General features: G+C 53.0%; 44 protein-coding genes and 3 riboswitches (2 of these 47 only partly in view). Of the genes, 36 read left to right on the top strand and 8 right to left on the bottom strand.

The window, feature by feature from the left end:
• Together ACFQ88_RS16470 and ACFQ88_RS16465 are read right to left on the bottom strand one after the other, a co-directional pair.
• Positions 1 to 360 carry the 5' portion of a response regulator gene (locus tag ACFQ88_RS16470; protein ID WP_379454819.1) on the bottom strand. The gene continues 354 nt to the left of window position 1, outside the view, so 360 of the gene's 714 nt are visible here — the first part of the coding sequence; the start codon lies at positions 358 to 360; its stop codon lies beyond the left edge, outside the window.
• A gap of 90 nt (positions 361 to 450) precedes the next feature.
• Positions 451 to 1,953 (bottom strand): ATP-binding protein, encoded by a 1,503-nt coding sequence (locus tag ACFQ88_RS16465; RefSeq protein WP_379454818.1) that lies wholly within the window; start codon positions 1,951 to 1,953, stop codon positions 451 to 453.
• 156 nt (positions 1,954 to 2,109) lie between these two features.
• Between ACFQ88_RS16465 and ACFQ88_RS16460 the strand changes: the two genes are divergently transcribed.
• The gene (locus ACFQ88_RS16460; RefSeq protein ID WP_379454817.1) at positions 2,110 to 3,423 is read left to right on the top strand and encodes an ABC transporter substrate-binding protein; all 1,314 of its coding nucleotides are present in this window, start codon (positions 2,110 to 2,112) and stop codon (positions 3,421 to 3,423) included.
• 169 nt (positions 3,424 to 3,592) lie between these two features.
• On the opposite strand, the gene ACFQ88_RS16455 is transcribed toward ACFQ88_RS16460, so the two are convergent.
• Complete coding sequence (locus tag ACFQ88_RS16455) at positions 3,593 to 3,886, bottom strand: hypothetical protein (RefSeq protein WP_379454816.1); 294 nt, start codon at positions 3,884 to 3,886, stop codon at positions 3,593 to 3,595.
• Here ACFQ88_RS16455 and ACFQ88_RS16450 point away from each other — a divergent pair.
• From ACFQ88_RS16450 to ACFQ88_RS16440, 3 genes are read left to right on the top strand one after another with little or no spacing between them, the layout of a single operon-like run.
• Positions 3,885 to 4,772 (top strand): carbohydrate ABC transporter permease, encoded by an 888-nt coding sequence (locus ACFQ88_RS16450; RefSeq protein WP_379454815.1) that lies wholly within the window; start codon positions 3,885 to 3,887, stop codon positions 4,770 to 4,772. The genes ACFQ88_RS16455 and ACFQ88_RS16450 overlap by 2 nt on opposite strands.
• Before the next feature lie 23 nt (positions 4,773 to 4,795).
• Positions 4,796 to 5,674, top strand: a complete 879-nt coding sequence (locus ACFQ88_RS16445) for a carbohydrate ABC transporter permease (RefSeq protein ID WP_379454814.1) — start codon at positions 4,796 to 4,798, stop codon at positions 5,672 to 5,674.
• Positions 5,671 to 7,146: a sulfatase family protein gene (locus ACFQ88_RS16440; protein ID WP_379454813.1), complete on the top strand. Its 1,476-nt coding sequence runs from the start codon at positions 5,671 to 5,673 to the stop codon at positions 7,144 to 7,146. The genes ACFQ88_RS16445 and ACFQ88_RS16440 overlap by 4 nt, the downstream gene beginning before the upstream one ends.
• 84 nt (positions 7,147 to 7,230) lie before the next feature.
• Here ACFQ88_RS16440 and pyk read toward each other — a convergent pair whose 3' ends face one another.
• Positions 7,231 to 8,652 (bottom strand): pyruvate kinase, encoded by a 1,422-nt coding sequence (gene pyk, locus ACFQ88_RS16435; protein WP_379454812.1) that lies wholly within the window; start codon positions 8,650 to 8,652, stop codon positions 7,231 to 7,233.
• A gap of 160 nt (positions 8,653 to 8,812) precedes the next feature.
• Here pyk and ACFQ88_RS16430 point away from each other — a divergent pair, with 160 nt between their 5' ends.
• Complete coding sequence (locus ACFQ88_RS16430; protein WP_379454811.1) at positions 8,813 to 9,598, top strand: AraC family transcriptional regulator; 786 nt, start codon at positions 8,813 to 8,815, stop codon at positions 9,596 to 9,598.
• Between the two features lie 276 nt (positions 9,599 to 9,874).
• Here ACFQ88_RS16430 and gcvPB read toward each other — a convergent pair whose 3' ends face one another.
• Genes gcvPB through gcvT form a run of 3 tightly spaced genes read right to left on the bottom strand, consistent with a single transcriptional unit; the run spans position 9,875 to position 13,866 of the window.
• A complete protein-coding gene (gcvPB, locus tag ACFQ88_RS16425; RefSeq protein ID WP_379454810.1) occupies positions 9,875 to 11,332 on the bottom strand; it encodes an aminomethyl-transferring glycine dehydrogenase subunit GcvPB in 1,458 nt (485 codons plus the stop codon).
• A complete protein-coding gene (gene gcvPA, locus ACFQ88_RS16420) occupies positions 11,329 to 12,684 on the bottom strand; it encodes an aminomethyl-transferring glycine dehydrogenase subunit GcvPA (protein ID WP_379454809.1) in 1,356 nt (451 codons plus the stop codon). The genes gcvPB and gcvPA overlap by 4 nt, the downstream gene beginning before the upstream one ends.
• A 39-nt stretch (positions 12,685 to 12,723) precedes the next feature.
• On the bottom strand, positions 12,724 to 13,866 hold the full coding sequence (gene gcvT / locus ACFQ88_RS16415; RefSeq protein WP_379454915.1) for a glycine cleavage system aminomethyltransferase GcvT: 1,143 nt from the start codon (positions 13,864 to 13,866) through the stop codon (positions 12,724 to 12,726).
• An 81-nt stretch (positions 13,867 to 13,947) separates the two neighbouring features.
• Positions 13,948 to 14,055: riboswitch (glycine riboswitch) on the bottom strand.
• Between the two features lie 3 nt (positions 14,056 to 14,058).
• A riboswitch (glycine riboswitch) is annotated at positions 14,059 to 14,161 on the bottom strand.
• A gap of 148 nt (positions 14,162 to 14,309) precedes the next feature.
• Positions 14,310 to 14,426, top strand: a riboswitch (glycine riboswitch).
• Between the two features lie 198 nt (positions 14,427 to 14,624).
• Between gcvT and gcvH the strand changes: the two genes are divergently transcribed.
• From gcvH to ACFQ88_RS16370, 9 genes are all read left to right on the top strand, one after another.
• A complete protein-coding gene (gene gcvH / locus ACFQ88_RS16410; RefSeq protein ID WP_239627880.1) occupies positions 14,625 to 15,023 on the top strand; it encodes a glycine cleavage system protein GcvH in 399 nt (132 codons plus the stop codon).
• Between the two features lie 139 nt (positions 15,024 to 15,162).
• Positions 15,163 to 17,868, top strand: coding sequence for a UxaA family hydrolase (locus tag ACFQ88_RS16405; protein ID WP_379454808.1), 2,706 nt, complete (start codon positions 15,163 to 15,165; stop codon positions 17,866 to 17,868).
• A gap of 823 nt (positions 17,869 to 18,691) precedes the next feature.
• Positions 18,692 to 19,207, top strand: coding sequence for a 2-oxo-4-hydroxy-4-carboxy-5-ureidoimidazoline decarboxylase (gene uraD / locus ACFQ88_RS16400; RefSeq protein WP_379454807.1), 516 nt, complete (start codon positions 18,692 to 18,694; stop codon positions 19,205 to 19,207).
• Position 19,208: 1 nt separating this feature from the next.
• Positions 19,209 to 20,189, top strand: coding sequence for a factor-independent urate hydroxylase (gene pucL / locus ACFQ88_RS16395; protein ID WP_379454806.1), 981 nt, complete (start codon positions 19,209 to 19,211; stop codon positions 20,187 to 20,189).
• Between the two features lie 5 nt (positions 20,190 to 20,194).
• Positions 20,195 to 20,572, top strand: coding sequence for a hydroxyisourate hydrolase (gene uraH / locus ACFQ88_RS16390; RefSeq protein WP_379454805.1), 378 nt, complete (start codon positions 20,195 to 20,197; stop codon positions 20,570 to 20,572).
• Positions 20,573 to 21,381: 809 nt separating this feature from the next.
• Positions 21,382 to 22,812, top strand: a complete 1,431-nt coding sequence (locus tag ACFQ88_RS16385; RefSeq protein WP_379454804.1) for an allantoinase — start codon at positions 21,382 to 21,384, stop codon at positions 22,810 to 22,812.
• Between the two features lie 41 nt (positions 22,813 to 22,853).
• The gene (allC, locus tag ACFQ88_RS16380) at positions 22,854 to 24,152 is read left to right on the top strand and encodes an allantoate deiminase (RefSeq protein ID WP_379454803.1); all 1,299 of its coding nucleotides are present in this window, start codon (positions 22,854 to 22,856) and stop codon (positions 24,150 to 24,152) included.
• On the top strand, positions 24,149 to 25,405 hold the full coding sequence (locus ACFQ88_RS16375; RefSeq protein WP_379454802.1) for a pyridoxal-phosphate-dependent aminotransferase family protein: 1,257 nt from the start codon (positions 24,149 to 24,151) through the stop codon (positions 25,403 to 25,405). Before allC ends, ACFQ88_RS16375 begins: the two co-directional genes overlap by 4 nt.
• A 117-nt stretch (positions 25,406 to 25,522) precedes the next feature.
• On the top strand, positions 25,523 to 26,089 hold the full coding sequence (locus tag ACFQ88_RS16370; RefSeq protein WP_379454801.1) for a DNA-3-methyladenine glycosylase I: 567 nt from the start codon (positions 25,523 to 25,525) through the stop codon (positions 26,087 to 26,089).
• Between the two features lie 52 nt (positions 26,090 to 26,141).
• On the opposite strand, the gene ACFQ88_RS16365 is transcribed toward ACFQ88_RS16370, so the two are convergent.
• A complete protein-coding gene (locus tag ACFQ88_RS16365) occupies positions 26,142 to 27,239 on the bottom strand; it encodes a YheC/YheD family endospore coat-associated protein (protein WP_379454800.1) in 1,098 nt (365 codons plus the stop codon).
• Between the two features lie 245 nt (positions 27,240 to 27,484).
• Here ACFQ88_RS16365 and ACFQ88_RS16360 point away from each other — a divergent pair, with 245 nt between their 5' ends.
• From ACFQ88_RS16360 to ACFQ88_RS16255, 22 genes are all read left to right on the top strand, one after another.
• Entirely contained in the window at positions 27,485 to 28,669 is a 1,185-nt protein-coding gene (locus ACFQ88_RS16360) for a glycosyltransferase family 4 protein (protein ID WP_379454799.1), read from the top strand.
• Between the two features lie 182 nt (positions 28,670 to 28,851).
• Entirely contained in the window at positions 28,852 to 29,511 is a 660-nt protein-coding gene (locus ACFQ88_RS16355) for a chromate transporter (protein ID WP_379454798.1), read from the top strand.
• 25 nt (positions 29,512 to 29,536) lie between these two features.
• Positions 29,537 to 30,076, top strand: coding sequence for a chromate transporter (locus ACFQ88_RS16350; RefSeq protein ID WP_239627853.1), 540 nt, complete (start codon positions 29,537 to 29,539; stop codon positions 30,074 to 30,076).
• A gap of 245 nt (positions 30,077 to 30,321) precedes the next feature.
• Positions 30,322 to 31,812 (top strand): UDP-N-acetylmuramoyl-L-alanyl-D-glutamate--2,6-diaminopimelate ligase, encoded by a 1,491-nt coding sequence (locus ACFQ88_RS16345; protein WP_379454797.1) that lies wholly within the window; start codon positions 30,322 to 30,324, stop codon positions 31,810 to 31,812.
• A gap of 231 nt (positions 31,813 to 32,043) precedes the next feature.
• Positions 32,044 to 37,956 (top strand): WIAG-tail domain, encoded by a 5,913-nt coding sequence (locus ACFQ88_RS16340; RefSeq protein WP_379454796.1) that lies wholly within the window; start codon positions 32,044 to 32,046, stop codon positions 37,954 to 37,956.
• 410 nt (positions 37,957 to 38,366) lie between these two features.
• Entirely contained in the window at positions 38,367 to 38,804 is a 438-nt protein-coding gene (locus ACFQ88_RS16335) for a MarR family winged helix-turn-helix transcriptional regulator (protein ID WP_239627847.1), read from the top strand.
• On the top strand, positions 38,801 to 39,457 hold the full coding sequence (locus ACFQ88_RS16330; RefSeq protein WP_379454795.1) for an HlyD family secretion protein: 657 nt from the start codon (positions 38,801 to 38,803) through the stop codon (positions 39,455 to 39,457). Before ACFQ88_RS16335 ends, ACFQ88_RS16330 begins: the two co-directional genes overlap by 4 nt.
• A 13-nt stretch (positions 39,458 to 39,470) precedes the next feature.
• On the top strand, positions 39,471 to 40,793 hold the full coding sequence (locus tag ACFQ88_RS16325) for an efflux RND transporter periplasmic adaptor subunit (RefSeq protein ID WP_379454794.1): 1,323 nt from the start codon (positions 39,471 to 39,473) through the stop codon (positions 40,791 to 40,793).
• A 26-nt stretch (positions 40,794 to 40,819) separates the two neighbouring features.
• A complete protein-coding gene (locus ACFQ88_RS16320) occupies positions 40,820 to 42,472 on the top strand; it encodes a DHA2 family efflux MFS transporter permease subunit (protein WP_379454914.1) in 1,653 nt (550 codons plus the stop codon).
• Between the two features lie 65 nt (positions 42,473 to 42,537).
• The gene (locus tag ACFQ88_RS16315) at positions 42,538 to 44,295 is read left to right on the top strand and encodes a hypothetical protein (RefSeq protein WP_239627841.1); all 1,758 of its coding nucleotides are present in this window, start codon (positions 42,538 to 42,540) and stop codon (positions 44,293 to 44,295) included.
• Positions 44,296 to 44,368: 73 nt separating this feature from the next.
• The gene (locus ACFQ88_RS16310) at positions 44,369 to 44,839 is read left to right on the top strand and encodes a MarR family winged helix-turn-helix transcriptional regulator (protein WP_239627839.1); all 471 of its coding nucleotides are present in this window, start codon (positions 44,369 to 44,371) and stop codon (positions 44,837 to 44,839) included.
• A gap of 311 nt (positions 44,840 to 45,150) precedes the next feature.
• Positions 45,151 to 46,470, top strand: a complete 1,320-nt coding sequence (locus ACFQ88_RS16305) for a hypothetical protein (RefSeq protein WP_379454793.1) — start codon at positions 45,151 to 45,153, stop codon at positions 46,468 to 46,470.
• Positions 46,471 to 46,740: 270 nt separating this feature from the next.
• Complete coding sequence (locus ACFQ88_RS16300) at positions 46,741 to 47,535, top strand: DeoR/GlpR family DNA-binding transcription regulator (RefSeq protein WP_379454792.1); 795 nt, start codon at positions 46,741 to 46,743, stop codon at positions 47,533 to 47,535.
• A 25-nt stretch (positions 47,536 to 47,560) separates the two neighbouring features.
• Positions 47,561 to 48,535, top strand: a complete 975-nt coding sequence (locus tag ACFQ88_RS16295; protein WP_379454791.1) for an ROK family protein — start codon at positions 47,561 to 47,563, stop codon at positions 48,533 to 48,535.
• A 325-nt stretch (positions 48,536 to 48,860) separates the two neighbouring features.
• Positions 48,861 to 49,580: a response regulator transcription factor gene (locus ACFQ88_RS16290; protein WP_379454790.1), complete on the top strand. Its 720-nt coding sequence runs from the start codon at positions 48,861 to 48,863 to the stop codon at positions 49,578 to 49,580.
• A gap of 59 nt (positions 49,581 to 49,639) precedes the next feature.
• On the top strand, positions 49,640 to 53,089 hold the full coding sequence (locus ACFQ88_RS16285) for a response regulator (protein ID WP_379454789.1): 3,450 nt from the start codon (positions 49,640 to 49,642) through the stop codon (positions 53,087 to 53,089).
• 123 nt (positions 53,090 to 53,212) lie between these two features.
• Positions 53,213 to 53,824: an FkbM family methyltransferase gene (locus ACFQ88_RS16280; RefSeq protein WP_239627826.1), complete on the top strand. Its 612-nt coding sequence runs from the start codon at positions 53,213 to 53,215 to the stop codon at positions 53,822 to 53,824.
• 355 nt (positions 53,825 to 54,179) lie between these two features.
• Positions 54,180 to 54,437: a hypothetical protein gene (locus ACFQ88_RS16275; protein ID WP_379454788.1), complete on the top strand. Its 258-nt coding sequence runs from the start codon at positions 54,180 to 54,182 to the stop codon at positions 54,435 to 54,437.
• 254 nt (positions 54,438 to 54,691) lie between these two features.
• Positions 54,692 to 55,531 (top strand): SDR family oxidoreductase, encoded by an 840-nt coding sequence (locus tag ACFQ88_RS16270; RefSeq protein ID WP_379454787.1) that lies wholly within the window; start codon positions 54,692 to 54,694, stop codon positions 55,529 to 55,531.
• Between the two features lie 14 nt (positions 55,532 to 55,545).
• Positions 55,546 to 56,559 carry a mannose-1-phosphate guanylyltransferase gene (locus tag ACFQ88_RS16265; RefSeq protein ID WP_379454786.1) on the top strand — a complete coding sequence of 338 codons (1,014 nt, stop codon included), beginning with the start codon at positions 55,546 to 55,548 and terminating at the stop codon, positions 56,557 to 56,559.
• A 17-nt stretch (positions 56,560 to 56,576) separates the two neighbouring features.
• On the top strand, positions 56,577 to 57,524 hold the full coding sequence (locus tag ACFQ88_RS16260; protein ID WP_379454785.1) for a GDP-mannose 4,6-dehydratase: 948 nt from the start codon (positions 56,577 to 56,579) through the stop codon (positions 57,522 to 57,524).
• 79 nt (positions 57,525 to 57,603) lie between these two features.
• Positions 57,604 to 57,671: the 5' end (the start) of a glycosyltransferase gene (locus tag ACFQ88_RS16255; RefSeq protein WP_379454784.1), read on the top strand. 1,372 nt of this gene lie beyond the right edge of the window; only the first 68 of its 1,440 coding nucleotides appear in the window; the start codon lies at positions 57,604 to 57,606; its stop codon lies off the right edge, out of view.

Below are 57,671 nucleotides of genomic sequence, written 5' to 3'. Positions count from 1 at the left end.
CGCCGTTTTGAGAATATAATCCATGATGCCGGTTTGAAAAGCAGCAAAAATAATATTGTCGTCCTTATGGACGGTCAGAACGATGATTTTAATATGAGGCAGCTTCTCATGGATCTGCTTGGCGGCGTGAATGCCTGCAAGCGGGTCCTCCATCTCGATGTCCATCAGTACAATATCCGGTTGATGCAAAGCGGCGTAAAGCACAGCCTCGTAGCCGGAATTGGCGGAAGCGACGCTCTCCATATCCCCGCAGCCGGCAATGATCCGCTCGAGCCTTCGGCGGTGCGCCTCCATATCGTCTACAATCAACACCCTTATGCTTGTATTTGTATCTGTATCTGTATCTGTATTTGTATTCATGGGCGACCCCTCCCTTTTCATTACTTCTGACTAAACGGGATTCTACAAGGGGGTATATTTTATTCCCCCTGTGTTTCCCATAAGCTTTAGTTAAACCGCGGGAAGATATATGCGAAAGGTTGTGCCTTGGCCGACCTTGCTTTCCACGCTGATTTTGCCGTCATGTCCGGTCACAATCTTGTGGCAGTAGGACAAGCCGATGCCCCAATTGTTAATCGACGGCTTCGTTGAGAAGAACGGAGAGAAGATCATGTCGAGATGCTCCTCCGGCATGCCCGGACCGTTATCCGTGATGGCTATCATCCCCCAGCTGTCCTGCAGCCCCAAGTGAATCGAGACGCTTCCATCCGGCTTCCCGGCAAGCGATTCCGCCGCATTTTCCATGATATTGTACACTGCCTCCGTCATATGCTGGGTATCCATATAAGCCGAAGGAATTGCCGCATCGGCATGCACCGTAACCTGGATGCGCGGATCTCCTTGCTTGAAGCGGGTCAATGCCTGCCGGACCGGCACATCCAGCGGACTCGGCTGCAGATTCAGCTCGATCGATTTCAGTTTATGAACAGCGTCGTTGATGCTTTCCATCGCGGCGGAGCACGACTTCAGCATCAGGTCGAGACTGTAAGCCGTGTCGCTGTCGTCCGCGTGCTTTTCCCGCAAATATTCGGCTTCCGATCGAACGGCGAGCAGATGATTTTTTACGGCATGGGTGAACGCCCTGGCTCCAAGCGATGCGGTATCGATGCTTTTATTAATCTGGACATCCTGATTCTTGTGATACACCTCGATCGAATTGTATTTGAACGTAATGTACACAAGAAAGGTCAGCGCGGCAAACACTACATAAGGAAATACGTACAGCGTCAACGGATACGACCCGATAGGCGGCTGCTGATAGTTGTAATACCCTTCGAGATAAGTTGCGATGACCAAATTTTTGGGAGCCCAGGAAAACAGCAAAAAGTGGATAAGAACAACCGGAATCAGGCTCAGGATATGATATAGGGCATAATTTTTAAGAAAACGGATTTTCGGATAATTGATATAGTAATTCAACAGCATGCCGAAGGCCACCGCAATCATGCCGTACCCTGCATATCGAAAGCTTCTTTCGAGAACATGGATTGCCAGGGTTAATCGTTCTCCCCAAGGCTCACCCAGACGCTCGGCCATACCTTGAAGCGCAATTTGCAGGCCGGGATCGAAGAAGGCGTATTGAATGAGCAATAACAGGGCGATCACCGCGTATATTTTGGCGTTGGCCTGCCTCTTGGAGGTGCGCGTGAACGATACGGCAAAGCAGAGCAGAGACCCTGTAAATAAAAGAATGCCGCCGTTTAACATACGGATCAGCATATTGGCGTTGAATTTGGTCAGCACGAGATAATTCCATGTCCCAGGACTGAAATTGAACACCGTGTGAATGATATTGTAATAGTAGTTAAATTTGCTCAAATACAGCGTATAAGCAACGAACGAAATGACCCATCCGACAATCATGCCGAACATAAAGCGGGTGGACAAGCTGTTTCGTTTCCGGTATGTGATAAGAATCGTGCAAACAATAAAAAGAAGCGTGAAATAGATCATGATGAACGACTCCGGATTCCAGTATACGGCCGTGCTGCGACAGGGGGGTATAAAACTTTCACCTTCTGTGACCGGTATTGCTTCCCTATAATTAAAGGCAGTAAAGCGTATTCATAACGATTTCAATATGATAACAAAACAAAGGGTGGATGTAAAATGCAAAAAAAGATCGCAATAGTGCTGGCTAGCACACTTTTGGCAGGGCTTGCAGCGGGCTGCGGCGCCAAAACGGACGATCAAGCGGCCAAAAGCGCAGCGGGGTCGGATTCGCAGCAAATCAATTTGAGAATGACCATTCTTCCCGACGATTTGGAAACGACCAAGCTGGCTTACGAGGAGTTCAAGAAGGACAATCCTAACATCAACGTGCAATTCGAAACGATCCCTCAGCAGCAATATTATGAGAAGCTCCGCCTGCAATTGTCCGGGGGAGAGAAGATCGATTTGTTCGGCGGCAACATGGACGTCTTTTTGGATACGGGCATTCTTGAGCCTTTGGACGACTATATCAAGAAAAACAATGTGGACGTCTCCGGCTTCGGTCCGCTGTATGACGGTTTGAAGGTCAATGATAAAATGTACGGCCTGCCGTACCGCAAATCCAACTATATGCTGTATTACAACAAGACGCTGTTCGATCAAATGAACGTTCCGTATCCGAAGGCCGATATGACTTGGGACGAGTTCAGGGAATTGGCGAAAAAGATGACCAAAGGCGAAGGCGCGGGCAAAGTGTACGGCGCGTACTTGCAGCAGTGGGCTCAAACGTGGTACGTGCAGGCGGCCCAGACCGGGGCTTCGATTATCGATAAAGATTTGACGCCGTTCAAAAAAGCGCTGCAGTTCCGCAAAGATTTGGAGAAGGACGGCTCCATCATGCCTTGGTCCGAGCAGGTCACGACATCGGCGCACTATAACTCGGCATTCCAGAAGGGCAATGTAGCTATGAACTTGATCGGGGACTGGCATGTGGCCCAGCTGCGGCAGGCGGAAGCGGACAAAAAGATCAGCTTCGATTGGGATGTTGTGCCGATTCCTCATCCTGAGGGCGTAGCGGCGAATACGAGCTTGGCTACACCGGTTTCGATCATGATCAACAAGGATTCGAAAAACAAGGAAGCGGCATTCAAGCTGCTGCAGTACATTACCGGAGCCAAAGGCGCCAAGCTGTTCGCATCCAAAGGCTTCCTGACAGGCTATACGAACGATGAAATCCGCAAAGCATATGTCGGGGACGGAACGCAGAAGCCGAAGAACATTCATTACTTCGTGGAGCAAAAAGAATACCCTGAATACCCGCTGCTTCCCGGCGTGAAAAACATCGTGGTCGGCAACATTTATTTGCAGGAAGGCGAGCTGGCCTTGTCCGGCAGCCAGTCGGTCGATCAGGCGATTCAGAAGATCGGCGAGCGCGTTCAGAAGGAGTGGGCGGATAAGTACGCCAAAGATTTCAAAGCAAGCAAAAAGTAATTAGATAAAGGATGTTCAAAAAGTCGTCTTTTGATCACGAAGCAGGTCAGGAGGCTCAATCGACATCGAATCTTGCGTTCACCTTCGAAGAAGTAATGCTTCCGAAGCGAGTTTTCTACGAAAACTTGTACTACTCGATGCTGAAAACCCAACTTTTTGAACCTGCGTTTTATAAAACAAAATCGAGCTTTGCTTGAATTTGTGAAGTGCCTGGTCTTTTAGTTATTTGCATACTTTCCATTTGCCAGCTATGCAGGTGGGGTGTCCCCTGGAAGAGTTTACGTCCGCCTTTGAAATCCGTGAATATACCTCTAATTTTAATAAAAAATTTACGGGTTTCAACAGCGGCTGGAGGGGGATGTCCCACCGGAATAGTTTCGGCAAACAGCTTCCTCACATCTAAAACGACTAGCACTTCACACCTGACAGCAAAGCCCGATTCACAAGGAGTTGATAACATCATGAACGCATCCAGAGCATTAACGAGAAGAAACCGGCTGATAGGATACGCATTTTTGCTCCCGAATATACTGGGCTTTTTAACGTTTATCTGCTTCCCTGTCATTGCATCGTTCCTTATGAGCTTTACCGAGTGGAACGGCTTTGGCGACATTGCCTTTACCGGACTGGACAATTATAAAAGATTGCTCGGCGACGAATCGTTCCGCATCTCGCTGGTGAACAGCTTGATCATGATGGTCGTTTCCGTGCCGGTGACATTGCTGCTCGCTATTCTTGCCGCCGTAGCGCTGAACAAAGGAATAAGAGGGCTAAAAATATTCCGCACGGCGATTTTCCTGCCGCACATTACCGCAACCATTGCCGTAGCCGTCGTATGGCAGCTGCTGTACAACCCGACGATGGGCCCGATTAACGGCATGCTGCGCAGCATAGGTTTCGAAAATCCGCCGGCATGGCTGGCATCGACGCAATGGGCATTGCTTTCTGTAATTATTGTAGGCATTTGGCAAAACATCGGCTATTACATGGTGCTTTACTTGGCCGGGCTACAAGGCATTCCGAAGGATCTATACGAGGCTGCGGAAATCGACGGGGCGGGCAAGCTGTCCCAGCTGATTAAAATTACGATTCCGATGCTGTCTCCAGTTATTTTTTTCACGGTCATTATGGGTATCATTAACTCGTTCAAAGTGTTCGATCTCATCTTCCTGCTGACCAAAGGCGGGCCCGGACGCTCGACGCACGTGCTCGTTTACGATATTTATTACACCGCGTTCCAGCGCTATGAATACGGCTATGCTTCGGCGATGGCTTACGTGATGTTCGCGATCATCGTCCTGATTACGATAATTCAATTCCGCGGCCAGAAAAAATGGGTCAACTACTAACCGACGAACGGGGATGACGAATGATGAATGATATTGCACAAACCTCCAAACAGCCGCATTCCTTGAAGCTCACCCGCTCGTTCGGGACCCGGATCGGCAAAGGCCTTGTTTATTTGATTCTTATAGCGGTTGCCGGATCGATGATCATGCCGTTTTTGTGGATGATATCGGCTTCGTTCAAATCGGAAGCAGAAGTGTTCGGATTTCCGATTCAATGGATTCCAAGCAAGTTTTACTTCTCCAATTATACAAAGGTATGGAGCGAGCTGCCGTTTTTTACTTACTATTTCAATACGATTAAAATCGCCGTCACCACGACATTGCTGCAGATCGTCACCTGCTCCATGGCCGCTTATGCGTTCGCCAAGGTCAAGTTTCCCGAGCGGGACAAAGTGTTTTTCCTCTACATTACAACGATGATGATTCCGTTCCAGGTTATGATGATTCCGCAGTTTTTGCTGATGAAGGAATTCGGGCTGCTGAACTCGCATTGGGCGTTAATTTTGCTCGGCGCATTCAGTCCGTTCGGCGTATTTTTGTTCCGCCAGTTTTATATGTCCATTCCCGAGGAGCTGTCCGAAGCGGCCCGGATTGACGGGTTAAGCGAATTCGGTATTTTTACGAGAATCATGATGCCATTGATGAGACCGGCTATCGCCAGTCTTACGATCTTTACGTTTATGCATTCGTGGAACGATTTTCTCGGGCCGTTAATTTATTTGAATGACGATAAGCTGTTCACGCTTCAGCTCGGAATGCAGCATTTCCAGACCGAGCATGCTACGGAGTACGCTCCGCTGATGGCGGCAGCCGTATGTGCGATTATTCCGACCATCATTATTTACTTCCTCGCTCAGGATCACTTTGTGGAAGGCATTTCCGCAGGAGCTGTGAAAGGATGAGTAGTAACGTGGACAACGGTGCGGAGCTACACGAGAGACGGGAGACGCGGGATAAATGTAGGAAGAAGCCCAATATCCTCTATGTTTTTGCGGATCAGTGGCGCAGGCAGGCGGTCGGCTTCCGGAACGAGGATCCGGTGATCACTCCGCATATCGACGCCTTTGCGGCAGAGAGTCTCGTATTCGATCACGCGGTCAGCTGCACGCCGATATGCTCGCCGCACCGGGCGGCATTAATGACGGGAACTTACCCGCAGACGAACGGGGTATACACGAATTGCAAGCTCGGAGCGGACGTGGCGCTTCGTGAGGATGCGATCGGTATCGGCGACGTGTTAAAGCGGGAAGGATACCGTACCGGGTATATCGGCAAATGGCATCTCGACCTTCCGGAGCAAAATGTGTCGGAGCAGCCGATTTCCGGAGCCAGAGACTGGGATGCTTATACGCCTCCGGGACCGAAGCGGCACGGATTCGACGAGTGGTATTCCTACGGGACGTACGACGAGCATTTGACGCCTCATTATTGGCGAGACACGCCGGAGATGATCCAAGCGGATCAATGGTCTGTCGAGCATGAGACGGATCGGGCGATTGAATTTTTGCAGCAACGCTCCGGACAGGAAGAGCCATTCGCCCTGTTTGTTTCGTGGAATCCGCCCCACAGTCCATTTGACCTGGTGCCGGACCGGTATAAGCGGCTATATGATCACATCCCGCTTCGCTGGCGCCCTAACGTGAAAGCGGATGGACTGGCTGCCCATACGGGAGAGCCGTTCGCCGATGGAATGGACAATCTGGAACGGTACATGCGGGACTATTGCGCGGCCGTTACGGGAATCGACGAGCAGTTCGGAAGGCTGATGCAGTCACTTCAGGAGCTTGGCATGGAGCAAAATACACTGGTCGTCTTGTCGTCGGACCACGGAGAGCTGATGGGATCGCACGGACTCATGGCCAAGCATTCCTGGCATGAGGAATCGATAGGCATTCCGTGCGTAATGAGATGGCCCGGCCGGATTGGTGCCGGTCATACATCTTTGCTGTTCAACAGCGTAGACATTATGCCGACGCTGCTTGGACTCGCTGGATTGGGCGTACCGCAAACCGTGGAAGGCAGCGACTATTCGCCTGCCGTGCTCGGACTTGAGCCGGTATCGGATGAGCCGGCGTTCATCAGCGCGTTTCCGGGACGCAAGGATGTGATCGAGCAGTTTGCGGCGCAAGGGCTCGATAATAAGCGTTTCGGCTGGCGCGGAGTGCGGACCCGGCGGTACACATACGTCGTCCACAGGGGATACTCTGCCGTAGACCCGGGCTTTTGTCTTCGTCTTCTGTATGATTTGGAGCAGGATCCATACCAGCTTAATCCATTGACGCTGCAGCGGGCGTCCCAGCATCCGGTTGCTCATGAGCTGGAGGAGAAGCTGCGAGGGTGGCTATCGTCTCTGAACGATTTGTTTGAGCTATAGCGGTATGGGTAAGTTGACCAACATATCGCAGTGGGAGTGAAAAATAAAGCAGCAGAACCGTATGGGCTCTGCCGCTTTTTACTTTTATTCTACATGCTGGATCTTAATCAAATTGGTGGAGCCGGATTGGCCGACCGGAACTCCTGCGGAGACGACAACCAGATCCCCGCTTTTAATGACGCCGGATTGTACACCCGAACGCAGCGCCGATTCGAACATGGCGTCGGTGGAATCGACCTTCGGGCCTTTCACCGGGGTAACGCCCCAGCACAAGGTAAGACGGCGCTGTACCCAATCGTTGGCCGTAACGGCGATAATCGGCGATTTAGGACGGTACTTGGACACCATTCTGGCGCTAAAGCCGCTTTCTGTAGGCGTCACGATAGCACTGGCTTCCAGATCGAGAGAGGCGCCGACGGCAGCACGGCTGATGACTTCCGTAATATTCGTTTTGTGCAGTGCCGCTTTTTGGGTCAGCATTTCATCGTACGGCAGCACGTTCTCGATGTTCGTGGCAATGGCAGCCATCGTGCGAACGGATTCGACAGGGTATTTGCCCGCTGCGGTTTCGCCGGACAGCATGAGCACGTCGGTGCCGTCGTATACGGCATTGGCAACGTCGCTCGCTTCAGCACGGGTCGGACGCGGATTGGACTGCATCGAATCGAGCATATGAGTAGCGGTAATGACGGTTTTGCCCACGGCGTTGCTTTTTTGAATCATCTGCTTTTGGATGATCGGCACATCTTCCACCGGAATTTCCACTCCGAGATCTCCGCGCGCAACCATAAGCCCGTCGGACGCTTCCAATATTTCGTCGAGATTGTCTACGCCCTCTTCGTTTTCGATCTTCGAGATGATCTGAATGTGGGAGGCGTTATGCTCCTCGAGAATGCGGCGAATTTCCAGAATGTCGCTCGCTTTGCGCACGAAAGAGGCGGCGATGAAATCGGCATTTTGCTCGACCGCGAATTGAATATGCAGAACGTCTCTCTCCGTAACCCCAGGCAAAGACGTGCGTACGCCAGGCAGGTTGACGCCTTTGCGGGATTTGATCACTCCGCCGTTCAGGATGCGGCAATAAATTTCCGTGCCTTCAATGGACTCGACCTTCAGCTCGATCAAGCCGTCGTCGATCAAAATCCGCGATCCCGGCTTCACATCGTCCGTCAACTGCGGATACGATACGGAAATACGGTTGGCCGTTCCTTTTATTTGCTCTGTCGTTAATGTTATCGTGTCGTCGGTGCGCAGCTCGTAGGAAGGCTCCTCCAATAAGCCGGTCCGAATTTCCGGGCCTTTAATATCGATCAGGATGCTGACGGTTGCTCCCAGCGCCTCCGCGGCTTCCCGCACTCTGGCAATGCGTCCCGCATGATCGGCCAATTCGCCGTGAGCCATATTAATGCGTGCGCCGTTCATTCCGGAACGGATCATTTCCTTTAAGGTTTCGACGGAATCGCTTGCAGGTCCCATAGTGCAAAGAATTTTTGTTTTACGTAACATCAGTCGGTTCCTCTCCTCTATATATGCTGTTGATATTCATTGTAGGGAAAATTGTCGAATAAAACTATGAAATATAGTACGGTAAATGTATAATAGTACGATAAAATGAAGCTGCAGAGCATGAAGCAGGAGTTTTTTGTGGCAAAAGGGGGTGTCGGCCATGCTGTACGTGGTGGATGTAAGGCAGGATACGGGTGTGCAATGGTATGAGGATTATGAGCACGGAGCGCCATGGCATGTTCTGGTCCTGGTCAGCTACGGCAAATGCCTGTACTGGATTAACCATGACAAGCAGATGCTCGAAAAGGGGGATATGCTGCTCATCCCGGCTGGAACGCCGTTTTACGGCAAAAGCATACCGACGGTGATCCACGAAAAGTACGTGATCACGTTCCGAAACGATAAGTCTGCACCCCAGCTCCCCATTCTATCTGCGGAAGTAAGCTGCAAATGGAAAACCGGCAAATACGAGCTGCTGCTGCAGCGGTTCCGGATGATGCATGAGGAATGGAAGGAAAGGCTCCCCTATTGCGAAGCGATGTGCCAGTCGCTGGCTTTGGAAATATTGACCCATTGGAACAGGGAACTCGACGAGGGGAAACGATCCGGAGTGAAGGAGCGCCATGCGGAGCAAATGAAGACCTATATTCAAAACCATTACCGCGAAAAAGTGACGAAAGAGCATCTTGGCGACGTTATCGGCAAAAGCCCGAACTATGCCGCTTCGCTGTTCAGTGAAGTAACGGGGCAGACGATAGGCGGGTATATCCATGCGCTTCGCATGAAAACGGCGGTATACCTTCTTCAGCATTCGCAGAGGACGGTTGCGGATATATCCGATTATTTGGGCTACTGCGATCCGTCGTATTTTCATAAAGTGTTCAAAAGGGAAACGGGTAAACCCCCTGCGGCCTATATAAAAGAGAGGGAGCTGCCTGCGCAGTAATGAGGCGGGGCGAGCCGGTAAAGGAAAGGGTTCTTGGCCAAAGCAGCTTTTGGCACAAGAACCCTTTTTTCCATAGACTCCGAGTCATCGGACGTTAATTCTATTTGGTGATAACGCGAGTTATGCAGCAGCAAACTGTAAAGCCGCTCATCTAGGAAAGGCCTTGATAGAGCTTTTATTAGTCGGCCCGGCCGATTCATCCAGCTGAATTTGCGGATGAACGCAGGAGCCGACGGGCTCGACCGTGGTCAGAGATTCCACGGCTAGTAAGACGGCTTAGCCGCACGTACAATTCAGCACCGGCTTGCGCGCGGCGAGCGTTTCGTCCAGCCGCCTGACGACGGTGGTATACGGCGCGTTCAGCAGCAGCTCGGGCTGCTCCTCGGCTTCCCTGGCGATCTGAATCATCGTATCGATGAACGCGTCGAGCGTTTCCTTGCTCTCCGTCTCCGTCGGCTCGATCATGATGCATTCCTCGACGTTCAGCGGGAAATAAATGGTCGGCGGGTGGTAGCCGAAATCGAGCAGCCGCTTGGCTACATCGATGGTCCGGACGCCGTACTGCTTCAGTCCGCGTCCGGACATGACGAACTCGTGCTTACACACTCCCGGATAGGGCACTTCGTAATATGGCGCGAGCCGGTGCATCATGTAGTTGGCGTTCAGCACGGCACATTCCGAGACTTGACGCAGCCCTTCCGGCCCGTAGGTGCGGATGTATGTGTAGGCCCGGACGAGAATGCCGAAGTTCCCGTAGAACGCTTTGACGCGGCCGATGGAGCTCGGACGTTCGGCGTCGAGATAGTAGGTGTTGTCTTCGCGCAGAGCTACGACCGGTTTGGGCAGGAAGGGGACGAGCTTGCTCTTGACCCCGACAGGTCCCGCTCCCGGTCCGCCGCCGCCGTGAGGAGTGCTCATCGTCTTGTGCAGGTTGAGATGCACGACGTCAAAGCCCATGTCGCCGGGGCGTGTGATGCCCATGATGGCGTTGGAGTTGGCACCGTCGTAATAGAGCAGTCCTCCAGCGGAGTGGACGATATCCGCGATTTCCAGAATGTGCTCCTCGAACAAGCCTAAGGTGCTCGGATTCGTCAGCATCAGAGCGGCCGTATCCGGACCGACGGCAGCCCGCAGCGCGTCCAGATCGACCAGCCCTTGCTCGTTCGATTTGATCGTCAGCGTCTCAAAGCCCGCCGTCGTGGCGCTGGCCGGGTTCGTGCCGTGCGACGAGTCCGGCACGATAACTTTCGTCCGCGCTTCACCGTGGCTTTCGTGGTAAGCCCGGATCATCATGAGCCCCGTCCATTCGCCGTGGGCTCCGGCAGCGGGCTGCAGCGTCACTTGGTCCATGCCGGTGAGAGCGGCGAGATCGTTCTGCAGCGTGTACAGCAGCTCCAGCGCACCCTGGACGCTGGATTCCGGCTGATACGGGTGAATCCCGGCAAACCCGTGAAGACGCGCCGTATCCTCATTAATTTTAGGATTATATTTCATGGTACATGATCCTAATGGATAAAAGCCGTTGTCCACGCCGAAATTACGGCGGGACAGCTCGGTGTAATGGCGGATCACATCCACCTCGTACACTTCCGGCAGCGCAGCAGGCTCGCTGCGGATCAGGTGGGACGGGATCAGCCCGGCCGGGTCCGCTTCGGGAACATCGCAATCGGGCAGCGAATACGCAACGCGTCCCGGCTTGCTCAACTCGAATATCAGTGCCTTCTCGGGCTTCATAGCAGCTCCTCCAATCGTACGGCAAATTCGTCGATTTCGGCTTTCGTCCTTTTTTCGGTAACGGCCACCAGCATATGATGGTGCAGCTCGGGATAGAAGCGGCCGAGATCAAGCCCGCCGATAAACCCGGATTCGAGCAGGCGTTCGTTCACGCCGGTAACGCTCGTCTTGTCCGGCAGCTTCAGGACAAACTCGTTGAAGAAGGGCGAGGCGAAAGCGAGCGATACGCCTTCCGGCTTCGCCAGCTCGCGGGCGGCGTAGTGGGATTTGCTCAGGTTCAGCCGGCTGATCTCCCGCATTCCTTCCTTGCCCATCGTCGACAAGTAGACGGAGGCGCACAGCGCCAGCAGAGCCTGGTTCGAGCAAATGTTGGAGGTCGCCTTCTCGCGGCGGATGTGCTGCTCACGGGCTTGCAGCGTCAGCACGAAGCCGCGTTTGCCGTCGCGATCGACCGTCTGGCCGACGATCCGGCCGGGCATGCGGCGCATGAGCGGCTCGGCGACGGCGAAGTAGCCGCAGGTCGGTCCGCCGAAGGCCGGATGAATGCCGAGCGGCTGGGCGTCGCCTACGACGATATCGGCGCCGAGCTTGCCGGGGGCTTCCAGAAGCCCGAGCGACAGCGGGTTCGTGCTGACGACGAGCAGCCCCTTGCGGCTGTGAATGAGCGGCTCCATCGCCGCAATATCCTCGATGCAGCCGAAGAAGTTCGGCGACTGCACGATGACGGCGGCGGTATCGTCGGTTATGGCCGCTTCCAGCCGCTCCAGATCGGTCACGCCATCGGCATAATCGATTTCCGTCACCGTCAGATTCATGCCTCGTGCCGCCGTCCGCATAATCTCGCGCGCCTCGGGATGCACGGTGCGCGAGATGACGATCTGCTTCCGCTGCGTCGCGCCGGCAGCCAGCGCTCCTGCCTCGGCGAGCGCGGTAGCGCCGTCGTACATGCTGGCGTTCGCCACCTTCATGCCGGTCAGCTCGCAAATGTAAGATTGAAATTCGAATATCGCCTGCAGCTCGCCTTGGCTTATTTCCGGCTGGTACGGCGTATAGGCGGTATAAAATTCCGAGCGAGAAATGATATGGTTGATGACGACAGGCACATGATGGTCGTACAGACCGGCGCCCAAAAAGCTTGCATATTGGCCGGTGTCCGCATTGCGCGAGGCGAGCCGCTTCATATGCTTCATGAGCGAGAGTTCGTCCAATGCGCCGGACATCGGCAGTGTTCCCCGGTAACGGATGGATTCAGGAATGTCGCGGAACAGCTCTTCCACCGAAGCGGCGCCGATCGTGCTCAGCATATCGGACCGGTCCTGGTCGGTCATTGGCAAATACCGGTGTTTGCTCATCGTATGAGTCCACTCCTTTTTCTGTATTCATGCGTAAGGCTAAGCTTTTGCGCCCCGCCGGTAGAACGGCGCTGGGACAACAGCCGCTTTGAGCCGGTTTCCGCGGATTTCCACTTCCAATTCGGTGCCAGGCTGCGCGAAATCCGCTTGGACAAGCGCAAGGCCCAGATTACGCTTCAGCGTCGGCGATTGCGTACCTGTAGTCACCTCGCCGATCAGAGCTCCGCCGGCATAGACAGGGTAGTGGCAGCGGGGAATGCCGCGGTCGATCATCTCGATGCCGACCAGCTTGCGGGGCACGCCCTGCTCCTTTTGCTTCTGCAGGGCCTCCCGGCCGATGAAATCGGGCTTCGCCAGCTTGACGAAAGATCCGAGTCCCGCTTCCAGCGGTGTGATCGAATCGCTCAGCTCTTGACCGTACAGCGGCAGCTTCGCCTCGAACCGAAGCGTATCCCGCGCCCCAAGTCCGGCAGGGAGAAGACCGTGCGGCTGGCCTGCTGCCAGCAATCCCGTCCACAGCGCGGGAGCATCGGCTGCGGCAACGTAAAATTCGAATCCGTCCTCGCCGGTGTAGCCTGTACGGGAGACGAGAGCGGGAACGCCGCATACTTCGGCTTCTTTAATAAAATGAAATGGCGGCAGCGCCTTCAAATCGGCATCTGTAATTAGGGCGGCGATGGCTTCGGCGCTTGGGCCTTGCAGTGCGAGAAGGGACAAATCGTCAGATTTGTTTACGAGGGTTGCGCCGCCGGGGAGATGAGATTCCAGCCAGCGGAAGTCTTTATCGATATTGGAGGCGTTAACGACAAGCATAAATTGACCGGCCGACAGACGGTAGACGATCAGATCGTCGATGACGCCACCGTGCTCATAGCACATCAACGTATACTGCGCCTGGCCGTCAGCCAGCCGTGAGACGTCGTTGGTCATGACTCGTTGCAGGAATGCTTCGGCATCGTCGCCGGTCAGCAGAAATTCGCCCATATGCGAGACGTCGAACAAGCCGGCCTGCTGCCTGACGGTTTCGTGCTCCCGGATAATGCCGGAAAATTGGACGGGCAGCTCCCAGCCGCCGAAATCGATGCAGCGGACGCCGGGAAATTGGGCATACAGAGGGAACAGCGGCGTTCTTTTCAAAGACGGACTCACTTGAATCACCTCGGTCGTTATTTGGATGGTCATTCCCAAACAAAGAAAAGCCAAAAAAGGACAGGACGAAACGGTCTGCAGCACATGCTGAAGCATGTCTGCGATTTCGTTTCGCTCTGTCCTTTGTACCTGAGAGTTACCTTACAGACGTCTTCCTTGGCACAGCGTCTGCAAGTTTCCCCTTGGGTGACCCGGCTTCATGAAGCGGGGTGCTCTCCAGAGGCGCGTCCGGTAAAGGTCCTTTTGCCTGAGAGATTCACCTGTCTTAAGACGGGCTTACTCCTTCGGCGTTACCGTGGCTACAGGTAATCTCTCCCAATACGTTCATCCGCATATTCGATTGGCATTGCTCTATGTTCATTATGATCTAAAGCGCGGCCCCGGGTCAACTGAAACTTCAGGAAACATTTGGAGCGGATTCTTGACATCTCCATATCGGTTGAATTACGCTTGAGGTATAATGTCAATACAGCGTATGACGATGGTTGGGAGAGACCGCAGCGGCGCAAGCGGCCGTGAGGCACCGAAGGAGCAAGTCGCCACACCTGCCGGATGGCGATTAATCTCACAGGTAAACGTACCGGCATCCGACGCGCCTCTGGAGAGAGCGTAAGCCACCAAAGGGGTAAAGGCAAGGGAGCGTTGCAGTCACCCGGCCCTAAACTCTCAGGTACCCAGGACAGAGAACAAGGCAAGCTGCCTTTTCCTGTCCTTTTTTTGGTCTTTGGGAACGAGTTCCAACGAAACGTCAAAAAGCTTGAACATTTTGATGAAACGGGTGGGTGTTGACGATGAGCGAAGTAAGAGCAGGTTTGCGTTATACGGAAGAGCATGAGTGGGCTGAAAAGAGACAAGCGGCGGTGGTCCGAATCGGCATTACCGACTTCGCACAGCAGCAGCTTGGGGATATTGTGTTCGTAGAGCTGCCGAAGGTCGGAGCCAGACTGGAGGCGCATGCGCCCATGGGAACGATCGAATCCGTTAAGACGGTGTCCGATCTGTTCAGTCCGGTTGCGGGGACGGTAACGGCAGTGAACGAAGGTTTGCTGGATTCGCCGGAGCTGGTTAACAGCGAGCCTTACGAGGCCGGGTGGATTGTCGAAGTCGAGGTGGACGGCGATACGGATCAAGCTCTGGATCCACTGCTCACTGCGGAAGCATACAGGCAGCTTATTGCCGGACAAGAGTAGAACGATCCGCTGCCCATACGGGCGGTTAGTACCGTAAGCGTATTCAACAACTCGGCGGAAGCTTTTACACAGCATGCACACGGATACAACGGGTTTGTAAATAACTCTTTCAAATCATCCAATAAGGAGCTAGAAATTTATGAGCGTTTCTTACCGTTTTGACGAAGTCGCCAGGCTTCCTTTGCCAGGAGATAATGTTGCCGTTGCCACTCGCAGGCTGGATGCCGGCACCGTCATTTCCTGTCATGATCAAACGTTGACCTTGGATTATACCGTTTTGGAGGGCCACCGCTTTGCCGTGCAGGCCATTGCGCCGGGGGAGGCTTTATTGTCCTGGGAACTGCCGTTTGGAGAAGCGATTCAGCCGATACATCCAGGCAATTATGTGATCAATAATGACGTTCTGGAGGCGCTTCACGGGCGTTCGCCCGATTTTACGTTGCCGGCGGCGCCTAATTTTATCGATCAAGTTCCGGCCTTTGCTCTGGACGAAGCGAAATTTCAGCCGGCCACGAGATTGCCCGATTATCCGGATACGCGTACATTCTTAGGCTATCGGCGCAGTCAGGCTCGCGGAGTCGGTACCCGCAACAACGTTGTGCTATTGGGCACAACCTCGCGTACGGGGAGCTATGTGACCCAACTCGCCGCCCGTCTTCAGAACGATCTGAAGCCATATCCCCAGGTGGATGGAATTGTCCCCGTGGCGCATACCGAGGGAGCTACGGATCGGCCCAATAATCTGGAGATGCTGCTGCGCACACTGGCCGGATTTATCGTCAACCCTAACGTGGGCGCCGTGCTGATAGTCGATGACGGCATGGGATCCATCAACAATGGGATGGTGGAGTCGTATCTGCGCGCGCACAATTATCCATTGGATGAGGTGCTGCACCGGTTCTTGACCATTCAAGGCGGTTTTGAAGAGCAGCTGGATAGGGGTGAAGCTGTTGTTCGCAATTGGCTGCCGACGGTCAACGCCGTCGAACGGACCCCTGAATCGGTCAGCCATCTCAAAATTGCGCTCAATTGCGGCGGCTCCGATGCCTTCTCCGGCATTTCGGCCAATCCGCTTCTAGGCTGGGTTGCGCAGGAGCTTGTACGCTTCGGCGGAAGCGCCAACCTGTGCGAAACCGATGAATTGATCGGTGCCGAGACGTATATTTTGCAAAAGGTTCGCGATGCGGAAACCGCGCGCACTTTTTTAAAGCTGATCGAGCAATTCAAAGAGCGGACGGCTTGGCACGGCGCCAACGCGGAAGGAAATCCGTCCGGAGGCAACAAATATCGCGGTCTTTATAACATTTATCTTAAGTCCATCGGCGCCGCACAAAAGAAAGACCCGGCTACCGTCCTTGACTACGCCATTGATTATAGCGCTCTTATGAAGGAATCCGGCTTTTACTTTATGGATAGCCCGGGTAACGACCTCGAGAGCATTGCCGGACAGGTGGCATCGGGCTGCAATCTCATTTTCTTCACGACGGGCAACGGCTCGGTGACGAACTTTCCTTTTGTGCCGACGATCAAGGTCGTTACGACGACGCAGCGCTTCCAGCTGCTTGCCAATGATATGGATATCAATGCGGGGCGCTATCAGGAAGGCGTGTCCATGGATGAGCTGGGCAAGGACACCTTTGAACGGATGGTGCAGGTTGCCTCAGGTCAGCGCAGTGTAGGCGAGAAGGCCGGCCATGCGCAGGTACAAATTTGGCGTAACTGGCGGCAAACCGATGCAAGCCGGCTGGATTCCTTGCTTCATGCCCCTCAGCCGACCGGGGAGCCCATTGCGATTCGCACGGACGCAGCCGAAGCTGCCCCTCCGATCAGCTTCACCTTCAACCGCTTCGAAGATCATCGGGCCAGCGACCGGATCGGGTTAATCGTGCCGACCAGTCTGTGTGCCGGGCAGGTGGCCAAAATGATCGCATCGCAGATGAACAAAAAGGGGCTCGGCCAACCAGAGCATCTCTCGCGCTTTGTAGCTTTGGCTCATACGGAAGGCTGCGGTAATTCAGGCGGGCAGGCGGAGCAGTTGTTTTCCCGCACCATGATCGGCTACGTCACCCACCCGCTGGTCAGGCAATGTCTGCTTCTGGAGCATGGATGCGAGAAAACGCATAATGACTACATGCGCCACCGGATGGAGGAGATGGGGATTGACCCGAGCCGGCTGGGCTATGCCAGCATACAACTGGACGGCGGCATTGAAAAGGTGTCGCGCAAGGTGGAGGCGTGGTTTGCCGATCAGCTGTCGGCAGCTGGGCCAACGTTGATGGAGCAGACCGGTCTGGAAGGGCTGCGCATCGGAATCATGAGCGATGGTCCGGTTGGAGAGGCTGCCGGTGAGCAGCTCGGCATATTGACCCAATGGATTGCCGGCGCCGGCGGTATGGTGGTCGTACCGGAGAACAGCGGACTTCTTACAATGGCTGCGTACCGGGACACTGTATTGGCTTCATCCGATGTTAAGCCGTCCTTGGCTTACGGGGAACATTCCGACAGCAGCGGGTTCCACATTATGGAAACCCCGACCGAGCATTGGGTGGAGACGGTGACGGGCTTGGCGGCAACGGGGGTAGAATTGATCATTGCGCTGGTTCATCGCCGGCCGATGCAGACGCATCCGTTCGTGCCCATGCTGCAAGTTGCGTCGGAGCCGGCCATGCAGGAAGCTTATGCAGACGACTTGGATCTGCTGTTAACCGGGGCTCCGTCCGCCTGGAACGAGCAGATTTTGGAGAGCTGCAAGCAGGTCTTGGAGCACAGCTATACTCCGCGGCTTTATCGGCAAGGCAATATTGATTTTCAATTAACGAGAGGATTTCTCGGCGTTTCGTTATAAATCCATGATTTAACCCGGACTACGCGCTGTTCGCAGGAGCGGGCACGGGAAAGAGGCTGTCACTTTGAGCAGGTTCATCTGCTTGAGGCGACAGCCTTTTGCTGTTATTGAAGCCGTGCTGCTTGGGTAAGGAGTCTGCTAAATTCAGTGCTGCCAGGAAGTTCCGATCCGAGAGGGGTTACAGTCCGATACCCGTGCCTTTAAGTGCTTGGTTACCTTAGGGGTCTCTCCATTGACGACGCCTTCCCATGACGTAAATTTTTTGAATAGAAATGCTCCGGCGTCGTTTTTCAACAAAGCGTGCAATTTCACACTGTTCAAACGAATGGTGAAGTTCTGTGAGATACCTGCCTCCATCAAAAGCTTCTACTCTTTTTTGTATCCTTTTTGAATCGCGGCTCGAGATGAATTCAGCTCCTCGCCGTTTCTGGAATAAGACATTTTTCCGCTTTCGTGCAGGAAGCGGACAATTTCTTGATCGGTTTGATTCAGATTAGGCAGATTTATAACCCTATTCTAAACTGAATTTATGTCATGTAACATTACATTGATATTTCGATAGATCAAATACAATTCGAGTGCGATGTAATACAAGAATTAGAATAAAAACCTGTATTCGCTAGGACAATGTACTGCTTGTCGAAATGAAGTGGTTGACACCTTTTCGAGAGCATGCATATAATTGTGTCATATAACATAACATAAATATTTCATTAACTAATGTTTATCAGTTTTTGTGTAATGAAAAATAACATAAAGATACTAAGGGGCAAAATCGGTACGGCCTGGGATTGGGACTCAAAAAAGGAGGCGGATACGCGGCATGAAGTTTACGGTCCATCAACTCAGCAAAATGAGCAAGCAGCAGTTCGTCGAATCTATCGGATGGGTGTTCGAGCATTCGCCATGGGTGGCCGAGCGGGCTTGGGCGGATAAGCCTTTCCGCTCGCTCAGTCATTTGCACCTGCTGATGGTGCGGCAGGTTGAGGAGGCTTCGGAAGGGGAAAGGCTGTCGCTTCTCCGGGCGCATCCGGATTTGGCGGGGCGAATGAAGCTGACCGATGCTTCGCAAAAGGAGCAGCGGGGAGCCGGTTTGGACCGGCTGTCGCCGGGGGAATTCGACGAAATGACCGCATTGAACGAGGCGTATGTTACCCGCTTCGGGTTTCCTTTTATCGTTGCGGTCAGAGGGCTTGGCAAGGAGGAGATATTGTCGGCGATCCGTGAGCGGGTGACGCATGAAAAGACGGATGAATTCGGGAGGGCATTGTCGGAAGTGGCCAAAATCGCGCGTTTGCGCTTGGAAGATATTATAGAGTCGGGAGAGGCGGGGGAATAAGATGAGCAAAGAGCGAGTAATGTATTACGGCAAAGGTGATGTGCTGGTCTACAGAACATTCGGGGAACCAATGAAGGGGATTGCGAAAATACCGGAGTCGGCCTTTACCGGTGACGATAATGTGATTTTTGCCCACAACATTAAGATTGCAGTGCAGGGGGAGCAGTTCTTGGCTTCCTTTACCGAAGGCGACAATACGAAGGTCGTGGCGACCGACTCGATGAAAAATTTTATCCTTCGCCATGCGGCGGAATTTGACGGCGATACGACGGAAGGGTTCCTGGAATTCGTCAGCCGGCGTTTTCTTGAGACGTATCCGCAGATGACCGGGATCATACTGACCGGAGACCGGATTCCATTCCTGGGCTTGCAGGTGCCTGGTGCGAGCGGTTTGACGGATAGCGGACTCGTGTACCGATATTCGCACAACGACCACCCGACGGCTACGCTCGAAATCGTCCGCTCCGAAGACGGAGAAGCGGATATAGTAAGTCACCGCTGCGGTCTGGCGGATCTGCAGCTGATCAAAGTGAAGGGCAGCGGCTTTGCGAACTTTGTCCGGGATGAATATACGACACTGCCGGAAACTTATGACCGTCCGTTGTTCATCTATCTCGACATTCACTGGAAATATTCCGATGTAGAAGATTCGTTGTCCACGGATTCGGGAAAATATGTGCCCGCCGAGCAAATCAGGGATATTGCCCATACCATGTTTCATGAGAAAAACAGCCCGTCGATTCAAAATCTGATCTATTATATCGGCTTGCGGATTTTGGAGCGCTTTCCGCAACTTGCTGAGGTCCAGTTCGAATCGAACAACCGGACGTGGGAAACGGTCGTCGAGCACGTCCCGGGCTCGGAAGGAAGAGTGTATACGGAACCGCGGCCTCCTTACGGCTTCCAAGGGTTTTCGATGACGCAGGAGGATTTGGCGGCGGCTCGCAGCGGTGATAAGACACTGGTGCAAAGCGAGGGCTGATGCTTATGGAGGGTAAAATATCGACGCACGTGCTGGACTTGTCGTGCGGCCGGCCGGCGGCCGGAATCGAAGTGGCGCTGTATCGAATCGGCGAAGCGGAGGCAAGAACGCTACTCGGCTGCAGCGTAACCAATTCGGACGGCCGGACGGGGCGTCCGTTGCTGGAGGGTGCCGACCTGAAGGCAGGCGAATACGAGCTTGTGTTCTTCGTTGCGGATTACTTCCAGGGCACGGCGGGAGAATCCGGGGCGAGAATGGCCGGCGGCGGGGTGCCGTTCCTGAATCGGGTGCCTATCCGCTTCTGTGTCGGCGATGAGGGCGGAAGCTACCATGTTCCGCTGCTGGTATCGCCCGGGGGGTACAGCACCTACCGGGGGAGTTGAGGCTAGTCGGGCGGTAGGTACGCGGTGATGGTCGCGAGAAGGAAGCTGTAACGCGGGAAATCCGCGTTATGTGCAGGGAAAATGTGCGAGTGATCTCTGTAACACGGAAAAACCGTGTTACGGATCGTCGATAAGCGGTGACGGTCGCGAGAAGGAAGCTGTAAAGCGGAAAAACCGCGTTACGTACAGGGAAAATGCGCGAGCGCACTCTGTAATACGGAAAAACCGTGTTACGGATCGCCGATAAGCGGTGACGGTCGCGAGAGTGGTGCTGTAACGCGGAAAAACCGCGTTACGGACTGGGGAAATGTGCGAGCGTACTCTGTAACACGGAAAAACCGTGTTACGGATCGCTGATAAGCGGTGACGGTCGTGAGAAGGGAGCTGTAACGCGGAAAATTCGCGTTACGTGCAGGGAAACCGGTTGAGCGCACTCTGTAACACGGAAAAACCGTGTTACGGATCGCCGATAAGCGGTGACGGTCGCGAGTATGAGTCTGTAAGGCGGAAAATCCGCGTTACGGACTGGGGAAATGTGCGAGCGTACTCTGTAACATGGAAATACCGTGTTACAGGTCGCCAATAAGCGGACACGGTCGCGAGAAGGGAGCTGTAAAGCGGAAAAACCGCTTTACGGGCAGGGAAAATGAGCGAGCGCACTCTGTAACACGGAAAAACCGCGTTACGGATCGCCGATAAGCGGTGACGGTCGCGAGAATGGTGCTATAACGTGTTGCAAGCATGGAACTCGATCGAGCGCACTCTGTAACGCATAAATGATCAATTTTTTTCGGAGAGGGGCTTCCGATATGCCGGAAACGTTCGATACCGTAATTCGAAACGGAATAGTCGTGCTGCGCGATGAGGCTCGCCAACTGGATATTGGCATTCGCGACGGGCGTATCGCCGGGCTCGGCGAACGTCTGGAGGCCCGTGGGGAGGCATCGATGAAAACCGTCGATGCCTCTGGCTGCTATGTGTTTCCGGGAGTGGTGGATGTTCATGTTCATTTCAATGAACCTGGCCTCGGAAGCTGGGAGGGCTTCGCTTCAGGATCGGCGGCGCTGGCCGCAGGAGGGACGACTACGTATGTGGATATGCCGCTAAACGGCAGGCCGCCTACGGTGACGGCTGCGGCTTTTGAGCAGAAGCTGGAGGCTGCGCGGGGGCAATCTTATGTGGACTACGCGATATGGGGAGGACTCGTGCCCGGGAACCGGGACCAGTTGGAGCCGCTCACCGCTATGGGAGCTATCGGCTTCAAGGCGTTTCTCTCGGACCCCGGCGGCCAAGGGGACGATATATTCCGCGAGGTTGACGACCTCGCGTTATATGAAGGCATGAAGCGGATTGCCGCCATGAACGGGATTTTGGCGCTCCATGCCGAGAGCGACTCTCTTACCTCGACGCTCGCGGCCAAAGCCATGCGCGAGGGCAGGCGCACCGCCCGCGATTATGCGGCAACCCGCCCGATTATTGCGGAGCTGGAGGCGGTCAATCGGGCATTGTTGTATGCCCGTCACACCGGCTGCTCGCTGCACTTTGTGCATATAAGCAGCGAGGCGGCCATTGAGCTGATCGACCGTGCGAAGCAGGTCGGGCTGAACGTTACGGCGGAGACGTGCCCGCATTATTTGACCCTGACCGAGGAAGACATGGAGTCGCTCGGCCCGGTGTCCAAATGCGCGCCTCCGCTGCGCAGCGCCGACGAGCAAGAGCGCCTATGGGCGGCGCTGCGTGCAGGAAGGATCGACATCATCGCATCGGATCATTCGCCTTGCCCTCCGGAGCTGAAGGCAGCTGGCGACGGCTGCTTTTTCAGCGCATGGGGAGGCATTAGCGGAGCGCAAAGCACGCTCGAGCTGATGCTCCACGAAGGGCACTTGAAGCGCGGTATAGAGCTGCCGGTATTGGCGCGAATGCTGTCTTATCAGCCTGCGCGAAGGTTCGGGTTGCATCCGCGCAAGGGCGAAATCGCCATCGGGGCTGATGCCGATCTCGCGATCGTTAAGATGGATGAGAGCTATACGCTCGAAGCGGCTCATCTGTACTCCCGGCATCGACAGAGTCCCTACGTGGGCAGAACGTTCGACTGCCGGGTCGTCACGACATTCAGTCGCGGGGAACGTGTATATTCGCTTGAGGAAGGACTGGGTCCGAAAAGGCACGGACAGTGGATTAAGCCTGCTGCAGTACGTAAGACGGCTACGGCCGAAGGGGCAATCGCTGCAGATTGTTGACATGCAGCCGGACATGACAAAATGCAGGGAGGCATACACATATGGAAACATGGAGCGAGCTGCCGGGTGAAGGAGCAGCGGAGCTAGCCGCCAGCTTCGGCCGGGAGGCCGAGCAGCTGCTGAATTGGCTGTCTGGCTATGGCGCCGATCCGCAAGGAGGTGTTACCCGGCTGCTGTATTCCGACAGCTGGGCCGAAGCCCAGCTCGCTTTGGCTGAGCGAATGAAGCGGGCCGGCTTCGCTGTCAGCTTCGATCGTGCGGGCAACCTGTTCGGCAGGCTGGAAGGCGAGGATTGTGATGCGCCTGCCATTATGACGGGCTCGCATATCGATACGGTCGCCTCCGGCGGCCGCTATGACGGTGCCTACGGCATTATAGCTGCTCTCCTAGCCGTGGAACATTTGCAGCGACGATTCGGCAAACCACGGCGCAGCATAGAGGTTATAGCGCTGGCTGAAGAAGAGGGCAGCCGTTTTCCGATGACCTACTGGGGATCGGGGAGCATAGCGGGGCTGTATCACGAAGGGCATATTGAGGGCATGAGAGACAGCACCGGCATAGAGTTCCGGCAGGCAATGAAGTCGGCCGGCTTCGGGAAGCCGGAGCAAAAGGACTGCAGGCGCAGCGATATTGCGCTGTTTGTCGAGCTTCATATCGAGCAGGGGATCGTGCTGGAGCGCGAGAGCACATCCATTGGTATAGTGGAAGCCATCGTCGGCCAAAAACGATTTGCCATCCAGATAACCGGGGAAGCAAACCATGCCGGTACGACGCCTATGCGAATGCGGAAAGACGCGCTTGCAGCAGCGGCAGAGATGATACGCGCCGTTCGCCAATCGGCGACGCTTCATGGAGCTCCCCTTGTTGCAACGGTGGGCCGGCTTGAGCTGGAGCCGAACGTACCCAATGTCATCCCGGGGAAAGCGGCGTTTACTGTAGATGTGAGGCATGATGATGAGAATGTGCTGGGTGATTTTTGCTCCCGAATGATAAGCGAATTCAAGGAGATAGCCGATTACAACGGGGTGGCGATGGCTCATTCGCTATGGATGGATGTGAAGCCGGCGCCGATGCACCCGGCGTTGACGGATTTGACGGAAACGATATGCCGTGAGCATCGTTTATCCTATAAGCGAATGGTCAGCGGGGCGGGCCACGACGCCCAGGTGTTCCAGCGCATGTGCCCCACCGCTATGGTTTTCGTTCCGAGCCGGGGCGGGATCAGTCATTCGCCATTGGAGTACACTTCGCCCGATGACTTGGGTAGAGGGGTATATGTACTCGGCAGGATGCTGTATCAGCTGGGTTATGCAGAAGCGTATAAAGGAGGGGTCGTATGAAGCGGTACAACGATTTAGCCCCATCTCTTCGAACCATAATGACACCGGGGCCGGTAGAAGTAGATCCACGCGTGCTTCGCGCCATGTCGTTCCCGATTCTCGGGCAGTTCGATCCGGAGTTTACCGGGCTGATGAACGAAACGATGGAAATGCTGCGAAGCCTGTTCCGAACGAACAACCGGTGGGCTTATCCTATCGACGGTACCTCCCGAAGCGGGATCGAAGCGGTCATGACAAGCGTTATCGAGCCGGGAGACAAGGTGCTCATACCGGTGTACGGGCGGTTCGGATATCTTTTGTGGGAAATCGCAGAGCGCTGCGGAGCCCGGGTCGTCGCTATCGAGAAGGAATGGGGATACGTGTTCGAGTCTGAAGAAGTCATAGATGCAATGCAGCGCGAAAAGCCGGACATCGTGGCTATCGTCCACGGAGAAACCTCTACCGGACGCATCCAGCCTCTTGCGGACATCGGTCGCGCCTGCCGGGAGCAGGGCAGCTTGTTGATCGTCGACGCGGTCGCCACCATCGGCGGTGTAGAAGTGAGGACGGATGAATGGATGCTGGATGCGGTTATCGGAGGCACGCAGAAATGTTTGTCCATCCCCGCAGGCATGTCGCCCATCACCTATAACGACAGGATCGAGGCCAAAGTGCTGCGCAGGAAAAAAATCGAGCGCGGGCTAAGCGATAAAAGCGCCGCCCTAGATGGGATGCCGGCACAAACCATCCGCAGCAACTATTTTGACTTGAGCATGCTGCAGGACTATTGGAGCCCTGCCAGACTGAATCATCATACAGAGGCGACTTCGATGCTGTATGCACTGCGCGAAGGGGTACGGCTCGTGCTGGAGGAGGGGCTGGAGGCGCGTTTTGCCCGCCATAAGCTCCATGAGCAAGCCTTGGTCGGAGGACTTCAGGCTATGGGGCTGCAGCTGTACGGTTCACCGGATTGCAAAATGACCGTTGTTACTTGCATCCGGATTCCTGCCGGAGTGGATGGGGATTCGGTGCGGATGATGCTGCTGGAGCAGTTCGGAATCGAAATAGCCAGCTCCTTCGGGCCACTGAAAGGGAAAATATGGAGAATCGGAACGATGGGGTTCAGCTGCAACAAGAGAAATGTGCTTCATCTGCTGGGAGCTCTCGAGGCGGTGCTGCTTCGCCATCAAGTAAACGTCCATACCGGCAAAGCCGTGCAAGCGGCCCTGGACATTTATGATGAAGCTGTCGTGAGCGGTAGTCCCCGTTATTGACAAACGGGAACAAATGTTCGATAATTCTCCTTGTATATGTATGTGACAGAACTTGTCCTATCCCTGTGTTACAATAGGTGGGATGATGTGACGTCTCACAGAAAGAGGGGAATAATCATGGAAAAATCCAGATGCGGCTGGGTCAATGAAGATCCGTTGTACCAACAATATCATGACGAAGAGTGGGGCGTCCCGGTTCACGATGACCAAAAGCTGTTCGAGATGCTGATCCTCGAAGGGGCGCAAGCGGGCTTGAGCTGGTATACGGTGCTGAAAAAGCGTGAAGCGTACCGCGAGGCGTTCGATCGCTTCGACCCGGAAAAGGTGGCTGCGTACGATGATGCCAAGGTAGCGGAGCTGCTGTCGAACGAGGGGATTATCCGCAATCGTCTGAAGGTGCAGTCGACGATTACGAATGCGAAAGCTTTTTTGAGCGTGCAAAAGGAATTTGGCAGCTTTGATGCTTACATATGGCAATTTGTCGGAGGGGCTCCGCTCGTACATCATCGGGAGTCGCTGAAGGATGTCCCTGCCAGCACGCCGCAATCCGATGCGATGAGCAAGGATTTACGCAAGCGCGGCTTCAAATTCGTCGGTACGACGATCTGCTATGCTTTCATGCAAGCTACGGGGATGGTGAACGATCATACGGTGAGCTGCTTCCGTTACAACGGAGACCATTAGCTCCTGATGTTGTCGTTGAAAAACAAGAGGGCGGCCCGATACGAGCCGCTCTTTATTGCTTTCGCTGGTCCAGCAAATATTTGGAATAAGCGATCGGGTTGTAGTAAGAAGCTTTCCATTCCTCCGTCATCCCTGCCTCGCGGAAGGCATACCGCTGGTCTTTGCCGTTGCATTCGATGAATAGCGGAACGCCGTCCTTCGTAATGCCAATATCTAGGCCGAGATCCGCCATGTGCGGCAGGCTGGATCCCAAGATCCGGGCGATTTTGAGCGAGAATTCGTGTATCGCTTGAAAGACGTCCTGCTGCTGCAGCTGCGGATATTCTTGGGCTAATATGTCCTGAAGCTGCTGTAAAGAGCCTCCTTGCGCCACATTGGTCAAAAAACGATTGTGCGGCGCCACCTTGGCGACTAGCCCGGTCACCTGCCATTCTCCCGATCCGTCGCGCTGGACGGACACTCTCATATCGAACGGTCTCCCCTGGAAAGTGGCAAGAGGAAGCCTTTGCTGAACGATGAATTTCTTTTTGCGCAGCCATCGCGTTAATAAGGAAGGGATCCGGTTTCCTTTAAACTCCATCTGCTTCCAGCGTCGATTGTGTACGCTCAAGCTTGCCGGAAACGTCAGCTTCCAGTTGTCTCCGTTTCGCTCGAGCAGCATGATTCCCCGTCCTACACCGCTTTGGTCCGGTTTAATAATAAGCTTGTCATACTGCTTCATCATCATGTCGATATGCCGTGAGGTCGCTGTGAACGTTTCGGGCAAGTGAGGCTTCAAGGATGTTTCGTTCAAGAGAATATGCTGGGTCTGCAGCTTGCTGTACCGGTTCCATTGATTGAAGAACAGTGTGCCGCCGTCGGCCCATGAGCCAAGCTCCCTAAACTTTTTGCGGCCGTGATAGAGGGCCCGGTTATGGATGACGACTGGCAGCGGGACGCGAGTTAGAACAAAGCGGTCATCTTGCTTGACGTATGCCTTGATCCATGGATTTGCAGAACGAACGTCATGGATGCGAAAGAAACACGGAGTCACTCCATATCTCCTGCCTGCCTCCACGTAAAAATCAATGGCTTCATACTTCGTATCCCCCACAGGAATGCTGTTATACAATTTGTCGTTTACGAGGATGCCCACATATGAATGCTGCACGATTTTCACTCCTTCCTACAAAGCTGGACACGGTTAGCATTTCTAAGCACATCATATGTGAGTATTGTCCATAGCGTATGGACAGGTGTGGTGGGCATTGATTGATCCTTGTGACGCCTGTCCGTATTAGAACATAAGGTTGCCTGGAAAGGGGCGGGAGAAGTTGTCTGTTGGACGTTCCCCGTGTGCAGACAAGTGAATACACTGCATGCATAAAGGAATCATCTCGCAGAGGGGGCGCCCTTATGAAACGACCTGTAATTGCCATTGTGTCGCCAGGTTCCTACGCCGTTCCTTCGGCTACCAGCAGCTCGGTCGAGCTAGTAATAGAACAGGTGGCCAAGCGATTGGCTCGTGATGCAACTCCTGTCGTGTTCGGCAAAAAGGAAAAGGACCGGCCTTCCGTGGAGGATTTGGATGGTGTCCGGTATGTGAGGGTACGGGCAGTGACTCCGCGTTCTTATATGAAACGGGTTAGCCGCAAGCTCGCCGCTTACCGGCCCCAAGTCATTCAGGTGGAAAATCGTCCCCGGTTCATCCGTTACTTGCGCCGCAGGCATCCCAAGGCAAGCTTGTGGCTTGTTTTGCATTCGCTTACCTTCGTATCCAGGCCGCATATTCGGGCTTCCGAGCTTCGGTCGTGTCTTGCCGCCGCTGATCGCATCATTGTGAACAGCCATTTTTTGAGAGAGGAAATGATTCGTAAAGCTCCCCGCATGATGCACAAAATGGTCGTGAACCATCTGGGGGTCGATACGGAAGGCTTTACATCCCGCTGGACGGAGGAAAGCGAGCATCAACGGCAAATGACGCTTCACCAAATGGGTCTGGCCGGCAAAAAAATTATCCTGTATGTCGGCAGGCTGATTAAAATCAAGGGTGTGCATAACTTGCTGCTAGCGATGCCGCAAATTGTGGAGCGCATTCCGGAGGCGGTGCTGCTCGTTGTGGGAAGCTCAACGTACGGCTCGAACCGGGCGACACCTTATGTCAAGTATTTATGGGAGCTGGGTTCCCAAATGCCGCAGCACGTCCGGTTTATCCCTTACGTTCCGCATACGGAAATTTCAAGGTGGTTCCACTTGGCCGACGTGCTTGTAGTGCCCTCCAATCAGAAGGAAGCATTCGGTCTTGTCAATGTGGAAGCGATGGCGTCAGGTGTCCCTGTAGTGGCTACCCGCGCCGGAGGGATGATGGAAATTATCGAGCATGAAATGACGGGCTTTCTGATCGATTCGTCGATCGTAAACAGGGAGCTGCCGCAAAGGATTCACGATATTTTGACGCAAGAGGGGCTGGCGCAGCGATTCGGTCAGGAGAGCTTGAAAAGAGTCCGTGAGCATTTTACGTGGGACTGGACAGCCCATCGTCTATTGAAGCTATTGGAGCAATCTCCTAAAAAAAGTAAAAGCAAGAAAAAACTAAAATGAATTAAAGTGAAATTTTAATTCATAGTATTCCGCTATACTAAGGGGCCGTTTGGCCCTTTTTATGTGCATAAGCACTCTTTAACATTGAAATAAAAAAGATTTATGCTAGAGTTTATTCCAAAAAGATAATAAGTAAGCTATAATGGGGGTACATAAAAGAGCGGACAGGGGGATGCTGCAGCATGAACAAGAGAGATGGCGGGAAAGCGTCTTTGCTGTGGGAAATATTTTGGTCTTTTTGCAAGATCAGTCCGATAACGTTCGGTGGCGGCTACGCGATGATACCAGTTATCGAGAAGGAAATTGTAGAGCAGCGAGGCTGGATGGATTCGGAAGAAATGAGCGGCGCCTTATCCTTGGCCGGCTCGGCACCGGGTGGAATCGGCGTGAACGCAGCCACCATGATCGGCTATCGGCTTGCAGGCTGGAAAGGGGCGATATCTGCCGTAATAGGCATTTCTTTGCCTACCTTTATTATTATGCTCCTATTAACGATTGGTTATACGGCGGTCCAGGATGCGAAGAAGGTGACGGCTGCTTTCGAAGGTATCCATGCGGCAGTCGTTGCTTTCATTGCCGTATCCGGCTGGCGGATGATGAAATCTGCGGTTTCCGACAAGATGACGCTTCTATTGCTGATCGCGTCGTTGGCGGCGCTGTTGTTCTCAGGACTGCATCCGGCGGTTCTGCTGCTGATAGGAACGTCCGCAGGAGTCGCCGTATACAAGTGGAAGCACAGGATGGGAAGCGTATTGACAGCTGCGGCGAAGCAGAATTCAACCGACAAACCGATACCGGCAGCCGTTGCTCCGGGTCAATATATTTGGGGGGACGGCATATGACAGAGCATGAGGGGAGGGGTTGTCCTTGATTTTATTGGCATTGTTTTGGACTTTTTTCAAAATTGGACTTGTATCGTTCGGCGGCGGATATGCTATCCTGTCCGTCATCGAGCATGAAGTGATCGGCAACCAGTGGATGACACCGGACAGCTTCGCCGACGCGGTTTCGTTAGCCGGTATGTCTCCTGGACCGATTGCGACGAACAGCGCGGTTCTGGTAGGATTCAAGACGGCGGGGATTACAGGTGCCATTGCTTCCATATTAGGTATGATTTTGCCATCGTTTCTTATTATTATAGCTCTTGCGATGTTTCTTTATAAAAAAGGTCAGGGCGGCATAATGCAGGCTGTATTATACGGCTTGAAGCCGATGGTTGCCGCCATGGTTATTTTTGCAGCGTATCGGGTCGGGATTAACGGACAGCCTTTGCTCGGCCTCAATGGCCATACGCTTGCGGTCGTCATTATCTTTATCTTTGCGGTCGTAGGGATCGCCAAGTATCGTCTGCACCCGCTCGTCGTGTTGTCCGTTTCCGCGCTGATGGGAACCGCATTTTTTTATTAAAGTGATCCTTTGGTGCTGGTAGATAGGAATCAAGTCGTTCGATAGAATCGGACGGCTTTTTTTGCATAATCGGGGCTCCTGCTCAATATCTGATTGCCAAAGCTCCTCTTTTGTGCGGGGTTATTTTGTTTTGTTAAAAAGCCAAGCCGTTATTCTGATATCTTGATAACAAGCGCGTCATTTTCGGCAAACCATTTGCATATTGGATTAAGATGGTAATCAGAACCCGCGAGGAGGACGATGCGATGTTATTGAAAGATTTGGCTGCCCGATTGCACCACGCACGGATCGAAGGAGACGGCGAGATTGCGATAACCGGCATTCAGATGGATTCGAGGCTTATTAAGCCGGGGGAGCTGTTTGTGTGCATCCCCGGGATAGCCGGAATCTTGGAGGATCGCCATGATTATGCGGAGGACGCGGTAAAGCGGGGCGCGGCGGCACTGGTTGTGGAAAGAGAAGTGCAAGCGGATCCGAGGGTGCCGAGGGTGTTCGTGAACGACGCCAGATATGCTCTAGCCACAATGGCGGCACTCTACTACGGCTATCCTTCGAACTGCTTAAAAGTCATCGGTGTGACGGGGACGAACGGTAAAACGACGACTAGCCATTTGATTGAGCACATTTTAAAGCATCGTGGTTTCAGGACCGGATTGATGGGGAACATCGCCACAAGAATCGGAGAAGAAGAGAAGCAGTTCGCCAACAATACGCAGGAACCACCGGATTTGCAGCGCAACTTGCTTGCCATGGCCGACAAGCAGACCGATTACTGCGTGATGGAGGTCACCTCGCAGGGGCTTCATATGGGAAGAGTCATCGGCACGCAGTTTCGTACCGCTGTATTCACGAACCTGACGCAGGATCATTTGGATTATCACGGTACGATGGAGGCTTACCGGGAGGCCAAGGGATTGTTGTTCTCACGTTTAGGCAATGCCGCCTCAGCCGACAAAACGTTCGCCGTATTGAATGCGGATGATGCCGCATCCGGCTATTTCGCCGGACTGACGGCCGCACAGCCGATAACCTACGGAATCGGCAACAATGCCGATGTGATGGCAAAGCATATCCGGTTAACCGACGAAGGCTCGGACTTTACCGTTGTTTACCGGGAAGAGGAAATGGAAGTCCACATCCCTCTGGTAGGGCTGTTCAATGTATACAATGCGCTCGCCGCTATTGCCGTCGCTTTGATCGAGCAGCTTCCCCTCGCTGTCATTGCCGGGAGCTTGTGTGCCATGAAGCCGGTGAAGGGAAGGATGGAACGCTTGGAGGCGGGGCAAAATTTTACGGTGCTTATAGATTACGCGCACACTCCGGACGGCCTCGAGGAAGCCTTGAAGGCGGTCACGGCGTTTGTCCGCGGGCAGGTTATTACCGTATTCGGCTGCGGCGGTGACAGAGATCGGGACAAACGGCCGCAGATGGGCAGTATTGCTGCGCGGTATAGCGACCGCATCATCCTTACCTCCGACAATCCGAGGTATGAGCATCCGGATGCCATTATTAAGGATATATGTACGGGACTGGAGCAATCGCAGTTTCCAGCCGCACATTATGAGATGATCGCCGACCGTAAGGAGGCTATTCATAGGGCCATAAGCATCGCGCGCGAAGACGATGTCGTCGTGATTGCAGGTAAGGGTCATGAAGCTTATCAGCTCGTGAGGGGACAACGCTTTGATTTTGACGATAGGGAAGCTGCTCTGGAAGCGCTCAGAAGATTAAAATGACGTCAGCCGGCGCCAGCCGCTGCGTACCGCTTGTCACTTGGACTGTTGTGCCGAATCCTGTGACAATGGCCCGCCTGATTTGAAATTTGATTGGGTTAGCGCCTATTTTCGCTCTAGGCAATGACTTCCTTCTGGGTGAATGCATATGTTACAAAAGACTACTTTATGGTGGCTTTAGTCTATTGTAAAAAGGTACAACATGTGAACCACCATCACGGGAGGAAGTGCAGGATGAAGAAGCGAAGCGGCCGTAATGTCGCCAAAATAACTCCGCTCGGCGGCAAGCGAAGCGGCACTTTTAACGAGTTAAAGTGGCTTGATGACGTTCAGTCCGATAAACCGGTCCGCCCCCGTAAAGAAGAGGTAACTGACGCTACGATCAGTCACCTGGTGCTGGAGGAGCTGCAAGCGGAATCGATGGAGGATTCGCTTGACAATATCTCGAGCGGGGATATGGTGATCGTTGATGAGGAAGTCCCAGTCAAGAAGGAGGCAGTCAAGCCGGCTCCCAAAAAAGCGGAGCTGAAGGAGCGGGCTAAGGATCTGAAGCTGGTGCCCCCCAAATCTAGCAAAGTGCAATCCATGGTTCAGGAACGCAAACAAACTGCGGCAGGAGCGCCGGTTGTTTATACGGATGATCTTGCAAACGAATCGGTTACAGAGGAAAAGATTGCACGCAACTCGATCAACGGAAGTCAAGTCAAGCGTGGAGCTATCGGACGGGATCAGCTGGCTGACTATGCTGTGAGTTCATCGAAGCTGGAGGATCGCAGCGTAACGCAGCAAAAGCTGGGCGTTCGCTCGGTTACCGAAGAGCATATCGCTCCACACGCCATCTCCGGCGAAAAAATTCAGGAGAGGGCGATCAGCGGCGACAAGCTGCAGGACAACAGCATTACGTCCGAGAAGCTGGCCGACAAAACGATCGACGCGATGAAAATCGCCGAAGGATCCATCCATACGAAGCATTTGGCTGAAGAAGCGATTACGGGCGAGCTGATCTTGAATCAATCCATTACATCCGAGAAAATCAAGAGCGGTGCGATTCTGACCAATAATCTGGCGAACTATGTAATCAACACGGCAAAGCTCGCCGATTTGTCCGTCACGACGGAGAAATTGAGAGACCACTCCATTACCTCTATCAAAATAGCGGATGGAGAAATCGGTTCGGAGAAGCTTAGCAATCATGCGGTGACGGTAGAAAAGCTGGCTCCGTGGAGCGTTTCTTCGGAGCATATTAAGTCCAATGTCGTATTGCATGAGCATTTGGCGGAGGAAATCATTCGCAGCCGCAATATCGCGGCCAGTCAAATCACCGCAGATCATCTGGCTTGGGAATCCGTCGGTGGAGAGCATCTGCAGGATGGCTCCATTCAGTCCGAGAAGCTGGCGAAGCATTCTATTACCGGATCGCATATTCAGGATTCGGCACTGGAAGCCAAACATTTGCAGGCGAGAAGCGTGGAGAACCGTCATCTGACGGAAGGCGCGGTAACCTCAAGCAAGCTGGCGGAGCAAAGCGTGGGCACGTTCCAGCTCGGAGACGGCTCCGTAACTACTGCCAAGCTGACGGATATGTCCATAACCTCGGGTAAAATAGCCAAAAAATCCATTACCTCCGACCATCTGGCTGCAGGCTCCGTAAATGGAGGACACCTGTCGGAAAAAGCGGTTCAGTCCTCCCATATCGGACCGCATACGGTAGGCAAGGAGCATCTGCAGGAGGAATCGGTCATTACCTCCAAGCTTCAGGATCGCTCCGTGACGGGTGAAAAGATTGCCTTCGGTTCCATCCAGCATCAACACATTCAGGAAGGTGCCGTATTAAGCACGCAGCTGGCGAACCAAAGCGTAACGACCTCCAAGCTCGCGAGCGAATCGGTATCGACCGATAAATTGTCGAACCTGTCGATCACAACCGCCAAGATTGCTCATGCCAGCATTACCAGTGAAAAGCTCGGACGGGAAGCGGTTCAGGGAGACCATCTGGCTGTAGGAGCGGTACAGTCGCCGCATGTAGCCAAAGCGGCCATCAAGCCGCCCCATCTGGCGGCGGAGGCGGTTACTCGAGAGAAGCTGGCGGACCGGTCGGTGACGTCGGAGAAGCTGGCCGACCAGGCGGTGCTGAGCGAGCATTTGGCCGCCGGGATCGTCAAATCGTCCCATCTGGCTCCGGGATCCACGGGTAACGTTCATCTCCAGGATCAGTCGATAACGGCCTCGAAGATCGCGCAGGGCTCGGTCGAAACCGCGCATTTGAGCAAGGGCAGCGTCGGCTCCGAACAGCTGAGCAAGAGCGCCATCGGTGCGGATCATTTGCAGGAACAATCGGTAACGGCATCGAAGCTGGCGCCGGATTCGGTCGGGGAGCAGCATATTGCACCCGGTGCGGTCGGCAGCACCAAGCTGCAGGAGAACTCCGTTACGGCATCGAAGCTCGCTGCCGGAGCGGTAGAGGCGGCACACCTGTCAGCCGGAATTGTCGGTACGGAGCAGCTGAAGGATCAATCGATTACCGCATCGAAGCTGGCTCACAAATCGGTGGAAGCCGTTCATTTGTCCAGCGGCACGGTCGGCACGCCTCAGCTGCAAGAGAAGTCGGTCACCGCATCGAAGCTCGCCCTTGGCGCTGTGGAAGCAAGGCATCTTGCAGATGCCACGGTCGGCACCAACCAGCTGCAAGAGCAGGCCGTTACGGGAGCGAAGCTCGCGCCTGGAGCCGTCACGACGGAGCACCTGGCGGATACGGTTGTCGGGATGAAGCAGCTGCAGGATCAAGCCGTTACGGGAGCGAAGCTGGCAAATGGCGCCGTGAAGTCGGTGCATCTGGCAGAGCGGTCGGTCGGCACGGGTCAGCTAGGTGAAAAATCCGTAGGCACGGAGCATCTGCAGGACGATTCGGTAACAGCCGCGAAGCTGGCGAAGGGATCGGTGCAGTCGCTGCATCTGGCGGAAGGCTCAGTCGGCAGCGTTCAGCTGGAAGAAGGAGCGATAACTGCAGCTCATTTGCAGGATGAATCGATCAAAGGCTCGAAGCTGGCGTGGGATTCCATCTTGACGAAGCATCTCTCGGCTCGTTCCGTCGGCACCGCTCAGCTGCAAGAGCAATCCGTTACGGGAGCGAAGCTGGCGCGCGGAGTCATTGACAGCATCCATCTGGTCGAGGGGGCCGTCAGCAGCAAGCAAATCACGGCAGGGGCCGTAGGTACGGACCAATTGCAGGATGGAGCCGTAACGGCCGCCAAGCTGTCGAACGGCTCTGTACAATCGGCGCACATTGCTGATGGAGCGGTTGGCAGCCATGCATTGGCTGAGCATGTAGTCACTCACGCTCATGTAGCTCCGGATGCTATCGGCAAGGCTGAACTTCAGGACGGAGCGGTCACCGGCGAGAAGCTGGCGAAATTCGCAGTGGATACGGCCCATCTGAAGGCAGATGCAGTCGGTACGGGGCAGCTGAAGGACCGGGCGGTTAGCGGCGGCAAACTGGCTCAGGATTCGGTAAGCGGGGAGCATCTTGCTCTAGGCGTCGTAGAGAACCGTCATCTGGCGGCAGAGGCGGTCGGCACCGCAAAGCTGCAGGATGAAGCGGTAACCGGAGATAAGCTGGCTCACGGTTCCGTGCATACCGAGCATTTAGTTTCCGGAGTTATCGGAACGGAGCAGCTGCGCGATCAGTCGGTGACGGGAGCGAAGCTGGCGAACGGCTCGGTAGACTCGGCGCATATCGCGGCCGGAGCGGTAGGCAGTGAACAGCTGTCCGTCGGCGCGGTAACCACAGAGAAGCTGGTAGACGCATCGGTGACGGGAGCAAAGCTGGCCGCGGATACAATCGAAGCGCGGCACCTTGCGGCCGGAGCCGTAGGCAGCCGTGAGCTCGGCAGCGATGCGGTAGCGAAGGAGCATCTGCAGGATGCTTCGGTAACAAGAACGAAGCTGGCGCCTGACTCTGTTGCGACGGAGCATCTGACGGCAAACGCCGTAAGCACCGAGCAGCTTCAGGATGAAGCGGTGACGAGCACTAAGTTGTCGGGAGGCTCTGTGTACGCCGGACATATTACGGATGCAGCAGTGGAAAGCCGCCACGTAGCAGAGGGGTCGATCGGCACCGGACACCTGCAGAATGGAACGGTGACCAGCGCGAAGCTGTCGGCGGGCTCCGTGTACGCCGACCATGTGACGGACGGCGCGGTGGAAAGCCGCCACGTAGCAGAGGAATCGATCGGCACCGGACACCTGAAGGATGGAGCGGTGACGAGCGTTAAGCTGTCGGCGGGCTCCGTGTACGCCGACCATGTGACAGACGGCGCGGTGGAAAGCCGCCACATAGCAGAGGAATCGATCGGCACCGGACACCTGAAGGCTGGAGCGGTGACGAGCGTTAAGCTGTCGGCGGGCTCCGTATACGCCGACCATGTGACAGACGGCGCGGTGGAAAGCCGCCACATAGCGGAAGAATCGATCGGCACCGGACACCTGAAGGATGGAACGGTGACCAGCGCGAAGCTCTCGGCGGGCTCCGTGTACGCCGGCCATGTGACAGACGGCGCAGTGGAAAGCCGCCACATAGCGGAAGAATCGATCGGTACCGGACACCTGAAGGATGGAACGGTAACGAACGCGAAGCTGTCGGAAGGCGCCGTATACGCCGGCCATATAACAGATGCGGCAGTGGAAAGCCGCCACATAGCGGAAGAATCGATCGGTACCGGACACCTGAAGGATGGAACGGTAACGAGCGCGAAGCTGTCAGAAGGCGCCGTATACACCGGCCATATAACAGATGCGGCAGTGGAAAGCCGCCACGTGGCAGAAGAAACAATCGGCACCGGGCACCTGCAGGACGGAGCGGTAACGAGCGTTAAGCTGTCGGGAGGAGCCGTGTACGCCGGTCATATTACGGATGCTGCGGTGGAAGGCCGACACGTAGCAGAGGAATCGATCGGCACCGGGCACCTGCAGGACGATTCGGTAACGAGCGTTAAGCTGTCGGGAGGCTCCGTATATGCCGGTCATATTACGGATGCTGCGGTGGAAAGCCGCCACGTAGTAGAGGAATCGATCGGCACCGGGCACCTGCAGGACGGCGCGGTAACGAGCGTTAAGCTGTCGGGAGGCTCTGTCTACGCCGGTCATATTACGGATGCTGCGGTGGAAAGCCGTCATGTGTCGGCAGAATCGATCGGTACCGGGCACTTGCAGGAATCGGCGGTAAACGGTGCGAAGCTGGCGGCCGGTTCGGTGGAGAGCCGACATCTGGCGCTGGAGGCCATCGGTACTTCGAAGCTGCAGGAGCTGGCCGTGACGGCAACGAAAATCGCCAGCGGGGCTATAGAGGGGCGGCATATCGTCTCGGATGCGATCGGCACCGCGAAGCTGCAGGACGGCTCGGTGACAGGATCGAAGCTGGCGCCGGGCGCGGTCAGGATGGAGCATTTGAGCAACGACTCCATCGACGGTCTTCACATTAAGCAGGAATCGATATCCGGCTACCATCTGCTGCCTGGAAGCATCTCCTTGCTTCACTTGGAAACGGGATTGATGGAGAAGATTAGCTCCGCCATTTCGTCCCAGCTAACACCAGTTCAACAGAGCAATGTCCTGCCTGCGGCGGTGGAAAGCACGGAATCTCCAGCCGCGGTGCTTGAGCTTCATGAACCTCAAGTCGAGGTACCGGAAATTCATGAAACTCCGGATGCAGAACCGGAGCTTCAAAATATTCAGGCTGTAGAGCCGGAAAAGATTGAACCGCAGGCTGCTTCATTGACAGCCGAATCCGTCGGCAGCGAGCATCTTCAGCGGGAATCCGTTCGGACGGAGCATATTGCCGACGGCTCGGTAACGCCTCGTCAGCTGTCGTTCCAGCCAGTTCAGACCGTGAAACAAAATGTGACCCAGCAATTCGGGCTCTCCTTGTTCCAAATTCGCTTGAACGAGGAAATGGTGGAAATGATCGTGGAATTCGACGAACCATTCGTAGACGAAAACTATGTCATGGTCGCTACGGCGAGTCAGCGCTCCTGTTATCCGGTGATTCGGGAAAAATTCAAAGACGGTGCCATCATACAAGTTATTCGTAATCAGCGCACACCGGAGCTGCAAGGAGTCGTAAACTGGATTGCTATAGGCGCCAAGGCATAGTCTTAAGGGAAAGCCGCTCTTCCGGAGCGGCTTCTTTTTGTTGAGGTATCGACCTTTTTCGCGATGAATAAGTGTCCATTAAGTGTCGTTTTTCCGTAATAATTGTTGTGAAAATAGTTCTTTTCAAAATAATTCAATCATGTTATTATTTCGTAAAGAAATATTTCTTATGCGAAATAGTTCGCGGTTTAAAGTAATTTTGCCGAAAGGAGGCTGCATACATATAGAACCCGGCACGGCGAAAGCAGGACGAATGTCCGGAAAACTCCTCACAGGCCGTATGTTTGACAGCAGCCGGATGCCTCAATTAGCCGGTTCTGCCTAGTATTTACCTTGTTCAACCAACCCTGGTGTGGTATATTTTTTGTAAAATATTTCGCCTACGAAATAATTTCAGGGGGTTGACTACCATGAGCAGAGCTTTGCAAATTGGCAATTCTATACGAAAATTGACGAAAATTTTCAATACAATGATGGGGAAAGACTTAAAGGAGATCGGTCTGACGACTCCGCAAATTGCGACGATCGGGCAAGTATATTTCGAACGTAAGACTATCGGCCAAATTTCGGAGTGCACGCAGCTGTCTTACAGTACGGTATCGGGCATCATCGACCGCTTGGAACGGGACGGATGGCTTGAGCGGGTTCGCGATGAAACGGACCGCCGCATTGTTTGGATCAAGCGAACAAGCAAAATCGAGGCGGAAAGAGAGAAACTGCATTTTTTCCAGGAAAGCTTTTACGAAAATTTATTGGCGGATTTAAGTCCTGAGGAGCTGGACAATATCATCCGTTCATTAGAGCTGCTGACCAATTATTTAGAGAAGAAGGTTGAGGAGAAACCATGAAGAGGAAACAGGTATTGTATACCATCCTGGCCGTAGCTTTGGTTGCCGCTATCGGCGGGGGGTATTCCTACTGGTATCAAGCGCATTATTTTATCAAGACGGAGGATTCCAGAATAACTGGCGATATTTACCGCGTCATGCCGAGAATATCCGCCAAGCTTACCTCTCTTGCGATTGCCGAAGGCGATACCGTCTTGTCGGATCAAATCGTAGGCCAGCAGGACAATACCAATTTGGCTACTAGCAGTCTCGATCAAGCGGCATTGCGTGCGCCTATCAACGGAACGGTAATCAAAACGATGGCGCGCGCAGGCGAAGTGGTGTCCCCCGGACAGACCATTGCCATGATCGTAGACAAGAACAAATTGTACATTTCGGCCAACATTGAAGAGGTCGATATTAACCGGGTGAAGGTCGGTCAGGTTGTTGATTTCACGGTGGATACGTTCCCTGGCTCTATGCTGAGCGGGAAAGTAACGGAAATCGGTGAAGCGACGGCGTCGACCTTTTCCCTGCTGCCTGCCACCAATACGAGCGGCAACTTTACCAAGGTAACGCAGCGCATCCCGATCAAAATTGCGATCGAAGACAATCAAGGACTCGCCATTGCACCAGGCATGAGTACTACTATTAAAATTCATTTGAAAGGGTAAGGGAGATACGACCATGAGAAAAAAACAGATGACATGGATCCCGGCGATCCTTTCTTTAGCCATAGCCGTAGCTTTGCCTGGATGCGGAGATGCCGGGAGCAATGCGGCCGGTGCGTCATCGGCGCTTTCTGTTAAAGCGATCAAGCTCGGTCAAAGCAGCGATGCGGGCTTCAGCGGCAAAATTATTCCCGATCAGGAGAATAAAATCGTAGCCAAGGCCGGCGGTAAAGTAGCGGATGTCAAGGTGGTTGAAGGAGCCGTAGTCAAAAAAGGCGATGTGCTCGTGCAGCTGGAAACCGACGACTTGACCTCGCAGGTGAAGCAGGCGGAAGCGGGCTTGATAGCCTCCAAAGCGAAGCTTGCCGATACGCAGGCGGGAGCGCGCAGCCAGGAGATTCAAGGCTTGGAGAGCGCCGTACAAAGTGCGGAAGCGGCGTTGAACCAAGTGAACGCGGGTGTGGAGCAGGCGAAATCCGGCTTCGATCTGGCGCAAAAATCGTATAACCGTTTGAGAAATATGTATGACAGCACTTCTACCGTTACTAAAGAAGATATGGATAAAGGGACGTACGAATACGAGAAAGCCAAAGCGGCTTACGATCAGGTGCAGGCGCAGCAGCAAGGAGCGGCGGCGCAAGTGACTGCAGCGAAATCGAAGCTGGAGCTGGCTAAAATTGGAGCGACGGGAAATACGATCGAAGCTCTGCAGGCCGATGTGGACCGGCTGACAGCCGGACTGGAGCTGGCCAACAATGCATTGGCCAACGCGTCTATCGTTTCTCCGATCGACGGCATTGTGTCCAAACGCAGCGTTCAGCCGGGGGAAATGGCACAGCCGGGCGTAGTGCTGCTGACGGTTGTCAAAATGGATCCTGTTCAGGTTGAATTAAGCGTGCCGGAAACGCAAATCGGCAAAATGAAAGCCGGCTCCCCGGTGGATGTCAAAGTGAGCAATCTTCCCGACAAGACATTCCAAGGGAAAATCGAGTTTGTCAGCCCGGTTTCCAATGCCAACAGCACGACCTTCCCTGTAAAAGTCAGCGTCAGCAATCCGGACGGAGCTTTGCTTGCGGGGATGCTGGCTGAGGTTCATCTGAAGGATAGTCCGCAGCAGGCGGGGCTGGAGGTGCCGAAATCGGCGCTGGTCAAGAAGGATAATAAAACCTTCGTCTATGTCATTCAGGGAGATGCCGTCAAAGCTGTAGAAGTCTCGGCAACGGACAAAAATGCGGATTGGGTTTATGTCAAAGACAATGCGAACTTGAAAGATAACGTTCAAATCGTAATTAATCCATCGGAGCAGTTGGCGGACGGCAGTAAGGTGAAAGTGGAATAGGGGGCGTTATTGTGGCTGAAACAGCTATGAACACACAAGCTCCACCGGCCGATAAGGGCGAAACCAGCTTCTGGCTTCCTCTCATTGCGATCATCCTGGCTACTTTCGTTTCGGTGCTCAGCAGCAGTCTGGTGAACGTTGCCCTGCCGAAATTATCTTCGGTATTCGGAGTTCCGACTTCGACAATCCAATGGGTCGTTACCGGCTTTATGCTGGCTTCCGCCGTCGTTATTCCCGCCAGCGGATTTCTCGCTTCACGGTTCGGCACCAAGTCGGTCCTGCTGCTATCCGTTATCGGATTTACTATCGGATCGCTGCTTTGCGGGATCGCCTGGAACGATTCGAGCCTGATTGCGTTCCGGATTTTTCAAGGCTTAACGGGCGGCTTTATCATGCCGGTGGGCATGACGGTCATGTATACAATCGTCCCGCGCAATCAGATCGGCTTAGCCATGGGGATCTGGGGCGTTGCGGCGATGGTTGCTCCGGCGCTGGGGCCGACACTAGGCGGTTACTTGATCCAGTATTACAGCTGGAGGACGCTGTTCTTTTTGAATGTGCCGGTCGGAGTTGTCGCTGCTATCGCATGTTATGTTCTATTGAAAGAAAGTCCCAAAAATACGACGCTCAAGTTCGATATTTTGGGTGCGATATGCTCCGTCGTCTTCTTCGGTTCTCTGCTCCTTGCTCTTAGTAAAGGGCAAACCGAAGGATGGACTTCCTTGTATATCGTTAGTCTGTTCTATCTTTCCGCAGTCAGCCTGGCGCTCTTGATCTGGGCGGAGTTCACGGTAAAGGAGCCGCTGCTCAACCTGCGGGTGTTCAAAAATATTAAGTTCTCGGCAAGTACTTTGACGGCGGGCCTGGTCATGATGGCGATGATGGGGGGAACCTTCCTCATGCCGATTTACCTGCAAAACGTCCAGTCAATGACCGCGCTCGATTCGGGGATTTTGCTGCTGCCGCAATCGGTAGCGATGGCATTGATGATGCCGATCAGCGGGAAGCTGCTGACGAAAATGGGGATTATGCCGCTTGGTATTATCGGCTTGCTTATTCTTGGCGTGACCACGTATGAATTGCATTCATTAACGGCGGACACTTCGCATCTTTGGATCAATGTAGTACTGACGATCAGGGGATTCGGGATCGGACTGTGTATGATGCCGATTTCTACTGTCGGTATGGCTGATATACCGAAGGAACAAATTAAAGACGCTTCGCCGTTGTCCAACGTATTCCGGCAAGTTATGAGCTCGATGGGGATCGCCATATTGACCACGATCATGAGCTCGCGGCAATACTCTCACTTCTATCGCATTACCGAGAACGTACCGAGCTATTCGGATACAGCCAATCAGTTTATTTCCGGCATATCGGCTTCCCTGATTCAGGGCGGCATCGATTCGGCTACGGCGGCAGCCACGGGGGCATCCTATTTGGCCGGTCTGATGCAGAAGGAAGCTATGGTCCGCTCCATTGCGGATACGTTCTATGTTTCGGCTATACCGGCATTTATTTGTATCCCGTTAATTTTCTTATTAAGAGACAAGAAGAAACCGGCGGACGCTCCTGCAGCGGCACCTCCGCAAGAATCGAAGGAAGCGCAAGCTTCCCCGGCCCCGGCTCCGGCAGCTGCAGGAACGGGCATCAATGTAACGGAACCCGTCAAAGCTTAAGTCACTTACAGCAGCATTAACAACACTTATCACGATACTGCAAACCATTCTGGAGGAAACAAACGATGAACAACGTATGGGGAAAAACAGCATTGGCCTTCACCTTAGTAATGTCCAGCGCATCATTGCCTTTGGCCTCGGTCTGGGCGGATCAGCCGGCACCTGTTGCCGCAGCGAACGCTCCCGCCTATCAGCAGTTGACCGATGTGCTTCAAGTACAGGTCAAAAGCGTACTGAATGAAAAAACGTCGGACGGTGTTCGCATCGGCCTTGTGGTCAATCTAAGAAACAACAGCGCAGACCCGAAGCGGATTCCCGATTATGAGCTTCGCGCCAAAACTGCGGACGGAGCCGTGTACACGCTGGTCGGCAGCTCCTCAAACGCACGCTCCGCGCTGCCTATGTCGGATACCGAGCTGAGCTACATGGTGAAGCTGACGAATAAAGAGGCAGTTACCTTGTCCGAGCTTCAATGGGTCGATGTCGACTGGAACGTATATCCGAAGACGGAAACCGCCGTGCTGACGGTTCCGGCTTCAGGACTTGGCTGGGCAGGCAGCGACGCGGTCATTACCGATCCGGCGGCTATCAAAAACTGGGGTGAGCCGTTCGCCATCTCGTCCAGCAATCTTCCTTTGACCTATACACCTGTCGATATGGATAAGCAAACCAATGCACAAAAGACGGTTTATGTCGTAAAAATGCTCGTGGAGAATACGGGAACAAGCACGATAACGGTGCCGGATCTCATTCTCGAAGGCAAGGACGGCATCTCTTCCTTCCAAGGCAAGCAAGTGGAACAAGCTAAAGTAACGGTTGAGCCGGGCGAGAAAAAATATGTGCATTATGCAGTAGAAACAAATCAGGATACCGTCTTGAAGAGCATCAACGTGTTGACGCCGGAGAGCTTCGTGCAAACGGACGCCAAAGGGCAGGCTGTAGCTGTCAATTACAACGTAGGACGCGTTCAAATCGTTCTGCCTGAAGGCCGGTTGTCCTCTAATCTGCAGCCGGTAACGTATAACTACAATGACAAGATTGTGTTTGATTCCATCAACAAAGCGATTCCTGCCGATGTGGACGTATCGCTGGTAGAGCTGAGCATGCATGAGAATCAAGGAATCGGCTACAAAACGGCCGTTGCCAAGTTCAAGCTGACGAACCGCAGCGATTCTCCGCTTCCGCTGCCTGCTTTCGGCACGGAGCTCGATTCGCCGCAAGGCGTTGTTTATACGGGCAGCCGTCAGGTGAACCCGCCTAAACAGCTGATGCCGAAGCTGAGCCATATTGTAACGTATTCTTTCGTCGTTCCTAATACCGAAAGCGGAGAGAACCTGGTACTCAAGCTGTCCGATATGCAAACCGCCGCTCCTTACCGGTCGGCAGTCGCCGCATTGAATGTAGCGATGCAGCCGCTGGCTGAGGCAGGAGATGTCCTGTCGTTCTATCCATTCCAGGTGAAAGTGGAAAACTGGAGCATCCAGGCTTACACCAACCTGTTGAGCGCAGCCAATCCGACCTTAACGTACGGCTATAAGCTCAAAATGTTCCTGGATGTGAAGCAGACCGACGACGTCGTTGTCGATCAGGATTTCTCCAAGATGAAGGTCGCTCTTGTGGATTCGGCCGGCCGCACCCTTGCCGAGCAAAACTTGTCGTTCACCGAAACCGGCGGAATCAACCAGCTTGTTTCTGGAGAAGTTATAGTGGACTTCAACAAGGTTCGCGCCGATTATCAAGATCCTTCCTGCACCATCCAGGTGTACGAATCGATTCAAACGGAATTCGGCGAAGCCAAACGTCTTGTAGCTGTGTTCAAATAAATGATAACAGTTCCCGCATATCCGGCTCAGGAATGCGGGAACTGTCCCATTATAGACATGAGGTGTCATACGAATGGTCCAAGAACAGGATGACGCAGCAAAGCTCGCACAAGTGCAAGAAACGGCAAGGCTCGTTATGAGAAAATTAATATCTTACTGCAAGTATGTGGACCATCGCTTCTCCGGTTCGCAAGTTAGCGCTCTCGAAATGGTGGAGGCTCAGGGAGCGGTGAAGGTATCCCAATTGGCGGAATATTTGTCTTTATCGGCAAGCGCGGTGACTTTGCTGAGCGATAAGCTGATCGAATTCGGATATTTGCAAAGAGAACGGACCAAGGGTGACCGGCGTGTCGTTTGTCTTGTCATTACGGACGAGGGCAGAGCCATGCTGGAGCAGCTGCTGGCCAAAGAAACGGCGATCGTCAGCCGTTGGCTGCAGGGAATATCCATTGAGGAGTTAAGTCAATTCAACCAAGTATTACATCGGATCCGGAGCAATGTGAAAGCCGCTTCATCCGGTAAGGATACTAGCGAGAACCGTTAGTGGCTGTTGACTGTTGTTAATGGGTTTTTTCTCAAAGGAAAAATAAGGTGTATAATTTATATAAGTCACTACTTTTTATTTAGTAAACATTATGGTATACTTTGTTTTGTAAAGCCATTGTGAATCCGCTATTTATGAAGGTAGTGATTTTTTACATAACAATTGTTAAGGAATTTTTAACGAAGTTCATAAATAGTTCACGAAATGTATCACAAAATGGATTCACAGACAAGTTTAACTATGATATATTTCGTATAGAAATATTTCTTATACGAAATATATAGAGACAAAAGGAATGGAGAGAGACAAAAATGAAAAAAACCAAACTGTTATCCAAAAAAGCCATTAGCGGAAGCGTGGCAGCTGCACTGCTTCTTGGAGGCTTTGCCTGTGCTCCTGGAACGAACGCATTCGCAGCAGAAGCAGCACCGGTATCGCCTGTCGTAGCGAAATACTTGAACAACCTGATTCCTTACGCTGCCGGTGTATCCGCCAAAGACGAAGAGCATGTGAGATACGAGCTGTCCGTAGGACAAAATTTGGAGGAAGCAACCGGCCTGAGCTCCTCCGAGCTGACAGAGAAGCTGGTTAACAACTTTAACGCCTACATCGACTATACGCAAAGCGGCGCTTCTGCAGAAGAAATCCAGAAGCTGAAGAACGAAGGCGCACAGCAGATCAGCGAAGCGCTTCAAAACGGATATCATCCTGTTGAGGATGTAGCGACTGTAGATTTCAACGCCGTTATTCAACAACGTCTTAAATCGATCGTCTCCGACGTAGCAGCCGTGTCCGATGAAGATTTCGAGAATATCGAATCGCAGCTTCAAGCCGGTGCAAGCCTGGTAAGAGCATCGGGAATGCCTCAGATGGTACTGTTTGACGCTCTGAACAGCCTGATGAGCCAAAGCATCGACAATGCGGTAGGCCAATTAACGGTAGACCCTGAGAAAGTTCAACAAGCTAAACAAGAAGCAGCTGAGAAAATCTCCGAAGCTATTACGATTGGCGGAGGTCCGGTAAGCGAGCAGGCTTCCACATCGAGCTTCTCTGGTGTAATCAAGCTGCACTTGGCTTCCTTGATCAGCGATGCCTCCAATATTGCAGATAAAGATTATAGTGAAGTATTGCTGCAAGTAAAAGACGGAGCAACGATTCCTCAAGCCGTCGGCATGTCCCAAAGCGAGCTGGCAGCAGACCTGATCTTGCTGATGAACCAAGCAATCGATTCCGCCGGATCTTCGGATTCCGCAGCTATAGAACAGGCTAAAGCGGACGCTGCAAAGCAAATCGAAGCTGCACTATCGACTGGGGGCTACAGCGCAAGCAAGCCGGCAGAAGCTGCTGATATCAGCGCGCAAGTGCAAGATCGTTTGAAACTGGTCGTTTCGGATGCGGCAACCATCGCTGACCAAGAATTGGCCGACGTACAGGATCTGGTTAATTCAGGTGCAAGCCTGGCAGGCGCAACCGGGTTGTCCGGAGATTATCTGGTGTCTGCATTGACTGCTGTCATCGATCCATACATTAACAGTTTGACAAACGATGCCGATGCTCAAGCAAAAGCAAAAGCAGATGCTGCTGAGCAAATCAGAACGTGGGTTTACGAAGGATACGGTACTGCGAACTAATCCATAACCATCATAGGACGCGGAGGTCTTTTAATAAGATCTCCGCGTTTTTTAATATACATATAAAGCTCTAATTGGGTCTCCCTGCTAACCATACGGATTGTTGTTCTCGGTGCCAAAGATCCACATTTTGGGGTAATATTATGCGCGTTTTGCAAGAAGGAATCAAATAAATGATTGAAATTGTCATTATAAACTCATATAATTATCGACATAACCATCAAGTTCGGCTTATTGGCTATTACAAACGGTAGTTGGAGTGAAGCAGACATGGGCGACCAGGAATTGTCCAAAGGGGAAGAACGGCGCAGCAAAATTTTGAATGTGCTCAAGACGCAAGGGAAAATAACAATCCAGGATATTATGGACAAATTTCATTGCTCTGAGGCGACGGCGCGCCGGGATCTCGATGTTTTGGTGAAAACCGAGGCTGTCATCCGAACGATCGGCGGCGCTCAGTTCGAAGGGATTCCCGGCATCCGGGAAGCTTCCTTTCATGAGAAAAGACAGCTTCTCTGGGTAGAGAAGGAAGCGATTGCAACGAAGGCCGCTTCGCTGATCGAGGAAGGCGATGTCATAGGGCTGACAGGCGGTACGACCACGTATCTCATTGCCAAGGAGATTAAGGGCAGGAAGAACATCACCGTCGTCACCAATGCGGTCAATATCGCCATGGAGCTTGCCGACAGTGACGGAGTCCAGGTCGTGCTTACCGGAGGCGTCATGCGCAAGAACAGCTTTGAGCTGTGCGGCCCTTTGGCGGAATCGATTGTCGAGAGCCTGAATATCGGGAAGATGTTTATGGGAGCGGACGGTTTTGCCTTGGAGCAGGGGGTTACGACGTATTCCGAGCTGGAGGCGCAGATCGGGCGCATGCTGATCAAACGTTCGATCCGGACGTATGCGGTCGTCGACCATTCCAAAATCGGGAGAGCTTCCTTGTTCAGCATCGCGCCTCTCTCGTCGTTATACGGATGCGTGACGAACGAAGCCCCGGGTAAGGAGCTGGCTGACGCGCTGGCCCTAGCCAATGTGGAGTTATTCGTTGCGGATCAACATTACTAAGGAGCCGGGAAGGATTGGATTGAATATGAGTTATTTAATCGGTATGGATATCGGCGGAACCAATATCGTATGCGGATTGGTCGATGCCAGCGGGAAGCTGTTGAATAAAATTAAGCAATCGACGGAAGCGCATCTTGGAAGCGCGCACGTATTCGATAAGATCGACCGGATGGTGGGGGAGCTCCTTCAATCCGCTCAATTGGGCCGCGATCAAGTGGCGGCGATCGGAGTCGGTACCCCGGGCTTTATCGATCCGGCCAATGGAATAACGCTGTTTGCTAGCAATCTTCAATGGACAAACGTCCCTACGGCTGAAGAGATCCGCAAACGGACCGGCATTCCGACCTTCATCGATAACGACGTCAGGATGTACGTCTATGGCGAAGCGGTTTGCGGAGCGGCGCAAGGCTATGAGCACGTGCTGGGCATCACGATCGGTACAGGTCTCGCCGCAGCGGTCGTGAACGAAGGTAAGCTTTACTACGGCGGTGGTTATATGGCCGGGGAGCTCGGGCATATTCCTCTGGACGAAATCCCGTATACGTGCGGCTGCGGCTTAAAGGGCTGCCTGGAGACGGTTGCCTCGGCGACAGGTATCGCCAGACAGGTGCGGGAGCAGATCGCAGCAGGACGCAGCAGCATTCTTACCGAATGGCTGAACGGCGGTCCGATCGACCGCATTACGGCAGCGGACGTCTCCAAAGCCTACGATGCCGGCGATGCGCTGGCTATCGAAGTGATGCATCATACCGGCAGGCTGCTGGGCAAAGGCTTGGCCTGCGCCGTGACGCTGTACAGCCCGGATATTATTGTTATCGGGGGCGGCGGCGCAATGGCCGGAGAACGGTTGTTTGCTCCGATGCGGGAGCAATTGAAGCAGTCGGTCTATTCCGGGTATTGGGACCGATTGACCATCTCGCAGGCGCAATGGATCGACGACGCGGGGATTATTGGAAGCGCGATGGCTGCAGGCACACGCAGCCAGCAAGGAAAGGACTAATTTCATACTTTTGGAGCCGCAGCTTAAGCTGCGGTTTTTTTGTGCAGGGACGTATCGAAGGGCATGTATAGCCTCGATATCAAATCCGACCTGCAATCGTATCGCCGCCACACTGTAAGCGATAACAATTTCATATTTTTTTTAGTTCGAATGATAGACGAAGTTTTCCTTAATATAGTATATTTAAAGTATTAGAAAAACTAGTACTTTTAGATCATTATTATAGATTACTTAAAAAGAATGTCATAAATACAAAAAATATGTTAAAAAACTCCTATCTTTTCTAACTCTTTTTTAACAATCAAGCGGAATAGGTGATTCATGGATGTACTATAAAGTATTGGTAGTTGAGGACGATAACATGGTAGGGGAAATGTCGACCATGTATTTATCGGAAGAAGGGTACTCCGTGAAGCGAGCCGCCGGCGGCAAGGAAGGACTGGAGTTGCTGCAGGAGTTCGATCCCGACCTCGTCATATTGGATATCATGCTGCCTGACATTAGCGGTATCGAGCTGTGCCTGGAAATCCGCAAAACATCCTGCGTGCCGATATTGGCCGTCTCCATGAAGACAGAAGTGCTGGACCGGGTCGATGCTCTGGTCGCAGGCGCAGACGATTACCTGTGTAAGCCCTTCAGTATGAGAGAGCTTACGGCGAGAGTAGCGGCATTGATCCGGCGCGCTCACATGCAGCCGCAAAGACTGGAACAGGCGGTACATAACGTTCATGCATCAGGCATGTCCGATGACGACGAGCCGATAGCGTTGGATTATGAGCGGCGGGCGATCTATGTGAACCATGCCTACGTGGATACGACGTACTCCGAATTCGAGATTATGAAGCTATTCGTTGCCAATAAGGAGAAGGTATTCAGCCGCGACGAGCTTATCAATGCATTGCGGGGAATCGATTCCTTCGTCAATGACCGGTCCATTGATGTCCATATCGCCAATCTGCGCAAGAAAATCGAATTGGACCCGAAGGAGCCCAAGCTGATCAAAACCGTCTGGGGAATCGGGTACAAATATATCGGCAACTCTTAAGGTTCAAGCCTTAGGAGTTTTTGTTTTGGATACTTATGGAGTATAAGGGGAGTCTCTGGATGAACAGCTTATCCATTCGGTCGAAAATGATGATTCTTGTATCATTAATTACTAGTATCTCGCTGTTATTTGTCGGATTCATCAATTACCGTGCCGCCAAAGATCAAATTGTCGCTTCGCTGCAGGACAACGCGAATGCCAAGGTGATGACCCGGGCCTATAATCTGTCGGCGTGGATTGAGAACCGGCTTGCGGAAGTGGAGGTCATGAGCCGGACGGAGCAGGTGCGCTTCGGAACGATGGAAGAGCGGCTCGCTTATTTGAGCAAGGAAGCGGAGCGGTCTGTCGGCAAGTTTAACTATATCGGCTTTTCCGATACGGACGGCAATCTTACGTTTACTTCCGGGGGCACGATTAATATTAGCGATGAGCCGGGATTTTACGGCGTTTTGAAGGGCCGAAGCGTCGTCTCCGATGCGTTTCAAGGAAAGAATTCCAATAACATCTTGTTCACACTACAGGTTCCTGTGTATGGAGAAAAGGACGTGGCGGGTCTTGTGAACGTATCGATTCTGGTCGAGACGGCGTTCAGCCAGCATACCGACTTCAAGGTGGGCAGCGGGGATACGACCTTGCTGTTCACGACTGACGGAACGATCATCTACCATCCGGATAAGTCGATGATCGGGCGAGCCAATATCAGGGACACGTCGATCCAAGAAATGGTCGATCGAATCATCAATCAAAGGAATGGGTATGGAGAAACGACCCATGGGGACTCCAAACAGCTTGTTTTTTACGCGGCCGTCAAAGGAACGCCTTGGATTATGGTGCATCAGGTTTCGCTGCAGGAGTTCGAGCAGCCGCTGCAGCTGCTGCAATGGAAGACGATCGTAACGATTCTTGTGACGGAAGCCGTAATGCTGCTGCTGATTACGATTCTGTTCAACCGGGAGATTAAACGGATTAGGGAAATTACATCGGTGACGTCGATCGTGGCGGAAGGGCATTTCGACTTGAGTCCGATTCCGATCCAAAATGACGATGAGATCAGCACATTGGCCCAATCGGTCAACGGCATGATGGCGCAGCTGAAGGAAATGTTCGAGCGGATGGAGGCGATCATTAACCAGAACGATTTTGCTATCATCTCACTAGACTCGAACTATACGGTCAATTACTTCAGCAAAGCGGCGGAAAAGCTGTTGGGCTACCGGGCGGAGGAAGTCTTGTACAAGGCGACGCCTCTACTGTTCCACGATCCCGATCAGCTTCGGGAGCTGGCGGAGCAGCTGACCAGACAGCTGGGAAGGCGGGTGCCGCCCGACGTGACGGTGTTCAAAGAACTAAGGAACATCGAATTTTCCTACGATCGCGATTGGGATTTCATACGTAAAGACGGGACTCGCGTAGCCGTATCCCACAACTCCAACGGATTGCGGGACCGTAACGGGCAGTTTATCGGGGTAGTGGCTATCGCCAGGGACATTACCGAGCAGAAGCGGGTACAGCAGGAGCTTGTGCTGGCCAAGCAGGAGGCGGAGGAGGCGAACCGGGCCAAAGGGGTATTCCTGGCGAGAATGAGCCACGAAATACGAACGCCGCTTAACGGCATTATCGGCTTGTCGCAGCTGATGCAGCGTACTAAGCTGAATGACGTGCAGAGCGATTACTTGCGTAACATTTTATCCTCCTCCCAGACGCTGCTGCGGATTATTAACGATATCTTGGATTTTTCCAAAATGGAGGCCGGCAAGTTCGAGCTGGAGCGGGTCGTCTTTCATCCCGAAGACATCATCCAACGGCTGAGCGAAACCGTGAGCGTCTTTCTCGGAGGCAAAGAACAGTTCGAGCTGATCATGGACATCCCGGACAATATTCCGGATGGGCTCTTGGGCGATCCGCTGCGGTTGGAGCAGGTGCTTCTGAATTTGTGCAACAATGCCATCAAATTTACCCGCCGAGGGCAGGTTATCGTCGGCATTCGGCTGATCGAGGGAAACTTGGAATCGGTCAAGCTGCAGTTTAAGGTGCAGGATACAGGCATTGGCATAGCGAAGGAGCAAATGGATAAGCTGTTCGTGCCGTTCACGCAAGCGGATGGCTCGACGAGCCGGAAATACGGCGGAAGCGGACTGGGACTTGTCATCTCGAGCTATTTGATCGATATGATGGGCGGCCATCTCGAGGTAGAGAGCAAGCCGGGAGCAGGAACTGCGTTCTGGTTTACCGTTTCGTTCGCACGCTCGCGGCAGTCCGCGATAAGGGAGTACAAGGTGAGGGATGCCTACGCTGGAATGCAGGTATGGGTCGTAGAGGACAGCGAGGTGATGAGAGATCATCTGTGCTCTTTATTGAGCTCCTACGGTTTGGAAGGGGTTCCTGTCGCTTCGTGGAAGGAGGCCTATGCCAAAATCGAGCAGACACAGCGTACCGGCAGTGGCTGCGTCCTGGCCTTGCTGGATATGGAGATGCCGGATATGTACGGCTCGGAAACCTGGGTTACCTTTCAGAAAGCGGCTGCGGAAGCCGGAATGATGACCCTCGTCATGACAACCGCCTTCGGGCGGGATGAGATGATGGGAATGCCGATCGACTACCGGCCCGACGGTATGATCGTTAAGCCATTCAGCCGGCCGGAGCTGTTCCGTGCGATTGAAGCGGTATTGGAGCGGCGCTTCATGGCGGAGCAGGGAGCGACTGCGTCAGAGGTGAGCATAAGGACAGGGATGCCGATTCCGGTGGAGAAGCGGATTTTGCTGGCGGAGGATAATGCGATCAACCAGCAGGTTGCATTCGAAATGCTTCGCTATCGCGGATATTATGTTGAGGTGGCTGAGGACGGAAGGGAGGCGCTCCGGAAGCTGGAGGACGGAGAGTGGGATTTGGTGCTGATGGACATCCACATGCCGGAAATGGACGGAATCGAAGCGACGAAGCGGATTCGCAGCGACTCCCGTTACGACGGGCTTCCTATCATCGCGATGACGGCGAATGTTATCCGCGACGATCATGAAATGTATTTGAGTATCGGGATGGACGATATTATCACGAAGCCGCTCGAGGCGGAGCCGATGTTCGCCACGATCCGCAAGTGGCTTGGCGTATCGGGCAGCGGGCACGCCGCCAGTGAAGACAAGCCGGATGGCGGTGAGCCGATCCTGCAGCTAGAGGGGATCGATGTGCGCAAAGCGCTGGCACGGCTTAATGGAAGAACGCCTATATTGCTGCAAATGGTCAAAACCTTCGAGCGGGACTATCATGATTTCTCCATACAGCTGCGGCAGGCACTGGAGAAGGACAATCCTATCGAGGCGCACCGGCTCGCACATACGCTTAAAGGTGCAGCCGGCAACTTATCGGCGGCCGAGCTGTATGTGGCGGCAGGGCAGGTGGAATCCATGATTAAAGATGCGGAAGGGGCGGACCTACCGGCCCTGGAGCGGGCTCTGGATGAGCTGGAGCATATCTTGAAGCAGCTGCTTGCTTCGATTCGTCAGTTGGAATAGTTATTGTTTCTGCTATAGACAACTCTCCATGCATCGCGGTCTTTCTGAGCATAAGATACGATAAAGTGCTTTGTCGACCTTGTTTATCAGCGGAGCTTTAATTGATCATGGAGGGATGAATCGTTGAGCTATTACAGCCAATTCGGCCAAGATAAATATTTGAACGAGCTCGTATTCGAGGGGAAGTGCGGAGGATATTTTGTAGATATCGGAGCATATGATGGGGTGACTTTCAGCAACAGCTATTTTTTTGAGAAGCAAATGGGATGGAACGGAATTTGTGTAGAACCAATGCCTCATATATATAACCAGCTCATTCGTAACCGCAAGTGCGTATGTATTGAAGGAGCCATAGCAGGGGAGGAGAGAGAGCAGGATTTTCTCGTAGCGAAAGGCGTAGAAATGCTGAGCGGCCTGGTTGATAGCTATGACATACGCCACCTGAATTTAATAGACAGCTATAAGGGCGAGAAGGAAATCATCCGTGTTAACACGTTCAAGCTGCAGTCCATCCTTGATAACAATCAAATCAAGCATATTGATTTTTGCAGTATCGATACCGAAGGCTCCGAGTTGAAGGTGATACAGTCTATCGATTTGGATAAAGTGGACGTGCGTTGCTTCGTAGTTGAGAATAACTATCATGATTCCGTCTTGAGAGAATACTTATTGTCTCGAAATTACTCACTTGTCGAGCGTATTGTCGTAGATGATATTTTTGTAAAAAACGGGTAGTAGGCTGCCGACCGAGATGAAGCCATATTGTTTGTTCATATAGCAGTTCCTTGATCCGACTTGCTGAACAAATGACCATTCGTTCCCTGTGGAATGAATTGGTCTTTTTTTTGTATAAATAGGAACGTGTGATCGCATTGATAAAAGGTAGTCTATAGCAAAAACGGCATTTGCCTCATATATAAATAGACTGGATCGTATGTCCCGGCAAGCGATGCCAAGCCTATTTTTCGTAAACTTCTGACCTGTATCCCGTCTTGCGCATATGTTACACAAGAGGTTATTGCAAAGGGGATAAGGACAAACAATATCGCAGGGCGGTGCTGAATCAATGAAAGTATGGATCCATAAAGCAGTGGATAAAAATAAAAAAAAAGCAGTCCGAACTAAAAAGACGGCAAAAAGCAAAAAGAAGGTAAAGGCAGCCAAAACGGTGAAAAGCGAGCAAACGAAGCCTCGCAGCAGCAAGGCGAAAAAGACTAAAAAAAGCACTACAAAAACACGTCCGGGAAAAACTCACAGGCTTGCCTACAATAAAGCTTTTGACGCAAGCTATGATGAAGGCTTTCGGGCGGGCTATGCCAAAGGATTGCAGGAAGGGCAAGCTCAATAACAAAATGAATATGAACCGGGCGAGCAGCTCCCCCAGGTTTACTCCCCCTAAGACGTCGAAAGACGTCTTTTCTTCTACATTTGTACGTATACACAGGTACAAGTGACGTTCCGATGTACTTGCCTATCTAATATATTGTATTACTTACCCGACGAGCATCTAAGTCGCGGGATTCCTTAAGAGAGAGGCAAAACTATGTCCGAACCTATTAGTCCTTGCGGAGGGCCATCCCCTAATGAAAGTAGCTCTTTGCTTTGAGAGTACTAGTCATAGGCGGCGATGAAATAGTCGGTCATCTCCTTATTCCTTACCTGCTTGAACGAACCCCCTATGAAGTTTTTTGTACGACGCGTCAAAAAAGCCTGCTGCCCAAAGGCTTGTACCTTGATGCCAATGATGATGTGATGGTCGAAAAGCTGATCGACATCGTGGCTCCCGACGTTATTGTGAACGGTACAAGTATTGTTAACGACATGGCGCGTCAGCGTGAAGTGGAGGCTTACCGGATCAACGGACTGCTGCCTCACCAGCTGGTGAGGCTGGCCAATCGACATAATATTCGATTGATTCATATGAGCACCGACGGTGTGTTTTCAGGACAACGGGGCCTTTACGAGGAACGTCACATCCCGGAAGGAACATCGGTCTACGCCAAAACCAAAGCGCTTGGAGAGATAAACCAATCGCGGCATGTAACGATCCGCACCTCTTTGATTGGTCCTGAACCCGATGCTGCAGGAATCGGGCTGCTCGACTGGTTTTTACGGCAGAAGGGCGATATCAGAGGCTTCGTTAATGTCATGTGGAACGGTGTGACGTCGCTGGAGCTTGCCAAATTCATTCATTTTACACTGGAGCAGGGCAAGCATTTAAGCGGAATCGTCCATCTCACCTCGCCTGAGATCATTAGCAAGTATGATTTGCTTCTCATGCTGCAGCAATTATTCCACCGAAACGAGATCCGAATCCATCCTTATGACGGCATTGAGCTGGATCGAACGCTGAAGTGCACCCGGCAGGATATCGGTTACGAGGTTCCGTCCTATGCCTCTATGCTGTCGGAGCTGCTCGAGTTTATGCGGATTGCGTGGTAAAGGAGGATAGGCCAATGAAAATCATTATTATGGCAGGAGGCCAAGGAACGCGGTTTTGGCCCAGAAGCGTCAAGCAGAAGCCGAAGCAATTTCTGTCCCTGACTTCTACGGAGACGATGCTGCAGCAGTCGTTTCGCAGGTTTGCGCAGTTCCTGCCCTTGACATCCATCTATGTGCTGACGACTCGACAATACAGCCCGATGGTCTTCGAGCAGCTTCCTGAATTGAAGCAGGAGCAGATTTTGCTGGAGCCCGAACCGAGAGATACGGGGCCATGCATCGCACTGGCTGCCCTGCACTTTCTCTCTGGCGGAAATGACGAGGTATTGGTAACGACGCCCTCGGATCAATATATTCCTGATGCCCAGGCCCTATGGGAGGCGCTACTTCAAGCGGAGCAAATCGCGCAAAAAGGCCGCTCGATCGTGACGCTGGGCATCGTGCCTACCCGGCCAGAAACAGGGTATGGTTATATCGAAACGGAGGAACCCGATGGAGAAGGCGGCGTCGTTGTAGCTAAAGCATTTATCGAGAAACCGCACCTTGAGAAGGCGAAGCAGCTGATTCAGCAAAAAAACATGTACTGGAACAGCGGTATTTTTATATGGAAGCCATCGACGATTAAGCATTATATGATGCTGTATCAACGAGAAATGTGGACCCGGCTGGAAGGCTGCGGCGGACAATGGGAGCAAGTATATCATCAGCTGCCCAAAATTTCCATCGATTACGCCATATTGGAGAAGGCTTCGATGATTTATACGATTCCGGTTACGTTCGAATGGGACGACGTAGGAATCTGGACATCGCTGGAAAGAGTTTTTGGAACCGATTCGGAAGGAAACATCATGATGGGGGACGTCAACTCCATGTTGACGAACAACAGCATTATCTACACGGAACATCAAAAAGCGATTGTTATCGGTATTCAGGATGTCATTATTGTTTCTACGGCCGATGGTCTGCTGGTTTGCCATAAATCCCAGGAGCAGCATATCAAAACGATGCTGAAACAACTGGAAGACTAAAGGAGGATCCTACTTCTATGAAAGTGCTAGTAACCGGAATAACCGGATTTGTCGGCAGCCATATGGCTGAATTTCTGCTGGATCAGCAAGTGGAAGTTACCGGTACGATCCGTCAAAGAAGCCGATTGGACCATATCAAGCATTTAAAGGATATCCGGCTGGTCGAGTGCGAGCTTAGGGACCCGTTCTCTGTGGAAAGCTTGATTGAAGAAGTAAAACCGGATCTAATATTCCATTTGGCCGCACAAAGCTTTGTTCCGACTTCCTGGAATTCGCCGATGGACACGATCTATAACAATGTCTCCAGTCAAGTCAATATTTTTGAAGCGGTTCGGCGCATCCACCCGGGCTGCAAAATCCAAATCGCCTGCTCCAGCGAAGAATACGGTCATGTCGAGCCGCACGAGGTTCCTATCAAGGAAACGAATCCGCTGCGTCCCTTGAGTCCTTATGCAGTTAGCAAGGTGACCCAAGAGGTTCTTGGCTATCAGTACAATAAAAGCTACGGGCTGCATGTCGTGCTGACACGGACATTCAATCATACGGGACCTCGACGCGGTGAGAACTTCGTTACGTCCAATTTTTCCAAGCAAATCGCAGAGATTGAGAAAGGCAAACAGCCTCCTGTGCTGTACGTGGGCAACCTGCAGGCCAAACGGGACTTTACCGACGTGCGGGATATCGTGAGGGCTTACTGGCTTGCTGTTCACCATGGAGTTCCCGGGGAGACCTATAATATTGCATCCGGCACCTGTTGGAGGATAGAGGAAGTGCTGAACAAGCTGCTGGCCTTAAGCTCGGTGGATATCGAAGTCAAGGAGGACCCTCAACGGCTGCGGCCTTCCGATGTCGAAATATTGCTCGGGGATTACTCCAAGTTTCATAAGCAGACCGGCTGGAAGCCGGAAATTCCGTTTGACCAAACGTTAAAGGATCTTTTGAACTATTGGAGAGCTCAGCCATAATAGAGCCAAATAACGTTATCGGAGCGAGGGTTCCCTCAGGGGGACCTCTGCTTGTTTGGAGAAGGAGGGATATCGTACAGTGAGCGATCAGCAAGGAATGGCAGAGGGTATTGAAAATGAAACTATGAATGAGCAGTTTTCATTCGA

The sequence above is a fragment of the Paenibacillus sp. NPDC056579 genome, assembly GCF_042793215.1.
Lineage (GTDB): Bacteria > Bacillota > Bacilli > Paenibacillales > NBRC-103111 > Paenibacillus_S.
The sequence above is the reverse complement of the archived record's forward strand: the minus strand, read 5'-3'. Positions and strand labels throughout refer to the sequence as shown.

Excerpts from the sequence above, each read along its gene's own strand:
- ACFQ88_RS16265 (WP_379454786.1), top strand. The coding sequence starts at position 55,546 with ATGAAAATCATTATTATGGCAGGAGGCCAAGGAACGCGGTTTTGGCCC.
- ACFQ88_RS16320 (WP_379454914.1), top strand. The coding sequence starts at position 40,820 with ATGAACACACAAGCTCCACCGGCCGATAAGGGCGAAACCAGCTTCTGG.
- ACFQ88_RS16445 (WP_379454814.1), top strand. The coding sequence starts at position 4,796 with ATGAATGATATTGCACAAACCTCCAAACAGCCGCATTCCTTGAAGCTC.
- ACFQ88_RS16460 (WP_379454817.1), top strand. The coding sequence starts at position 2,110 with ATGCAAAAAAAGATCGCAATAGTGCTGGCTAGCACACTTTTGGCAGGG.
- ACFQ88_RS16370 (WP_379454801.1), top strand. The coding sequence starts at position 25,523 with ATGGAAAAATCCAGATGCGGCTGGGTCAATGAAGATCCGTTGTACCAA.
- pucL (WP_379454806.1), top strand. The coding sequence starts at position 19,209 with ATGAGCAAAGAGCGAGTAATGTATTACGGCAAAGGTGATGTGCTGGTC.
- ACFQ88_RS16375 (WP_379454802.1), top strand. The coding sequence starts at position 24,149 with ATGAAGCGGTACAACGATTTAGCCCCATCTCTTCGAACCATAATGACA.
- ACFQ88_RS16315 (WP_239627841.1), top strand. The coding sequence starts at position 42,538 with ATGAACAACGTATGGGGAAAAACAGCATTGGCCTTCACCTTAGTAATG.
- ACFQ88_RS16345 (WP_379454797.1), top strand. The coding sequence starts at position 30,322 with ATGTTATTGAAAGATTTGGCTGCCCGATTGCACCACGCACGGATCGAA.
- ACFQ88_RS16440 (WP_379454813.1), top strand. The coding sequence starts at position 5,671 with ATGAGTAGTAACGTGGACAACGGTGCGGAGCTACACGAGAGACGGGAG.
- ACFQ88_RS16330 (WP_379454795.1), top strand. The coding sequence starts at position 38,801 with ATGAAGAGGAAACAGGTATTGTATACCATCCTGGCCGTAGCTTTGGTT.
- ACFQ88_RS16465 (WP_379454818.1), bottom strand. The coding sequence starts at position 1,953 with ATGATCTATTTCACGCTTCTTTTTATTGTTTGCACGATTCTTATCACA.
- ACFQ88_RS16325 (WP_379454794.1), top strand. The coding sequence starts at position 39,471 with ATGAGAAAAAAACAGATGACATGGATCCCGGCGATCCTTTCTTTAGCC.
- ACFQ88_RS16260 (WP_379454785.1), top strand. The coding sequence starts at position 56,577 with ATGAAAGTGCTAGTAACCGGAATAACCGGATTTGTCGGCAGCCATATG.
- ACFQ88_RS16450 (WP_379454815.1), top strand. The coding sequence starts at position 3,885 with ATGAACGCATCCAGAGCATTAACGAGAAGAAACCGGCTGATAGGATAC.
- ACFQ88_RS16285 (WP_379454789.1), top strand. The coding sequence starts at position 49,640 with ATGAACAGCTTATCCATTCGGTCGAAAATGATGATTCTTGTATCATTA.
- pyk (WP_379454812.1), bottom strand. The coding sequence starts at position 8,652 with ATGTTACGTAAAACAAAAATTCTTTGCACTATGGGACCTGCAAGCGAT.
- ACFQ88_RS16360 (WP_379454799.1), top strand. The coding sequence starts at position 27,485 with ATGAAACGACCTGTAATTGCCATTGTGTCGCCAGGTTCCTACGCCGTT.
- ACFQ88_RS16340 (WP_379454796.1), top strand. The coding sequence starts at position 32,044 with ATGAAGAAGCGAAGCGGCCGTAATGTCGCCAAAATAACTCCGCTCGGC.
- gcvT (WP_379454915.1), bottom strand. The coding sequence starts at position 13,866 with ATGACCATCCAAATAACGACCGAGGTGATTCAAGTGAGTCCGTCTTTG.
- ACFQ88_RS16335 (WP_239627847.1), top strand. The coding sequence starts at position 38,367 with ATGAGCAGAGCTTTGCAAATTGGCAATTCTATACGAAAATTGACGAAA.
- ACFQ88_RS16290 (WP_379454790.1), top strand. The coding sequence starts at position 48,861 with ATGTACTATAAAGTATTGGTAGTTGAGGACGATAACATGGTAGGGGAA.
- uraD (WP_379454807.1), top strand. The coding sequence starts at position 18,692 with ATGAAGTTTACGGTCCATCAACTCAGCAAAATGAGCAAGCAGCAGTTC.
- ACFQ88_RS16310 (WP_239627839.1), top strand. The coding sequence starts at position 44,369 with ATGGTCCAAGAACAGGATGACGCAGCAAAGCTCGCACAAGTGCAAGAA.
- uraH (WP_379454805.1), top strand. The coding sequence starts at position 20,195 with ATGGAGGGTAAAATATCGACGCACGTGCTGGACTTGTCGTGCGGCCGG.
- allC (WP_379454803.1), top strand. The coding sequence starts at position 22,854 with ATGGAAACATGGAGCGAGCTGCCGGGTGAAGGAGCAGCGGAGCTAGCC.
- ACFQ88_RS16405 (WP_379454808.1), top strand. The coding sequence starts at position 15,163 with ATGAGCGTTTCTTACCGTTTTGACGAAGTCGCCAGGCTTCCTTTGCCA.
- ACFQ88_RS16295 (WP_379454791.1), top strand. The coding sequence starts at position 47,561 with ATGAGTTATTTAATCGGTATGGATATCGGCGGAACCAATATCGTATGC.
- ACFQ88_RS16300 (WP_379454792.1), top strand. The coding sequence starts at position 46,741 with ATGGGCGACCAGGAATTGTCCAAAGGGGAAGAACGGCGCAGCAAAATT.
- gcvPA (WP_379454809.1), bottom strand. The coding sequence starts at position 12,684 with ATGAGCAAACACCGGTATTTGCCAATGACCGACCAGGACCGGTCCGAT.
- ACFQ88_RS16355 (WP_379454798.1), top strand. The coding sequence starts at position 28,852 with ATGAACAAGAGAGATGGCGGGAAAGCGTCTTTGCTGTGGGAAATATTT.
- ACFQ88_RS16385 (WP_379454804.1), top strand. The coding sequence starts at position 21,382 with ATGCCGGAAACGTTCGATACCGTAATTCGAAACGGAATAGTCGTGCTG.
- ACFQ88_RS16430 (WP_379454811.1), top strand. The coding sequence starts at position 8,813 with ATGCTGTACGTGGTGGATGTAAGGCAGGATACGGGTGTGCAATGGTAT.
- gcvPB (WP_379454810.1), bottom strand. The coding sequence starts at position 11,332 with ATGAAGCCCGAGAAGGCACTGATATTCGAGTTGAGCAAGCCGGGACGC.
- gcvH (WP_239627880.1), top strand. The coding sequence starts at position 14,625 with ATGAGCGAAGTAAGAGCAGGTTTGCGTTATACGGAAGAGCATGAGTGG.
- ACFQ88_RS16455 (WP_379454816.1), bottom strand. The coding sequence starts at position 3,886 with ATGATGTTATCAACTCCTTGTGAATCGGGCTTTGCTGTCAGGTGTGAA.
- ACFQ88_RS16305 (WP_379454793.1), top strand. The coding sequence starts at position 45,151 with ATGAAAAAAACCAAACTGTTATCCAAAAAAGCCATTAGCGGAAGCGTG.